47 protein-coding genes and 1 tRNA gene (2 of these 48 only partly in view) are annotated in these 57,671 nt (G+C 72.1%); 24 read left to right on the forward strand and 24 right to left on the reverse strand.

Annotated elements, in window-relative coordinates; all coding sequences use genetic code 11:
* Positions 1 to 1,409: the 5' portion of an excinuclease ABC subunit UvrB gene (gene uvrB / locus EES41_RS10655; protein WP_123077561.1), read on the reverse strand. The gene continues 736 nt to the left of window position 1, outside the view; the window shows 1,409 of its 2,145 coding nt (coding positions 1-1,409); the start codon lies at positions 1,407 to 1,409; its stop codon lies off the left edge, out of view.
* Positions 1,410 to 1,689: 280 nt separating this feature from the next.
* On the opposite strand from uvrB, the gene EES41_RS10660 reads away from it, so the two are divergent.
* The 3 genes from EES41_RS10660 (at position 1,690) to EES41_RS10670 (ending at position 4,894) form a co-directional block, all read left to right on the forward strand.
* Complete coding sequence (locus EES41_RS10660; protein ID WP_123077563.1) at positions 1,690 to 2,610, forward strand: glycerophosphodiester phosphodiesterase family protein; 921 nt, start codon at positions 1,690 to 1,692, stop codon at positions 2,608 to 2,610.
* A gap of 50 nt (positions 2,611 to 2,660) precedes the next feature.
* Positions 2,661 to 3,224: a methylated-DNA--[protein]-cysteine S-methyltransferase gene (locus tag EES41_RS10665; protein ID WP_123077565.1), complete on the forward strand. Its 564-nt coding sequence runs from the start codon at positions 2,661 to 2,663 to the stop codon at positions 3,222 to 3,224.
* Positions 3,225 to 3,589: 365 nt separating this feature from the next.
* Complete coding sequence (locus EES41_RS10670; protein ID WP_123077567.1) at positions 3,590 to 4,894, forward strand: MFS transporter; 1,305 nt, start codon at positions 3,590 to 3,592, stop codon at positions 4,892 to 4,894.
* On the opposite strand, the gene EES41_RS10675 is transcribed toward EES41_RS10670, so the two are convergent.
* Complete coding sequence (locus EES41_RS10675) at positions 4,884 to 5,264, reverse strand: cupin domain-containing protein (protein WP_123077569.1); 381 nt, start codon at positions 5,262 to 5,264, stop codon at positions 4,884 to 4,886. The two genes, EES41_RS10670 and EES41_RS10675, sit on opposite strands and share 11 nt — an antisense overlap.
* Before the next feature lie 351 nt (positions 5,265 to 5,615).
* Between EES41_RS10675 and EES41_RS10680 the strand changes: the two genes are divergently transcribed.
* The gene (locus tag EES41_RS10680; RefSeq protein WP_123077571.1) at positions 5,616 to 6,560 is read left to right on the forward strand and encodes a pseudouridine-5'-phosphate glycosidase; all 945 of its coding nucleotides are present in this window, start codon (positions 5,616 to 5,618) and stop codon (positions 6,558 to 6,560) included.
* Positions 6,557 to 7,486 carry a carbohydrate kinase family protein gene (locus EES41_RS10685; RefSeq protein ID WP_123077573.1) on the forward strand — a complete coding sequence of 310 codons (930 nt, stop codon included), beginning with the start codon at positions 6,557 to 6,559 and terminating at the stop codon, positions 7,484 to 7,486. The genes EES41_RS10680 and EES41_RS10685 overlap by 4 nt, the downstream gene beginning before the upstream one ends.
* A 40-nt stretch (positions 7,487 to 7,526) precedes the next feature.
* Here EES41_RS10685 and EES41_RS10690 read toward each other — a convergent pair whose 3' ends face one another.
* The gene (locus EES41_RS10690) at positions 7,527 to 8,171 is read right to left on the reverse strand and encodes a uridine kinase (protein WP_123077575.1); all 645 of its coding nucleotides are present in this window, start codon (positions 8,169 to 8,171) and stop codon (positions 7,527 to 7,529) included.
* A 92-nt stretch (positions 8,172 to 8,263) separates the two neighbouring features.
* Between EES41_RS10690 and EES41_RS10695 the strand changes: the two genes are divergently transcribed.
* Positions 8,264 to 9,709 carry a WGR domain-containing protein gene (locus EES41_RS10695; RefSeq protein ID WP_123077577.1) on the forward strand — a complete coding sequence of 482 codons (1,446 nt, stop codon included), beginning with the start codon at positions 8,264 to 8,266 and terminating at the stop codon, positions 9,707 to 9,709.
* A 55-nt stretch (positions 9,710 to 9,764) separates the two neighbouring features.
* On the opposite strand, the gene EES41_RS10700 is transcribed toward EES41_RS10695, so the two are convergent.
* Positions 9,765 to 10,178 carry a cupin domain-containing protein gene (locus EES41_RS10700; protein WP_254211398.1) on the reverse strand — a complete coding sequence of 138 codons (414 nt, stop codon included), beginning with the start codon at positions 10,176 to 10,178 and terminating at the stop codon, positions 9,765 to 9,767.
* A 98-nt stretch (positions 10,179 to 10,276) separates the two neighbouring features.
* Between EES41_RS10700 and EES41_RS10705 the strand changes: the two genes are divergently transcribed.
* Positions 10,277 to 10,969: a DUF2293 domain-containing protein gene (locus EES41_RS10705; protein WP_164495803.1), complete on the forward strand. Its 693-nt coding sequence runs from the start codon at positions 10,277 to 10,279 to the stop codon at positions 10,967 to 10,969.
* Here the strand turns inward: EES41_RS10705 and EES41_RS10710 are convergent.
* The 3 genes from EES41_RS10710 to EES41_RS10720 all read right to left on the reverse strand — a co-directional run bounded on the left by EES41_RS10710 (position 10,962) and on the right by EES41_RS10720 (position 15,882).
* Positions 10,962 to 11,717, reverse strand: a complete 756-nt coding sequence (locus EES41_RS10710) for a chaplin (RefSeq protein ID WP_123077581.1) — start codon at positions 11,715 to 11,717, stop codon at positions 10,962 to 10,964. The genes EES41_RS10705 and EES41_RS10710 overlap by 8 nt on opposite strands.
* A 149-nt stretch (positions 11,718 to 11,866) precedes the next feature.
* On the reverse strand, positions 11,867 to 13,075 hold the full coding sequence (locus tag EES41_RS10715; protein ID WP_123077583.1) for an SWIM zinc finger family protein: 1,209 nt from the start codon (positions 13,073 to 13,075) through the stop codon (positions 11,867 to 11,869).
* Positions 13,072 to 15,882 (reverse strand): DEAD/DEAH box helicase, encoded by a 2,811-nt coding sequence (locus tag EES41_RS10720; RefSeq protein ID WP_123077585.1) that lies wholly within the window; start codon positions 15,880 to 15,882, stop codon positions 13,072 to 13,074. The genes EES41_RS10715 and EES41_RS10720 overlap by 4 nt, the downstream gene beginning before the upstream one ends.
* A 234-nt stretch (positions 15,883 to 16,116) precedes the next feature.
* Between EES41_RS10720 and EES41_RS10725 the strand changes: the two genes are divergently transcribed.
* The gene (locus EES41_RS10725) at positions 16,117 to 16,404 is read left to right on the forward strand and encodes a DUF6343 family protein (protein WP_123077587.1); all 288 of its coding nucleotides are present in this window, start codon (positions 16,117 to 16,119) and stop codon (positions 16,402 to 16,404) included.
* A 151-nt stretch (positions 16,405 to 16,555) separates the two neighbouring features.
* Here EES41_RS10725 and EES41_RS10730 read toward each other — a convergent pair whose 3' ends face one another.
* From EES41_RS10730 to rpsA, 4 genes are all read right to left on the reverse strand, one after another.
* Positions 16,556 to 16,888, reverse strand: coding sequence for a tetratricopeptide repeat protein (locus EES41_RS10730; RefSeq protein WP_037792926.1), 333 nt, complete (start codon positions 16,886 to 16,888; stop codon positions 16,556 to 16,558).
* Between the two features lie 135 nt (positions 16,889 to 17,023).
* Positions 17,024 to 17,638, reverse strand: a complete 615-nt coding sequence (gene coaE / locus EES41_RS10735) for a dephospho-CoA kinase (protein WP_123077589.1) — start codon at positions 17,636 to 17,638, stop codon at positions 17,024 to 17,026.
* 94 nt (positions 17,639 to 17,732) lie between these two features.
* Entirely contained in the window at positions 17,733 to 18,671 is a 939-nt protein-coding gene (locus EES41_RS10740; protein WP_123082384.1) for a PAC2 family protein, read from the reverse strand.
* A gap of 237 nt (positions 18,672 to 18,908) precedes the next feature.
* Complete coding sequence (rpsA, locus tag EES41_RS10745) at positions 18,909 to 20,423, reverse strand: 30S ribosomal protein S1 (RefSeq protein WP_123077591.1); 1,515 nt, start codon at positions 20,421 to 20,423, stop codon at positions 18,909 to 18,911.
* Positions 20,424 to 20,790: 367 nt separating this feature from the next.
* Between rpsA and EES41_RS10750 the strand changes: the two genes are divergently transcribed.
* The gene (locus EES41_RS10750; RefSeq protein WP_123077593.1) at positions 20,791 to 21,639 is read left to right on the forward strand and encodes a class I SAM-dependent methyltransferase; all 849 of its coding nucleotides are present in this window, start codon (positions 20,791 to 20,793) and stop codon (positions 21,637 to 21,639) included.
* A gap of 7 nt (positions 21,640 to 21,646) precedes the next feature.
* A complete protein-coding gene (hrpB, locus tag EES41_RS10755) occupies positions 21,647 to 24,202 on the forward strand; it encodes an ATP-dependent helicase HrpB (RefSeq protein ID WP_254211399.1) in 2,556 nt (851 codons plus the stop codon).
* Here the strand turns inward: hrpB and EES41_RS10760 are convergent.
* Both EES41_RS10760 and EES41_RS10765 read right to left on the reverse strand, forming a co-directional pair.
* Complete coding sequence (locus tag EES41_RS10760) at positions 24,192 to 25,187, reverse strand: DUF3068 domain-containing protein (RefSeq protein ID WP_123077595.1); 996 nt, start codon at positions 25,185 to 25,187, stop codon at positions 24,192 to 24,194. The genes hrpB and EES41_RS10760 overlap by 11 nt on opposite strands.
* 13 nt (positions 25,188 to 25,200) lie before the next feature.
* Positions 25,201 to 25,341: an SPW_0924 family protein gene (locus EES41_RS10765; protein ID WP_106433338.1), complete on the reverse strand. Its 141-nt coding sequence runs from the start codon at positions 25,339 to 25,341 to the stop codon at positions 25,201 to 25,203.
* 266 nt (positions 25,342 to 25,607) lie between these two features.
* Between EES41_RS10765 and EES41_RS10770 the strand changes: the two genes are divergently transcribed.
* Positions 25,608 to 26,555, forward strand: coding sequence for a right-handed parallel beta-helix repeat-containing protein (locus EES41_RS10770; protein ID WP_254211400.1), 948 nt, complete (start codon positions 25,608 to 25,610; stop codon positions 26,553 to 26,555).
* Between the two features lie 37 nt (positions 26,556 to 26,592).
* Here the strand turns inward: EES41_RS10770 and EES41_RS10775 are convergent, their stop codons facing one another.
* Positions 26,593 to 27,828, reverse strand: a complete 1,236-nt coding sequence (locus EES41_RS10775; protein WP_174261669.1) for a lytic transglycosylase domain-containing protein — start codon at positions 27,826 to 27,828, stop codon at positions 26,593 to 26,595.
* Positions 27,829 to 28,057: 229 nt separating this feature from the next.
* On the opposite strand from EES41_RS10775, the gene EES41_RS10780 reads away from it, so the two are divergent.
* On the forward strand, positions 28,058 to 28,930 hold the full coding sequence (locus EES41_RS10780) for a DUF4184 family protein (protein WP_254211401.1): 873 nt from the start codon (positions 28,058 to 28,060) through the stop codon (positions 28,928 to 28,930).
* A gap of 41 nt (positions 28,931 to 28,971) precedes the next feature.
* Here the strand turns inward: EES41_RS10780 and polA are convergent, their stop codons facing one another.
* Positions 28,972 to 31,692 (reverse strand): DNA polymerase I, encoded by a 2,721-nt coding sequence (gene polA / locus EES41_RS10785; RefSeq protein WP_123077601.1) that lies wholly within the window; start codon positions 31,690 to 31,692, stop codon positions 28,972 to 28,974.
* 144 nt (positions 31,693 to 31,836) lie between these two features.
* Between polA and EES41_RS10790 the strand changes: the two genes are divergently transcribed.
* The 8 genes from EES41_RS10790 to EES41_RS10825 all read left to right on the forward strand — a co-directional run bounded on the left by EES41_RS10790 (position 31,837) and on the right by EES41_RS10825 (position 41,978).
* Entirely contained in the window at positions 31,837 to 34,107 is a 2,271-nt protein-coding gene (locus tag EES41_RS10790) for an FdhF/YdeP family oxidoreductase (protein ID WP_123077603.1), read from the forward strand.
* Between the two features lie 55 nt (positions 34,108 to 34,162).
* Positions 34,163 to 34,645 (forward strand): hotdog fold thioesterase, encoded by a 483-nt coding sequence (locus tag EES41_RS10795; RefSeq protein ID WP_123077605.1) that lies wholly within the window; start codon positions 34,163 to 34,165, stop codon positions 34,643 to 34,645.
* Between the two features lie 371 nt (positions 34,646 to 35,016).
* Positions 35,017 to 35,418, forward strand: a complete 402-nt coding sequence (locus EES41_RS10800) for a hypothetical protein (RefSeq protein ID WP_254211402.1) — start codon at positions 35,017 to 35,019, stop codon at positions 35,416 to 35,418.
* Between the two features lie 547 nt (positions 35,419 to 35,965).
* Entirely contained in the window at positions 35,966 to 37,201 is a 1,236-nt protein-coding gene (locus EES41_RS10805; protein ID WP_123077609.1) for a branched-chain amino acid ABC transporter substrate-binding protein, read from the forward strand.
* 112 nt (positions 37,202 to 37,313) lie between these two features.
* A complete protein-coding gene (locus EES41_RS10810) occupies positions 37,314 to 38,246 on the forward strand; it encodes a branched-chain amino acid ABC transporter permease (RefSeq protein ID WP_008741124.1) in 933 nt (310 codons plus the stop codon).
* Between the two features lie 5 nt (positions 38,247 to 38,251).
* Positions 38,252 to 39,973, forward strand: coding sequence for a branched-chain amino acid ABC transporter permease (locus EES41_RS10815; RefSeq protein ID WP_250569753.1), 1,722 nt, complete (start codon positions 38,252 to 38,254; stop codon positions 39,971 to 39,973).
* Between the two features lie 5 nt (positions 39,974 to 39,978).
* The gene (locus EES41_RS10820; RefSeq protein ID WP_254211749.1) at positions 39,979 to 41,265 is read left to right on the forward strand and encodes an ABC transporter ATP-binding protein; all 1,287 of its coding nucleotides are present in this window, start codon (positions 39,979 to 39,981) and stop codon (positions 41,263 to 41,265) included.
* Positions 41,262 to 41,978, forward strand: a complete 717-nt coding sequence (locus tag EES41_RS10825) for an ABC transporter ATP-binding protein (RefSeq protein ID WP_123077613.1) — start codon at positions 41,262 to 41,264, stop codon at positions 41,976 to 41,978. The genes EES41_RS10820 and EES41_RS10825 overlap by 4 nt, the downstream gene beginning before the upstream one ends.
* A gap of 65 nt (positions 41,979 to 42,043) precedes the next feature.
* Here the strand turns inward: EES41_RS10825 and EES41_RS10830 are convergent, their stop codons facing one another.
* Positions 42,044 to 42,697, reverse strand: a complete 654-nt coding sequence (locus tag EES41_RS10830; protein WP_008744043.1) for an ANTAR domain-containing response regulator — start codon at positions 42,695 to 42,697, stop codon at positions 42,044 to 42,046.
* A gap of 98 nt (positions 42,698 to 42,795) precedes the next feature.
* On the opposite strand from EES41_RS10830, the gene EES41_RS10835 reads away from it, so the two are divergent.
* A tRNA-Leu gene (locus EES41_RS10835) sits at positions 42,796 to 42,870 on the forward strand.
* A gap of 109 nt (positions 42,871 to 42,979) precedes the next feature.
* Complete coding sequence (locus tag EES41_RS10840) at positions 42,980 to 43,729, forward strand: helix-turn-helix domain-containing protein (RefSeq protein ID WP_123077615.1); 750 nt, start codon at positions 42,980 to 42,982, stop codon at positions 43,727 to 43,729.
* 57 nt (positions 43,730 to 43,786) lie between these two features.
* Here the strand turns inward: EES41_RS10840 and pyk are convergent, their stop codons facing one another.
* Both pyk and EES41_RS10850 read right to left on the reverse strand, forming a co-directional pair.
* A complete protein-coding gene (gene pyk, locus EES41_RS10845; protein WP_123077617.1) occupies positions 43,787 to 45,214 on the reverse strand; it encodes a pyruvate kinase in 1,428 nt (475 codons plus the stop codon).
* A gap of 146 nt (positions 45,215 to 45,360) precedes the next feature.
* Positions 45,361 to 46,062 (reverse strand): SIMPL domain-containing protein, encoded by a 702-nt coding sequence (locus tag EES41_RS10850; protein WP_123077619.1) that lies wholly within the window; start codon positions 46,060 to 46,062, stop codon positions 45,361 to 45,363.
* Positions 46,063 to 46,192: 130 nt separating this feature from the next.
* Here EES41_RS10850 and EES41_RS10855 point away from each other — a divergent pair, with 130 nt between their 5' ends.
* Positions 46,193 to 47,983: a bifunctional UDP-sugar hydrolase/5'-nucleotidase gene (locus EES41_RS10855; RefSeq protein WP_123077621.1), complete on the forward strand. Its 1,791-nt coding sequence runs from the start codon at positions 46,193 to 46,195 to the stop codon at positions 47,981 to 47,983.
* A gap of 61 nt (positions 47,984 to 48,044) precedes the next feature.
* Here EES41_RS10855 and EES41_RS10860 read toward each other — a convergent pair whose 3' ends face one another.
* The 6 genes from EES41_RS10860 to EES41_RS10885 form a co-directional block, all read right to left on the reverse strand.
* Entirely contained in the window at positions 48,045 to 49,241 is a 1,197-nt protein-coding gene (locus EES41_RS10860; protein ID WP_164495804.1) for an ALF repeat-containing protein, read from the reverse strand.
* Between the two features lie 147 nt (positions 49,242 to 49,388).
* Positions 49,389 to 50,798 (reverse strand): lysine N(6)-hydroxylase/L-ornithine N(5)-oxygenase family protein, encoded by a 1,410-nt coding sequence (locus EES41_RS10865; RefSeq protein WP_123077625.1) that lies wholly within the window; start codon positions 50,796 to 50,798, stop codon positions 49,389 to 49,391.
* Entirely contained in the window at positions 50,795 to 52,201 is a 1,407-nt protein-coding gene (locus tag EES41_RS10870) for an aminotransferase class V-fold PLP-dependent enzyme (RefSeq protein WP_123077627.1), read from the reverse strand. Before EES41_RS10870 ends, EES41_RS10865 begins: the two co-directional genes overlap by 4 nt.
* Positions 52,202 to 52,486: 285 nt before the next feature.
* Entirely contained in the window at positions 52,487 to 55,000 is a 2,514-nt protein-coding gene (gene pepN / locus EES41_RS10875; RefSeq protein ID WP_123077629.1) for an aminopeptidase N, read from the reverse strand.
* A 43-nt stretch (positions 55,001 to 55,043) separates the two neighbouring features.
* Positions 55,044 to 55,364, reverse strand: a complete 321-nt coding sequence (locus EES41_RS10880) for a chorismate mutase (RefSeq protein WP_073774374.1) — start codon at positions 55,362 to 55,364, stop codon at positions 55,044 to 55,046.
* A 590-nt stretch (positions 55,365 to 55,954) separates the two neighbouring features.
* Positions 55,955 to 56,728 (reverse strand): trypsin-like serine protease, encoded by a 774-nt coding sequence (locus EES41_RS10885; protein WP_123077631.1) that lies wholly within the window; start codon positions 56,726 to 56,728, stop codon positions 55,955 to 55,957.
* Between the two features lie 143 nt (positions 56,729 to 56,871).
* Between EES41_RS10885 and EES41_RS10890 the strand changes: the two genes are divergently transcribed.
* A protein-coding gene (locus tag EES41_RS10890; protein ID WP_123077633.1) for a hypothetical protein crosses the window boundary here: on the forward strand, positions 56,872 to 57,671 show its 5' portion. 91 nt of this gene lie beyond the right edge of the window; only the first 800 of its 891 coding nucleotides appear in the window; its start codon is at positions 56,872 to 56,874; the stop codon falls past the right edge of the window.

Genomic DNA, 57,671 nt, shown 5'->3' on the forward strand with positions numbered 1-57,671 from the left:
GTGAGGTCCTCGGCCATCTTCTTGGTGAGGGTGGTGACCAGGACCCGCTCGTCCTTCTCGACGCGCGCGCGGATCTCGTGCACCAGGTCGTCGATCTGACCCTCGGTAGGCTTGACCACGACCTCGGGGTCGATGAGCCCGGTGGGGCGGATGATCTGTTCGACGAACCCGTCGCCGCGCGAGAGCTCGTACTTGCCGGGGGTGGCCGACAGGTAGACCGTCTGGCCGATCCGCCCCTGGAACTCCTCCCACTTCAGCGGCCGGTTGTCGAGCGCCGACGGCAGCCGGAAGCCGTGGTCGACCAGGGTCCGCTTGCGCGAGGCGTCACCCTCGTACATCGCGCCGATCTGCGGAACGGTGACGTGCGACTCGTCGATGACTAGGAGGAAGTCCTCCGGGAAATAGTCGATGAGGGTGTTGGGCGCGGAGCCCCGCTCACGGTCGTCCATGTGCAGCGAGTAGTTCTCGATACCGGAGCAGGAGCCGATCTGACGCATCATCTCCAGGTCATACGTGGTGCGCATGCGCAGCCGCTGCGCCTCCAGCATCTTGCCCTGCTTCTCCAGCTCGGCCAGGCGCTCCGTCAGCTCGGCCTCGATGCCGGCGACCGCCTTCTCCATGCGCTCGGGGCCGGCGACGTAGTGGCTGGCGGGGAAGACGTACAGCTCGCGGTCCTCGCTGATGACCTCGCCGGTCAGCGGGTGCAGCGTGGAGAGGGCCTCGATCTCGTCGCCGAACATCTCGATGCGGACGGCCAGTTCCTCGTAGACCGGGAAGATCTCGATGGTGTCGCCGCGGACGCGGAAGGTGCCCCGGGTGAAGGCCACGTCGTTGCGGGTGTACTGGATGTCGACGAAGCGGCGCAGCAGCTGGTCGCGGTCGATCTCCTCACCCACCTTGAGGGAGACCATCCGGTCGACGTACTCCTGCGGGGTGCCGAGGCCGTAGATGCAGGACACGGAGGCGACGACGATGACGTCCCGCCGGGTGAGCAGCGAGTTCGTGGCGGAGTGGCGCAGCCGCTCCACCTCCTCGTTGATCGAGGAGTCCTTCTCGATGTACGTGTCCGACTGCGGTACGTAGGCCTCGGGCTGGTAGTAGTCGTAGTACGAGACGAAGTACTCGACGGCGTTGTTCGGCAGGAGCTCGCGGAACTCGTTCGCCAGCTGGGCGGCGAGGGTCTTGTTCGGAGCCATCACCAGCGTGGGCCGCTGGAGCTTCTCGATCATCCACGCCGTGGTCGCCGACTTGCCGGTGCCGGTCGCACCCAGCAGGACGACATCCTTCTCACCTGCACGGATGCGCTTCTCCAGCTCGGCGATGGCCGCCGGCTGGTCGCCGCTGGGCTGGTAGGGGCTGACGACCTCGAAAGGCGCCACCGTGCGTTCGATCTTCGATACGGGCCGCATGACTCAACCGTACGACCCCCCACTGACACTCACGCGCCTCCGCAGCCCATGACGCTTCCCGCAGGGCCGCGCGGTCCCGGCGGAACGCCGCGCCCACGGTCGGGTTCGTGGCGGCATGGTCCGTTTGTCGTAGTTCGGTGGCGGCTCGGTGATCTTCAACCCCATGATCGCCATGGGATACCCGCAGGAACCACGCCCCCCTGAAGTGCATCGCCGCAACGTCTGCCGTTCCGCGCCCGCTTGGGGCGGGAACAGGGCTCACGACCCGAGGAGAACGCACATGTACGTCCGACCCGCCGCCGCGGCCGCCGCCGCGTTCCTGGGTTTCACCCTCACCGTGCTGGGCGGGACGGCCTCGTGCGCCGCGTCCGGCCCTGTTCCCGCCCCCCGCGCCGACCCCCGCCCCGGTCCCGCGGGGTTCTCCGACCCCACCGTGTACGCCCACCGGGGGGCTTCGGCGTACGCCCCGGAGAACACCCTGGCGGCGATCGACCTCGCGATGCGGCTCGGTTTCGCCTGGGTCGAGAACGACGTCCAGCGCACCAGGGACGGCGTGCTGGTGGTCGTGCACGACGACACCCTGGCCCGCACGACCGACGTCGAGCAGCGCTACCCGGACCGGGGGCCCTGGAAGGTCAAGGACTTCACCGCGGCGGAGATCGCCGGGCTGGACGCGGGCAGCTGGTTCTCCGAGGGCTACGCGGGCGCCCGCGTCCCGACCCTGCGCCAGTACCTCGCCCGGGTGCAGCGCAACCAGCAGCGGCTGCTGCTGGAGATCAAGAAGCCGGAGCTCTACCCCGGGATCGAGCGGGAGACCCTGAAGCTGCTCGACGAGGCCGGCTGGCTCGACGAGCGCCATGTGTCGGGGCGCCTGGTCGTGCAGAGCTTCAGCGCCGACTCCGTACGGACCGTCCACGACCTGCGCCCGGACCTCGTGACCGCCTTCCTCGGCACGCCGGCGGTGGCGGACCTCCCGAAATACGCCCGCTTCACGGACCGGATCAATCCCTGGCACACCACCATCTCGGCCGGCTACGTCGCGGCGGTGCACAACCTGCTCGGCGCCCACGGCAAGGCCATGGAGGTCGACACCTGGATCGTCGACGACCCGGCGACCGCGCAGAAGGTGCGGGACATGGGCGTGGACGGGATCATCACCAACGCCCCCGACGTCGTGAGGCGGGCGATCGGCGGGTACTGAGCTCGGGCGCAGGCGCCGGCGCTGTCAGTGGGGCGCCGTACCGTGGAGGCGTGGACAGCACCGAGCGGCCCCGCGGGCCGCGCCTCGAATGGACCGTGGTCGCCAGCGACATCGGTCCCCTGCTCCTGGCCGCGACCCCGGAGGGCCTGGTCCGGGTCGAGTTCCATGCCGCCCCGGACCGGGTCGACAGGATGATCGGCTCTCTGGTCTCCCGGCTCGGGGCCGACGCCTGGCGGCCGCCGCCGGGCGAGGAAGTGCTGCTGGCCGCGCCGATACGCCAGCTGACCTCGTACTTCGCCGGTTCGCTGAAGCGCTTCGACCTCCCCCTCGACTGGCGGCTCAGCTCCGGCTTCAACCGCCAGGTGCTGCTGGAGCTGGACCGCTCCGTGCCGTACGGCGCCGTCGTCGGGTACGGGGAGCTGGCCGCCCGCGTCGGGCAGCCGGGCGCGGCCCAGGCGGTGGGCAACGCCATGGGGTCGAACCCGCTGCCGCTGGTGGTCGCCTGCCACCGGGTCGTCGAGAACGACGGCGGGATCGGGGGCTTCGGCGGCGGGGTCGAGACCAAGCGGCAGTTGCTGGCGCTGGAGGGCGTCCTCCCGCAGCCCCTGTTCTGACCTGCGCGTTCCCGCGCGGTGACCGGCCGGGCGGGGCGTTTCGCATCCGCCTCGGTCCGGGGCGCATACCCGGTTCCGCCGCGCCGTGCGGGGTGCGACACTGCGCCGGTGAGCACTCCCGCCGCCCCCGGCCCCACCGCGCCCCTACGCCGCCTCCCGCACCCGCCCCGGGGCCCCCTCCCGGCCCTGACCCCGGTCTCGGCCTCGGTCCCGGTCCCGGTTCTGGCCCCGGTCTCCGCCTCGGGCCCGGCCTTGGTCTCCGCCTCTGCCCCGGTCCCGGCCCTGATCCCGGTCCCGACCGCGGTCCCGACCCCGGCCTTGGTACCGGCCTCGGTCCCGGTTTCCGTCCCGCGAAGGGAATCGGCGTGAGCGCCGCCCAGGGCACCGAGCGGACGGTCGCGCCGGTCGACCTGGCGGCGCTGCCCGCGCTCCAGCGGCGCACCTCCGCGGTGCTGATCGCCAGCCAGATGCTGGGCGGCCTCGGCGTGCCCATCAGCATCGCCCTCGCCCCGGTACTGGCGACGCAGGTCAGCGGCACCGAGGCACTGTCCGGCTTCGCCTCCACCGCCGCCGTGATCGGCACCGCGCTGGTCTCGCTGCCGCTCGCCGCGCTGATGACCGCGCGGGGGCGCCGGCCCGGCCTCGTCGTGGCCTACGCGATCGGCGCGGCGGGCGCCGCCCTGGTCGTCTTCGCCGCCTCGGTCAAGAGCTTCCCGCTGCTGATGCTCGGCATGGCGTGCTTCGGAGCCGCCTCCTCCGCCAACCTCCAGGCCCGGTTCGCGGCAGCCGACCTCGCCGCGCCGGACCGGCGGGCCCGGGCCATCTCGATCGTCGTCTGGGCCTCCACCATCGGCGCCGTGCTCGGCCCGAACCTCTCCGCCCCCGCCAGCCGCAGCTTCGCCGGCACCTCCATACCCGAGACGGCGGGCCCCTTCGTATGGGCCGGCGCCGTCTTCGTCCTCACCGGCACGCTGCTCGGCGTACTCCTGCGGCCGGACCCGCTCCTGACGGCCCGGGCGCTGGCCGCGCCCGGGGAACAGACCCGGGCGGGCCGCTCGCTGCGCGCCGGGCTCGCCGCCGTCAAGGCCTCGCCGCGCGCCCGGCTCGCCCTGGTCACCGTCGCGGTGTCGCACACCACCATGGTCTCGATCATGGTGATGACCCCGGTCGACCTCGGTCACCACGGCGCCGGGCTGGAACTCGTCGGCCTGGTGATCAGCGGTCACATCGCCGGCATGTTCGCCTTCTCCCCCGTCATGGGCTGGCTCGCGGACCGGCTCGGCCGGCTGTCGGTGATCGGCCTGGCCGCCGGGCTGCTGTCGGTCGCCGCCCTGCTCGCGGGCACCGCGGGACCGAGCCACGGCCAGAGCGCGCTCGGCCTGTTCCTGCTCGGACTGGGCTGGTCCGCCGGGATGGTCTCCGGATCGGCCCTGCTGACCGACTCGGTGCCGCAGCCCGCGCGGGCCGCCGTACAGGGGCTGAGCGACCTCACGATGAACACCTCCGCGGGCGTGGGCGGCGCGGCCGCCGGCCTGATCATGTCCCAGGCCGGCTACGGCTGGCTGAACGCCATCGGGGCCGCCCTGCTGCTGCCGATGGCCGCGCTCGCCCTGTTCACGGCGCGCCGCCACCCCGCGCCCGCGAAGACGGAGGAGGGTGTCAGTAGCTGATGTGGTAGGCCTTGCGGAGCGTCTCGTGCACGGTCCAGGTGGTCTTGTCGCCCTCGCGGAGCACACAGGCGGAACCGGGTCCGACCTCCAGGGTGCCGCCGCCCTCCACCTCGATGGTGGCGCGCCCGCTGACCACCACGAACAGCTCGTTGGCCTCGGTGTCGGTGACCACGCCCGGGGTGATCTGCCAGATCCCGCGCACCTGCGAGCCGTCCTCGGCCTCCCAGAACACCTTGCCGGTCACCACGGGCGTGCCGGAGACGATCTGCGCGGGGTCGAGTTCCTCGGTCTCCAGCTCCGCGTCCGGGACGTCCGGTACGGAGACGGCGAAGGAGGCGGGGGCGGGGGCGGAGTGATCACTGGTGCTCATGGCGCGCCAGCCTAATCCGGGCGGGCCGCGCGGCGCGGTGACCAGAGCGTCCAGCGTCGGCCCGGCGTACGAGTCACCCTGTCCAGCGTCGCGGCGAACCCGCTCTGCCGGGCCTACCGCACCGTCTTGCGCCGGCAGGGCCGCCGGGTCACGGCACCCGGCGGGTTTCGGCCAGCGCGGTGCACGGGTCCCCGGCGATCCGGAGGTCCGGGCGGGCGTTGCCGGCGCGGGCCGCGGCGGCGGGGCCGAGGTCGGTGCCCCTGATCCGGCGCCGGGCGCTACTCGGACACGTTGTGACGGGTGAGGCTGGAGTGCGTTTGGGGCCGCGAATTCCGTGCCATGGATGGGGACATGCCACAGCACACAGCATCCGCGCCCCTGCCCGAAGTCCCCGTCCTCTCCGAAGAGGTACGCGAGGCGCTCGCCCGGAAGCGGCCCGTCGTGGCCCTGGAGTCGACGATCATCGCGCACGGCCTGCCGCGTCCGCGCAATCTGGCGGTGGGCACGGAACTGGAGGCGCTGGTCCGGGCGGAGGGTGCTGTTCCGGCGACGATCGCGGTCGTGGACGGGGTGGCGTACGCGGGGCTCGACAAGGAGCAGTTGGAGCGGATCGCGAGCGGTGAGGGCGTGCGCAAGCTCGGCCACCGGGATCTGGCGCCCGCGCTCGCGACGGGCGCCACCGGGGCGACGACGGTGTCCGCGACGGCGTTCCTCGCCGCGCGGGCGGGGCTGCGGGTGTTCGCGACGGGCGGGCTGGGCGGCGTACACCGCGAGTACGCGCGGACGCAGGACGAGTCGGCGGATCTGGCGCTGCTGGCGCGGACGCGGATCACGGTGGTGTGCGCGGGGGTGAAGTCGATCCTGGACGTGCCGGCCACGCTGCAACGCCTGGAGACGCTGGGGGTGGGGGTGCTGGGGTTCGGGACGGAACGTTTCCCCGGGTTCTACCTGGCCAGTTCCGGTGAGCCGGTGGACTGGACCGTGCACCGCCCGGAGGAGGTGGCGGCCGTGATGGCGGCCCAGGACGCCCTGGGCGGAGCGGAATCGGCGCTCCTGGTGGCCAATCCCGTACCGGAGGCTGAGCAGTTGGATCCGCAGCTGCACGACCGGGTGCTCGCCGAGGCCCTCGCCGAGTGCCACGAGCGCGGGATCACGGGCCAGGCGGTGACCCCGTTCCTGCTGGGCCACCTGGTACGGGCGACCGGCGGGGCCTCGCTGGAGGCCAATCTGGCGGCGGTACGGGGCAACGTGCGGCTCGGGGCCCGGATCGCGGGGGCCTGGGCGGCCCGGCGGTGACCGGGCCGGGGGCCGCACCGGCGCGCGGGCCGGGGGCGGGGGCGCTGCTGGTCGTCGGGGACGTGGTGACCGACGTGGTGGCGGTGCATCCGGAGCCGCTGGCCCCGGCCACCGACACGGCGGCCCGGATCCGCACCCTGCCCGGCGGCGCGGGGGCCAACGCGGCCTGCTGGGCGGCCCGCGCGGGCGTGCCTGAGGTACGTCTCCTCGCGCGGGTGGGGAAGGAATCGGCCCGGTGGCACGAACGGGCGCTGGTGGACGCGGGGGTGCGGCCGCGGCTGGTGATCGACCCGGCCGAGCCCACGGGGACGGTGGTGGCGCTGGTCGGCAAGGACACGGAGCGGACCTTCCTGACCGACAGCGGCGCGGCGCTGCGGCTCACCCCCGACGACTGGGCCCCGGCCCTGCTGGACGGGGCGGCCCATCTGCACCTGTCCGGTTACCTGTTCTTCGCCGACAGCAGCCGGGAGCTGGCCCTGCTGGCGCTGCGGGCGGCGACGGCCCGGGGGGTGCCGGTGAGCGTGGACCCGGCCTCGGCCGGATTCCTGCTCACGCTCGGGCCGCGGCGGTTCCTCGACGCCGTGGCGGGGGCCTGCGTCCTGCTGCCCAACGAGGACGAGGCCCGGCTGCTGGCCGGGCTGCCCGAGCGGTCCGGAGCCGCCCGGGCGGCGGTGGAGCTGAGCCGGCGGGTGCCGCTGGTGGTGGTCACCCGGGGCGCGGCCGGGGCCCTGGTGGCCGAGGCGGGGCGGATCGTCGCCGAGGCCGCCGCGGAGGCGGTGGAGGCGGTGGACTCCACGGGCGCGGGGGACGCGTTCACCGGCGGGTTCCTCGCGGCCCGCCTCGCGGGGGCGGACCCGGCGGAGGCCGCCCGGGCGGGCTGCCGGACGGCCGCCGTGGCGGTCACCCGGCTGGGCGGGCGACCGTAGCGGCCAAGACCTCCGCGAATGCCCCGGCCCGGCGCGGGGTTCAGCCGGGCAGGCCCGTCCAGGCCGGGTGGCGGGGGTCGTCCGCCCTGACGAGGACGTCCGCCCGGTCCGCCGGGGCGGTCTCGGCCTCGTAGCGCGCGAACGCGGGCAGGGTCCACCGGTCGGCGGGCTCGGTGCGGCGGGCCAGCGCGCCCGGGGAGAGCCGGACGTGCACGGCGAGGTCGAAGGGGAACCAGTGGCCCAGCAGCAGCGGGCCGTGCACGATCAGCACGCCGTCCGGCGGGAGTTCGGCGTACGGGCTGCGGGTCGCCCGGTCGGTCACCGGGTCCCACAGGTCGGGCAGCACCCGCCCGGTGCCGCCGGGGTCGGTCGGGCCGAAGACCTCCCGCCAGAGCGCGGCCGTGTCGTACCAGCCGTCGAGGTACGCGTCCACGTCCTCGCGGCCGAACTCGAAGCGCAGCGAGGCCGGCCGCAGGAAGCCCGCGGCCGGGACCGCCAGCGCCGCGCGGCCGCGTCCGCGCAGCGCGTCCGCGAGGTGCCCGGCGAGCACCCCGGTGTCGGCGGCGGGCGCGCCGTCGATCCCCACCCGTTGCCAGACGGCCTGTTCGGAGGGAGTCTCGCGGTCGTCGAGGTGACCGGCGAGCCGCTCGGCCATCCGCTGCCATGTGATCGCTTCCAGCTGCACGACCCCATTGTCAGTGCTGCCCCTTAGCTTTTTTCACGAGGGATCACCGGCGCGACAGGAGCTGGTGACCCGGCCTTGGGGAGGGGTCTGTCATGGCTCGGGAAACGACGTATCTGGAGCTGTCGCAGGACGGCGGCGGAGCGCACAAGTTCTACGAGGTGACCGTGGACGGCACGGCCGTCTCGGTGCGCTACGGGCGCATCGGCGCGGACGGCCAGCTGCAGAACTCCTCCTTCCCCACGGCCGAGAAGGCCCGCGCCGCCGCCGCGAAGAAGATCGGCGAGAAGGTCCGCAAGGGGTACGCCCCGGCGGTGCCCGGGCAGCGCGCCGCGCGGGCGGTGACCCGCCGCCAGGTGACCTCGGCGCCGTCGACGGCGCGTTCGGTGGCCCCGGTGCTCTGGCGGTTCCGTACGGGCTCCTCCGCCTTCGGGATCCATGTGGACGAGGACCGCTGCTGGGTCGGCAACCAGGCGGGCGATGTCTACACGCTGAGCCACGGCGGCGAGGTGCTGGCCCGCTACTCCCTGCCGGACGGGGTGAAGTGCCTGGTGGCGGACGATTTCTGGATCTACGCGGGCTGTGATGACGGCACGGTGTACGACCTGTCGTCGAAGGTGCCGTTCGGCGCGTACGACATCGCGGCGGATGTGGACATCTACTGGCTCGACATCCACGAGGGCGTGCTGAACGTGTCGGATGCGGCCGGCGGCCTCACGGTCATCGACCACGAGGACGAGTTCCAGTGGTCCCGCAAGTCCGCGGGCAGCGGTGCCTGGATGGTCCGCGCCGACGCGGGCGCGGTCTACCACGGGCACAGCTCGGGTGTCACGGCGTATGCCTCGGACGGCAGCGGGGAGCTGTGGCACACCGCGACGGGCGGCTCGGTGCTGTTCGGCTGGCAGGAGGAGCACGCGGTGTACGCGGGCACGGGCCGCAAGGTCGTACAGCGGCTGGCGAAGGCGACGGGGGCCGTCGAGGCCACGTACGGGTGTGACGCGGCGGTGTACTCGTGCGCGACCTCGCCCGACGGGCGGTACGTCTTCGCCGGCGACTCGTCGTCCTCGGTGTACTGCTTCGACGCCGACGGGCGGCGGCTGTGGAAGCTGGGCACCGGCGGCGGCTCCGCGCTGTCGATGCAGTACCTCGACGAGCGGCTGTACCTGGTCACCACGGACGGCTCGCTGGTGTGCGTGGACGCGAGCGAGGCGGCGATCACCGCGGCCCAGCGGGGTTCGGTGCCGGTGGCGGTGGACGTGAAGTCGGCGGCGGCCCTTCCGGTGTTCACCCCGGCCGCTTCGGCCGCCGCGGTGGCGACGGTGTCGGTGGCGGCGGCTCCGGCGGGCGCCGTGGTCGTGGAGTGCGTCCAGCAGGGCGGCCGGATGCGCGTCCAGGTGGTGTCCACGGGGTTCGAGCCCTCGTGGAACGTGCAGTTCCCGCGCGGGATACGGGAGGCCGGGGCCCGGTACGTGGTCGAGGGGCTGCACGCGTCCTCGGGAGGCTTCTACCGGGTGCGCGGGGAGATACGCCGGCTGGTGTGACGCGGCGGTCCGCCGGTCGCGGGACCGGTCGCGGGCGCGGTCGCGGGCGCCCGCTTCACAGGGCGGGTCCGGAGCAGGCGCAGGTCGTGGCCCCGGGCGGGCCCTGGGCGGGTATGGAGAAGGCGGCGCCCTCGGGAAGCGCCTCGCAGGTCACGTACAGCACGACGGGTTCGCTGCCGAGGTTGCGTCCGAGGTGGACGTGCCGGGCGCCCGGGGGCTCTATGAAGCTGGTCCCCGCCCGGTGTACCTCGACCGAGTCGTCGTAAAGGATCCGGGTCAGCGTCCCGGACCTGACCACCGCGATCAGCTGTACCCGGTGGTAGTGCCAGCCGGTGCAGCCCCCGGGGGCTATGACGATCTCGCGGCCTTCGAGACCGGCATGGCCCGCCGCTCCGGGGCGCCGCGCCGTTGCCTGCCGTCCACTCATCTGCTCCCCCTCCGCGACCTCCGGCCGCAGTCCCTCGGACACCGTAGGAGGACATCCTCTAATCCAGTGAGGATCGATGAAACCCCAACATCCCACTTCCGCAAGGTGATATGGGGGCCGGGAGGCGGTATCACTCCGGCATGAGTCTCGTCGTGTTCGAGTCGGTGAAACACGTCCACTGCGCGGAGTGCCGGCGGGGCCCGATCCGGCACGTGGTCCGCGAGGCCGGCGTGCCCCGCTGCCTGGACTGCGCCGACCTGGGCCACCTGGTCTACCTGCCGCGCGGCGACGCGGCGCTCACCCGCCGGGCGCGGGAGGCCAGTTCGCTCTCGGCGGTCGTGGTCCGCCTCCACAAGCGCCGCCGCCGTTACGAACGCCGGGGCCTGCTCGTCGAGGACGCCGCCCTGGCCCGCGCCGAGCGCGCCTGCCTCGCGGACGCCGAGGCGCGGGCCCGCCGCCGGGAACGCGACCGGCTGCGCCGCGCCGCCGAGGACACCCGGTTCACGGCCGCGTTCGCCGCCGAGATACGGCGGTTGTTCCCCGGCTGCCCGGCCGGCCGCGCCCAGGCGATCGCGGCGCACGCCTCGCTGCGCGGGAGCGGCCGGGTGGGGCGTACCGCGGCCGGCCGGGCCCTCGACGAGCAGGCGGTATCGATGGCGGTCCGGGCCGCGGTACGCCACCTCGACACGGAGTACGACGCCCTGCTGATGGCGGGCATCCCCCGCTTCGCGGCCCGGGCCCGGCTGGCGCCGCGCATCGACGCGATCCTCGGCGGATGGCGTACGGGCACCGTCGCGGCCGAGCCCGAGACGGCCCGGGGCGGGCCTAGCTGACCCGGAACCGGCGGTAGAGCAGCACTCCGCCGAGCAGCAGCGCACCACCCGCGGGCAGGGCGTAGCCGACGGCGTCGGCCCCGGTGTGGGCGAGGGCCGAGGTGTGCCGGGGCGGCTCGGGCGTGACCGGCTGGGCCGGAGTGACGGGAGTGACGGGAGTGACGGGAGTGACCACCACGGGCTTCGCCGGGGTGACGGGCTTCGTGACGGTGGGCGGCTGGACGGGCTTGCCCCCGCTGGGCTGCTCCCCGTTGACGGAGGTGTTGCCGAACGTGGGGTTGCCGATCCCGACGACGCTGACCCCGTTGCCGCTGACGTTCAGCGGCAGGTCGACGGGAAGCTGGATCCCGTTGCCCGACAGCACACCCGGAGAATCCTTTCCGCTCCCATGGGCGCTCGCCCCGCCACTAGTCCCGGACGCTTGTTCGGACGCGTGCGAGGCTCCGGACCCGGTCCCGGAGGACCCGGACCCCGACGCGGAGGTCCCGCGCCCCTGCGACCCCGCGTTGGCGCACCGGTTCCCGGCCGCCGGGTTGAGCAGCCCGACGACGCTCACCGTGTTCCCGCACACGTTCACCGGCAGGTGCACCGGCAACTGCACCAGGTTCCCCGACGCCACGCCCGGCGAACGCTCGGCCGCCCCGTTCGCGTCCGCATCGGCGTAGGCGAAGCCACCCACCCCGGCGACGGCCAGTCCGCCACCCGCGACCACCGCCGCGATCAAGCCATTCCGACGACTGTGACGCATCAGCTTCCTGCCTTCCGGAGAGTTCACGAGCACAACGCCCGCACCGGACACAACGCCGTTGAACCCGTTCGGGTTATACGGCCGATAGGCATTTCACTCCATCGTGTCGGGGAGCCTTCGGCTTAACGGGGGTCGGCCCGGGCCTCGGGTCAGCGCCGCACGAGGGCCGTGACCGGGTCCGGGGAGGCGGTGCCGGTGGGCCACCAGTCGTTGTCGCCGAGGCGGTCCTCATAGGCGTACCAGAGGCCCTCGCGGCTCAGGCGGAGTTGGCGGTTCAGGGCGGTGAGACGGTTGCGGTCGGGGCGGAACGAGCCCTGTCCGGCGGCGAGCAGCGCCGGGCGGGCGCGGTCGAAGGGGCCCGCCGGGGGGTCCCAGGGCTCGTCGAGGGCGACGAGCGCGGGCAGCCCGCCCTGGCGCCAGGCCGCGGCGCCCCGGGCCAGGTCCGTGGTCGTACGGCCGGTGGCGCGGGCCAGGTCCCGGTACAGGGCGCGGGCCGAGCCGGTGAGCCCGGCCGTGGGATGCGCGGACGCCAGCCGGACGGCGTCCTGCCAGAGCGTGAGGCCCGCGATGGGGTCCTCGCCGGTGGTGAGCAGGGCGAGGGCCCGGGCGGCGGCGTCCGTGGCGAGCTGGTCCAGGGACAGGGGGTCCGGGGCGGCCGGATCAGCCGGGTAGGCGGGCGGCAGCCCCACGGCGGCGGGCGCCGCGAGCGGGGCCGGCAGCGGCGGCAGCACGGTGCGCGCCAGCGCCTGGCGCGCCGGAACCCCGGGGAAGTCCGGTTCGGCGTCGGGCTGTTCGCGCGCGGCGTGGGCGGCGTTGCGGCGGGTCAGCTCTTCGAGCAGCTCCCGCTCGCCCCGGCCGCGCAGGAGCAGCAGCACGAACGGGTCCTCGTCGAGCAGCCGGGCCGCCCGGTAACAGAGGGCCGCCGCATGCTTGCACGGCGGGCGCCCGACATCCGGACAGGAGCAGCGCGGGACGAGCTCGCCCGCGCCGGGCAGGACCGACCCCGCCAGCGCCTGCGGAACCTCCCTCTCCAGCAGCGCGGCGAGCGCCGCCGGATCGGCCGCCACCGCCTCCAGGAGCTCAGACCACTCGGCGTCCGCGAAGGCGGTCAGCGCCAGCTCGGTACGGTACGGGCGCGGCCTGCCGCCCCGGACGTAGGCGACGATCCGGCCCGGGGTGATCGTGACCGCCTCGACATGGCCCTCCGCCGCGTACGCGCGACCGCGCACCAGCCGGGCCGCGTCCCGGGCGCGCTCCTCCAGGGCCGCCACCCAGGCCCGGCCCCACCAGGTCGTGGCCTCCACACCGGGGGGCACGGTCTCGAAGGTGCGGCGGCGGTCGTCCCGCGCGGTGATCACGCCGGCCTCCGCAGCGAGACCAGGTCGGCCAGCTCGCGGTCGGTCAGCTCGGTCAGCGCCGACTCGCCGGAGCCGAGGACGGCATCCGCCAGGGCGCGCTTCGCCTCCAGCATCTCCGCGATCCGGTCCTCGACCGTGCCCTCCGCGATGATCCGGTGGACCTGTACCGGCTGGGTCTGCCCGATCCGGTACGCGCGGTCGGTGGCCTGCTCCTCCACGGCCGGGTTCCACCAGCGGTCGAAGTGGATGACATGCCCCGCCCGGGTCAGGTTCAGCCCGGTCCCGGCCGCCTTCAGCGACAGCAGGAACACCGGCACCTCGCCCGCCTGGAACCGGTCCACCAGCTCCTCGCGGCGCGGCACCGGCGTCCCGCCGTGCAGCAGCTGGTTGGCGATCCCGCGCGCGGCGAGGTGCCGCTCGATGAGCCGGGCCATCGTCACGTACTGGGTGAAGACCAGCACCGAACCGCCCTCCGCGAGGATCGTGTCGAGGAGTTCGTCCAGCAGCGCCAGCTTGCCCGAGCGGTGCGCGATCCGGGGCTGCTCCTCCTTCAGGTACTGCGCCGGGTGATTGCAGATCTGCTTCAGCGATGCCAGCAGCTTCATGATCATGCCGCGCCGCTCCATGCCCTCGCTCGCCTCGATCACGGCCATCGCCTCATCCACGGCGGCCTGGTACAGCGAGGCCTGCTCGCGCGTCAGCGACACCGGATGGTCCGTCTCCGTCTTCGGCGGGAGCTCGGGCGCGATCCCGGGATCGGACTTCTTGCGGCGCAGCAGGAACGGCCGTACCAGCGCGGCGAGCCGGGCGACGGCCGCCTCGTTGCCGCCGTCCTCCTCCTGCTGGTGCTCCACCGGACGGGCGTGCCGCGCCCGGAACGCGGTGAGCGGGCCCAGCAGGCCGGGCGTCGTCCAGTCGAGCAGCGCCCACAGCTCGGAGAGGTTGTTCTCCACCGGGGTGCCGGTCAGCGCCACCCGCGCGGGGGCCGGGATCGTCCGCAGCGCCTTCGCCGTCGCCGACAGCGGGTTCTTGACGTGCTGCGCCTCATCGGCGACGACCATGCCCCAGCCCTGCTCGGCCAGCCGGGCGGCGCCCGCGCGCATCGTCCCGTACGTGGTGAGCACGAACCCGCCTGCCAGCCCGTCGAGACTGCGGCCGGCCCCGTGGAAACGGCGCACCGCAGTGCCCGGCGCGAACCTCTCGATCTCCCGCTGCCAGTTGCCCAGCAGCGACGCCGGGCACACCACCAGCGTCGGCTCGGGTCTGTCCCGGTGCAGGTGCAGCGCGATCAGCGTGACCGTCTTGCCCAGGCCCATGTCATCGGCGAGGCAGCCGCCGAGGCCGAGCGAGGTCATCAGGTCCAGCCAGGCCAGACCGCGCGCCTGGTAGTCGCGCAGGGTCGCCTTCAGCGCGGCCGGCTGCGGCAGCGGGGCCAGCTCCCCGGTCAGCCGCTCCCGCAGGGCCGCCAGCGCGCCCACCGCAACCGCCGCGACCGGCTCCCCGTCCACCTCGGCCGTGCCCGTCAGTACGGTGGCCAGCGCGTCCACCGGGTCCAGCAGGCCCAGCTCCCGCTTGCGGGCCTTGCGCACCAGCTCCGGATCGACCCGCACCCACTGGTCGCGCAGCCGCACCACGGGCCGGTGCGCCTGCGCGAGCGCGTCCATCTCGCCCGGGGTGAGCCGGTCGCCGCCGAGCGCGAGCTCCCAGGAGAACGCGAAGAGGTGCTGGGCATCGAAGAACGCGGTGCCATCGGTGGCGGAGCCGGGCGCCATCGACCGTACGACGGCGCTCGCCGACAGCGTACGGGCCAGCTCGCGCGGCCAGTGGACCACGACCCCGGCGGCGGCCAGCCGGGGCGCGACGGCGCCCAGCAGGTCTTCGAGCTCGGGGTCGGACAGGGCCAGCGCATCGGGGACCGGCTGGTCCAGCAGCCGCAGCAGCGGCGGCCAGATCCGGGCGGCCCGGCGCAGCGCGAGCACCGCATCGATCCGGGCGCGGGGGCCGAACCCGGCGGCCGCCGCCCCCGCCCACAGCACCCCGGCGTCGGTGACGAGGGTGGGGTCGGCGAGGCTGTGGACCTGGACGACGGCGGCGCCCGCACGGCGGGTGTCCTCGGGCTCCGCCTCGTCGAAGAGGCGGAAGGAGGACAGGTCCAGCCGGAGCGAGATCCCGACCCCGGTGTCGGCGCCGGCCGCGACCTGCGCCGCCCAGTCCTGTATCCCCGGCACCCGCTGCGGCTCCCGCGCGGCGAACGGCCGCCCGACGGCGGCGGGCGCGGCCGGAGTCCGGGGCAGGCTGTCCGCGACGGCGTCGAGGAAGGCCCGCACCAGGGCTTCCGGTTCCGGCAGCCGGAGCGGCCGGGCCCCGGCCAGCGGGGTGGCGTACGCCTCGTGGGGCAGGGCGGCGGCGATCGCCCGCAGGTGCCCGACATCCGCCGCGTCGAGCGGGCCGGCGCGCCAGGCGTCGATGCCCTCGGGGGTGACCCCGGGGAGCAGCCGGCCGCGCGCGACCAGGGTGAGCGCCTGGACGGCGGCGGTGCCCCAGGCGCGGGTGGCCGGATGCGCGCCGGCGCTGCGCGGGGCCCGCGCCAGGAGCGGCAGGGCGGCGGCGACGGACAGGACGAGGCCGGGGACGGTACGGGTACGGGGCGCGGCGGTGGGGCCCTGCGGCCGGACGAGCGTGAGCGGGGTCGTCTCACCGGGGAGGGGGTCCCCGTCGGGCGCCCAGAAAACCATCCGGCCCTCGCGGGGAACGGGGGCGGGGAGGAACACGGCGGCATGCCGCAGCAGTGCGGTCTGCGGGGTCACGCGGGCTCCCTCCGGGTCGGTCTTCCACTCCTGCGACGAGTCTAGGCGGAGCCACTGACAACCCCTCTGACCTGCCCCTACGTCGCCCTACCCATGGCCGCCGCGCTCCGCCGGGCCCTGCGGGCCGGCGCCCCCGGCGCCCCCGGCGCCGATCGTGAACGAGCTCGCGAGCCCGGCCTGATCCGAAAGACAGGCCCTGGCTCCGCGGGCCCTCGGCGCGCCGCCGGTGGGACCATGGACGGGGAGAGCGAGGCGATGGCCATGCGTTCCGGAAACGAGCCGGTGACCGCCCGCAGTCCGCTGCGGCTGCGGTTCTGGCTGAGCCTGTGGGGGCTGATCTGGGCCGCCGCCGGAACCGTCCTGTTCTCGCTGGCCGGCCGTCCGGGGTGGGCGGCCGCCTGCGCGGTCGTCGTGGTGCTGGCGGCGGTCGACCTGGCCGTTGTGATCCACCACATCCACCAGGGCCCGCACTACCAGCCGGGCCCGGACATCCCCCCGTACGAACCGCCGAGCCGCCGCTGAACCGGCCGCGCCGCCGCGGCCCCGGCGACCCGCCCCGGCGGCCAGTCCCGGCGGCCGGCAACTCATCCCCGCAGCCCCGGCCGCCCGCCCCGACGCCCGGCAACTCATCCCGGCGGCCGACGCCCGGCGGCCCGCCCCGGCGCCCCGCGGCTCACTCCTCGAAGCGCGCCGCCGCCAGATAGTCGGGCTGCGGATCCAGGGCGGCGGCGAGCCGGAAGTGCTTGCGCGCCTGCTCGGGCCGTCCGGAGCGCTCATGGGTCCGGGCCAGCGCGAAGTGCGCGAACGCGTTGTCCGGCTCCCGCTCCAGCACCAGCTCGAACTCCAGCGTCGCCGGACGGAGTTGGGCGGCGGCGAAGAAGGCCCGGGCGCGCAGCAGCCGGGCCGCCGTGTTCTCCGGGTGCGCGGCTATGACCGAATCGAGGAGCTTGACGGCGCCGCGCGGATCACGGGCGGCGAGCAGCTGCTCGGCGGCCCGGTAGTCGATGACATGCGTCTCCGGGCTGCCGGCCCCCGAGGAGGACGGCTGCGAGGGACGCGGCGGACGCGACGGCGGATTGGTCTCGGACACGATCGGATCCTTCCCTCCGCGGAGCGTTCCACGCCCCGCTCCACACCGGCCTCAGGCTCCTGCGGCCGATGCCGCGGCCCGCGCCGCGAGTTCCTCCCACACCTTGCGCACCTGCGGCTCCAGCGCCTCCAGCGGCCCGTCGTTGTCGATCACGAGCGTGGCCACCGCCAGCCGCTGCTCCCGCGTCGCCTGCGCGGCCATCCGGGCCCGCGCCTCCTCCTCGGTCATCCCGCGCAGCGCGGTCAGCCGGGCCAGCTGCGTCCCGGGCGCGGCGTCCACCACGACCACCAGGTCGTACAGCGGCGCCAGCCCGTTCTCGGCGAGCAGCGGTACGTCGTGCACCACGATCGCGTCGGCGCCCACGGCCGCCTCCAGCTCGGCGGACCGCGCCCCGACCAGCGGGTGCACGATCGAGTTCAGGGTCTGGAGCTTCGCCGGGTCTGCGAACACGAGCGAGCCCAGCTTCGGGCGGTCCAGCCGCCCTTCCGGGGTCAGCACGGACTCCCCGAACGCCGCGACGACGGCCGCGAGCCCCGGCGTACCGGGCTCCACGACCTCCCGCGCGATGCGGTCGGCGTCCACGACGACCGCCCCGTACCCCGCCAGCAGCCGCGAGACCTCGCTCTTGCCGGCTCCGATTCCGCCCGTCAGACCAATCTTCAGCATGCCCGGCACCCTAGCCCCCGCGCCCCGGCCCACGTACAGCCCCCTGCCCCGGCTACGCCCCGCCCCTCGCGGACCCGACGAACGGACGGACGGCTCAGCCCTCGCCCTCGCGCTCCGCGAGGAACCGCTCGAACTCGCGCCCGATCTCATCGGCCGACGGGATATCGGCGGGCTCGGCGAGCATGTTCCCCCGCGTCTCGGCCCCGGCCGCCGCGTCGTACTGGTGCTCCAGCCCCTGGACCAGGCTGACGAGTTCCTCGTCGCCCTCCCGGATCTGGCGGTCGATCTCCGTCTGCGTGCGGTGCGCCTCGGTGCGCAGGGCGTGCGCCACGGCGGGCAGGACCAGCCCGGTCGCCGCCGTGATCGCCTCCAGCGCCGTCAGCGCCGCGTCCGGGTACGGGGAGCGGGCGACGTAGTGCGGGACGTGCGCCGCGACGCCCAGTACGTCGTGCCCGGCCTGCCCGAGGCGGAACTCGACGAGCGACTCCGCGCTGCCCGGCACCTGCGCCTCGTCGAACGGGCTGCGGTGACCCGGCATCAGGTCGGTGCGGTTGCCGTGCGGGGTGATGCCGACGGGCCGCGTGTGCGGGACGCCCATGGGGATGCCGTGGAAGTTGACCGAGAGCCGGACGCCGAGGCGTTCGACGATCTGGCGCACCGCGACGGCGAAGCGCTCCCACTCCACGTCCGGCTCGGGGCCGGAGAGCAGCAGGAACGGCGCGCCCGTGGCGTCCTGTACGAGGCGCACCTCCAGGCGGGGCTCCTCGAACTCGGACCAGTGGTCGCGCTGGAACGTCAGCAGCGGGCGGCGGGCCCGGTAGTCCACCAGGCGGTCCGCGTCGAAGCTGGCCACCAGCTGGTGGGGAAGGGTGTCGAGGAGGCGCTCGACGATCTGCTCGCCGGCCTCACCCGCGTCGATGTACCCCTCGAAGTGGTAGAGCATGACCAGCCCGGCCGAGTCCTGGGCAAGCGCCAGGTCGGCCACCGCCAGGCCCTTGGCGTCCCATTCGTACAAACCCTGTGGATCAAGCACCGTCACCACTCCTCCTCGCCTCGTTCTCTGCCAAGAACGTCCAAGGCGGCGCCGCCATTCCCCAGTTGACGGCTTTCACAGGAACGCGGGCGAAAGTCCCCGGCCCGCGCCCCTCAACGGGGGACCCGGGCGCGTCGGCCGGGCACGCGGAAAGGCCCGCCCCCCTGAGGGGACGGGCCTTTCCTTTCAGCTCAGCTCACACCCGCGCCGAGGCGCGGAGCGTGGTGCGCGCTGCGATCAGCTCTGGCCGCCGGCCAGCTTCTCGCGGAGCGCGGCCAGGGCCTCGTCCGAGGCGAGGGCGCCCGAGGTCTCGTCCGACTCCGAGGAGTACGAACCGCCCGAGATGCCCGCGCCGCCACCGGCGTTGCCACCGGCGGCCGGGGCGGCAGCGCCCTCGGCAGCGGCGGCCTCGTCGGCCTCGCGGCTCTTGATGACCTGCGCCTGGTGCTGCTCGAAGCGCGTCTGCGCCTCGGCGTACTGGCGCTCCCACGTCTCGCGCTGGGAGTCGAAGCCCTCGAGCCAGTCGTTGGTCTCGGGGTCGAAGCCCTCGGGGTAGATGTAGTTGCCCTGGTCGTCGTAAGACGCGGCCATGCCGTACAGGGTCGGGTCGAACTCGACCGACGCCGGGTCGGCACCGAAGGACTCGTTGGCCTGCTTCAGCGACAGCGAGATCCGGCGACGCTCAAGGTCGATGTCGATGACCTTGACGAAGATCTCGTCGTTGACCTGGACGACCTGCTCCGGGATCTCCACGTGGCGCTCGGCCAGCTCGGAGATGTGGACCAGACCCTCGATGCCCTCGTCCACGCGGACGAACGCACCGAACGGAACCAGCTTGGTGACCTTACCCGGGACGACCTGACCGATCTGGTGGGTCCGGGCGAACTGCTGCCACGGGTCTTCCTGCGTCGCCTTCAGCGACAGGGAGACGCGCTCGCGGTCCATGTCGACGTCGAGGACCTCGACGGTGACTTCCTGGCCGACCTCGACAACCTCGGACGGGTGGTCGATGTGCTTCCAGGACAGCTCGGAGACGTGCACGAGACCGTCGACGCCACCCAGGTCCACGAAGGCACCGAAGTTGACGATCGAGGACACGACGCCGGAGCGGACCTGACCCTTCTGCAGGGTGGTGAGGAACGTCTGGCGAACCTCGGACTGGGTCTGCTCGAGCCAGGCGCGGCGGGACAGGACCACGTTGTTGCGGTTCTTGTCCAGCTCGATGATCTTCGCCTCGAGCTCCTTGCCCACGTAGGGCTGGAGGTCCCGGACGCGACGCATCTCGACGAGAGAGGCCGGCAGGAAGCCGCGGAGGCCGATGTCGAGGATGAGACCACCCTTGACGACCTCGATGACGGTACCGGTGACGATGCCGTCTTCTTCCTTGATCTTCTCGATGGTGCCCCAGGCACGCTCGTACTGAGCGCGCTTCTTCGAGAGGATCAGGCGGCCTTCCTTGTCCTCCTTCTGGAGAACCAGGGCCTCGATCTCGTCGCCGACCTTGACGACCTCGTTCGGGTCGACGTCGTGCTTGATCGAGAGCTCGCGGCTGGGGATGACGCCTTCGGTCTTGTAACCGATGTCGAGGAGAACCTCGTCCCGGTCAACCTTGACGATGACGCCGTCGACGATGTCGCCATCGTTGAAGTACTTGATCGTCTCGTCGATCGCCGCGAGGAACGCGTCCGCGTCGCCGATGTCGTTGACCGCAACCTGCGGAGTGGTGGCGGTGGTCTCGGTGCTGCTCGTCATGTGGGAAAGGGCTCCGGTTACGGACAGAAAGTCGTAGGTACTGCTACGCCGGGAGCCCTTATCGGCATCCACCGAAGACCGGACAGCCAAGGAGGCCCCCGATCCGCGAGAAGAGCGGCGGGGCCTCGAAAACCGAGGGGACATCAACAGATGCAAGCGCAGCCTGCTAGGTCTGAGGAGCACAGGCTCGCAGCGCAACTTGTAGCATACGGGGGCAGCCGGACAGGGTCAATGCGCGAAGGCGCACACCCCGGGCGGATCGCCGCATATCCGGCACAATTCGTGGGCGGGCGGGCTCCGATGGCCCTTCCCGGTCACTTTCGGACCTCTTTCCGACCTCTTTCCGCAGACTACGACGACGGGCCCCATGAACCAAGAGGACTACGCCCCCGAAGAAGCGTACGAAGCCGACGGCGGCGCCGGCGACGACGCCGAGGCCACCCGGCGTGAGGCGGACGACACGGAGAGCAGCCGGGCGAGCCGCGGCTGGTGGGACCGCAACGCCGACGAGTACCAGAGCGAGCACGGCGCCTTCCTCGGCGACGACCGCTTCGTATGGGGGCCGGAAGGCCTGGACGAGGCGGAGGCCGGGCTGCTGGGCCCCGCGGCCTCCCTGAAGAACAAGGACGTCCTGGAGATCGGCGCCGGCGCCGCCCAGTGCTCGCGCTGGCTGGCCGCCCAGGGCGCCCGCCCGGTGGCCCTGGACCTCTCGCACCGCCAGCTCCAGCACGCCCTGCGCATCGGCGAGGACGTGCCCCTGGTGGAGGCCGACGCCGGCCGGCTGCCCTTCCGCGACGGCTCCTTCGACCTGGCCTGCTCCGCGTACGGCGCCGTCCCCTTCGTCGCCGACCCCGTCAACGTGATGCGCGAGGTGCGCCGCGTCCTGCGCCCCGGCGGCCGCTGGGTCTTCTCCGTGACCCACCCCATCCGCTGGGCGTTCCCCGACGAGCCCGGCCCCGAGGGGCTGTCCGTCGCCGCGTCCTATTTCGACCGGACCCCGTACGTGGAGCAGGACGAGCAGGGCCGCGCCGTCTACGTGGAGCACCACCGCACCCTCGGCGACCGGGTCCGCGACGTGGTCGCGGGCGGGTTCCGCCTGGTGGACCTGGTCGAGCCGGAGTGGCCCGCCTGGAACACCCAGGAGTGGGGTGGCTGGTCCCCGCTGCGCGGCAACCTGATCCCCGGCACCGCGGTCTTCGTCTGCGAGAGGGACTGATACCCCCGTGACCGCGATCCGCCAGGCCGATCTCGACGCCCTTCCGGTACGGGAGGCCCTGCCCGCGCTGGTCTCCGCCCTCGACGGGCACGGCACCGCCGTGCTGTGCGCGCCGCCCGGCACCGGCAAGACCACCCTGGTCCCGCTGGTCCTGGCCGGCCTGGTCGGCGGCGGTCCCCGGCGCCGGGTCGTGGTCGCCGAGCCCCGGCGGATCGCCGCCCGGGCGGCGGCGCGGCGGATGGCCTGGCTGCTGGGCGAGCAGGTCGGCGGCTCGGTGGGCTTCACGGTGCGCGGGGAGCGGGTGGCGGGGCCGGGGACGGTGGTCGAGGTCGTCACCACCGGGGTGCTGCTCCAGCGGTTGCAGCGCGACCAGGAGCTGTCCGGCGTCGACGTGGTGATCCTGGACGAGTGCCACGAGCGGCACCTCGACGCCGACACCGTCGCCGCGTTCCTGCTGGACGTACGGGAGACCCTGCGCCCGGAGCTGCGGCTGGTGGCGGCTTCGGCGACGACCGACGCGGCCGGCTGGGCGCGGGTGCTCGGTCACGGCCGTCCCGGCGGCGCGCCGGTGGTGGCGGCCGCGGGGGTCTCGTACCCGGTGGAGACGGTGTGGGCGCCGCCGGCCCGGCCGGTGCGGCCGCCGCACGGCATGCGGGTGGACCCGGCGCAGCTGGCGCACGTGGCGTCGGTGGTCCGGCGGGCGCTGGAGGAACGTTCCGGCGATGTCCTGTGCTTCCTGCCCGGCGTGGGCGAGCTCGCCCGGGTGGCCGGGCAGCTGGGCGGGGTCGACGCGGAGGTGCTCCAGATCCACGGCCGGGCTCCGGCGGCCGTCCAGGACGCGGCGCTGGCCCCCTCGGCGCACCGCAGGGTGATCCTGGCGACCGCGGTCGCGGAGTCCAGCCTGACCGTGCCGGGCGTACGGGTGGTGGTGGACTCGGGGCTGGCGCGCGAACCCCGGGTGGACCACGCGCGGGGCCTGGGCGCGCTGGCGACCGTACGGGCGTCCCGCGCGGCCGGGCGCCAGCGGGCGGGCCGCGCGGGACGCGAGGCCCCGGGCACGGTGTACCGCTGCTGGTCACAAGCGGAGGACGGCCGCCTGCCGACGTTCCCGTCCCCCGAGATCCGGATCGCGGACCTGGCGCAGTTCGCGCTCCAGGCGGCCTGCTGGGGCGACCCGGACGCGGCCGGGCTGGCGCTGCCGGACCCGCCGCCGGCCGGGGCGATGGCCGCGGCGCGGGAGGTGCTGGTCGCGGTGGGCGCGGTCGCGCCGGACGGCCGGGTCACCCCGCGGGGCGTCGGCATGTCCCGCCTCGGCCTGCACCCGCGGCTGGCCCGGGCGCTGCTGGACGGGGCCGCCGCCGTCGGCCCCCGGCGGGCGGCGGAGCTGGTGGCGCTGCTGAGCGAGGAGCCGCCGCGGGAGTACGGGGACGACCTGGCCGCCGCGTGGCGGCGGGCCCGGGCGGGCGGCGACGCGTACGCCACCCGCTGGCGCACGGAAGCCACCCGCCTGCGCCGCTCCGCCGGTGGGGCCGACGGTTCGGCCGCGCCGGCGACCGCCGGGCCCGTCGGCGCGGTGTCCGGTGACGACGCCGCCGCCGGGCTCGTCGCCGCGCTGGCGTTCCCGGAGCGGGTGGCGAAGGCCAAGGGAGAGGGGGCCTTCCTGATGGCCTCCGGCACCGCGGCCGAACTCGGCGACGGATCGCGGCTGCGCAGCGCCCCCTGGCTGGCCGTCGCCGTCGCGGACCGGGGCCCGCACTCCGCGTCCGCCCGCGTCCGGCTCGGCGCCGTCCTCGACGAGGACACCGCCCGCGCGGCCGCCGCGCACCTGCTCACCTCCGGCGATGAGGTCCGCTGGGAGGACGGGGACCTCGTCGCCCGCGCGACGCACCGGCTCGGGGCGATCGCGCTCGCCGTCCGCCCGCTGAGGAACCCCGACCCGGTCCTGGTCCGGGCCGCGCTCCTGGAGGGGCTCCGCTCCGACGGGCTCGGCCTGCTGCGCTGGACCCCGGACGCGCGAGCCCTCCGGGCCCGGCTCGGGTTCCTGCACCGGACGCTCGGCGGCGCCTGGCCCGACGTGGCGGACGACGGGGTGCTGCTGGCGCGGGCCGACGACTGGCTGGAGCCGGAGCTGTCGCGGGCCCGCCGCCGCGCCGACCTGGCCCGGATCGACGCCGGGCAGGCCCTGAACCGGCTGCTGCCCTGGGCCACCGGTGAGGCCGCCCGGCTCGACGAGCTGGCCCCGGAACGGATCGAGGTGCCCAGCGGTTCCCGGATCCGGGTGGACTACTCCGCCGAGCACGGGCAGCCCGTCCTCGCCGTGAAGCTCCAGGAGCTGTTCGGGCTGGCCGAGACCCCGAGGGTGGCCGGGGTGCCGGTCCTCGTGCACCTGCTGTCCCCGGCCGGGCGGCCCGCCGCCGTCACCGCCGACCTGGCCTCCTTCTGGCGGGGCGGCTACCTCGCGGTCCGCGCCGAGCTGCGCGGCCGCTACCCCAAGCACCCGTGGCCGCAGGACCCGGCGACCGCCGAGCCCACCCGGCACACCAACGCCCGCCTCAGGCGGTGACCCGCTTCCCGGTACCGGCCCCGTCCCGCCGGCCCCGGCCGCGGCCCCGCGCCTCCAGCCACAGCGCCAGCCCGAGGACCACGAGCCCGCCGGCCGCGAGGCCGATCGGCGCGTACGTGTGCAGCGCGAGGACCTTCGTACGGTTGGACCTGACCAGGTCGAGGGTGTACGCGGCGTAGTCCGGGCGGATCTTCACGTGCCCGGCGAAGACGGTGAGCCTGCCGTCGGGCGCGCCGGCCGCGATGCCGCCGCGCATCTCCTGTTCGATGACCTGCTCGGCGTTGACGGGCGCGCCGGTGACCGGGTCGACCCAGAACATCGCCTTGGCCTGGTACCAGAGGCTGGTGCCGGTGCTCTGCTCGAAGGTCGCCGGGTCGATGCCCTCGATCGGCATCTTCTTCGGCAGGGGGACCTTCGTCCAGGGGACGGTCTGCTCGTAGTAGTAGACCTTCATCCCCTTGTACGTGCGCGGGCCCGCGTAGTGGATCGGCGAGGAGGTACGGGTCTGCGCGTCGAAGTAGAGGTAGTCGCGCGGCTCGGTGAAGAACGGCCACTTGAACTCGATGCCCACGCGTGTGACCGGGTCCCCGTCGACCGTCTCGCCCGTGGCGTGCACCGGGTCCTGGGTGTGCGCGTCGAAGATGTAGCGCTCGGGGATCTGGGAGACCATCTTCCCGTCGGGCCCGATGATGTACGAGAGGGTGTCCCAGACGACGACGTCCTTGCCGGCGCTCGCCTCGATCTCCTTCGACGCCTCCACATTGCCCTTGAGGGTCTGGACGATGGTGACCTTGTCGACCTTCTTGGGCTGCATGCCGGCGGTGTAGTCGAGCAGCGTCGCGTCCTTCGCCTCCAGGACCATCTCCTGGTACTGGCTCGGCGGGATCTTGGCGAGCCGGGGGTACGCGTACCAGCGCAGCAGCGGCGCGAGAGCGGCGAGGAACACGGCGAGGGCGAGCAGGACGAGGCTGGCGGTACGTCTCAAGGCCGGGCCTCCTCTACTGTCCGGGCGCGCTGGGCGCGGTGGTGAGCAGGGGCTTGGGCGAGGTCTTGCCGTCGGGCGCCCCGAGCGCCGTGACGGCGAACACGAGGGCCAGCGCGGCGGCAAGACCGATGGCGGCGGCGATGAGTGCGCGCATGCCGGGGCCTCCGGAATCTGATCGGGCGTCAGGGCGGAGGCACCGTAACAACGCGGAGGCGAGATGAGAACCGTTCGAGCCGCGGATCACGGGAATCCCACTGACCTGCGACCGAACCCCACGCTTGGCCCGCCCGCCCACGTGTCGCGCACGGCGGACGGCCGGTCCGTGGAACACTGATCATCAAAACACACAGTAATCAATCGATTACTCATGGCGATCGGAGAGAAATGCGCAGACCTCGACTCAAAGCCGTGGCGTGGGCCGTGCCGGTTGTAGCGGTGCTCGGTCTCGCCGGGCCTGTGGACGCGGCCCCCCTGGCGGCCATCCCGTGCGACGTCACCGCACTCAACAACGCGATCATCGCCGCGAACAACAACACCGGACCGCAGACCATCCGGCTCGCGCGCAAATGCGTCTACAACGTCCTGACCCCGGCGTCCACCGGGGGTCTCGGCGCCAACGCCCTGCCCAAGATCACGGGCACCGTCACCCTGCTGGGCAACCAGACCACCATCCGACGGGACCCCGACGCGGCCGACTCCTTCCGCATCGCGCAGATCGACGGCCCCAACGGTCGCCTGACCGTCGAGGGCGTCACCGCGACCGGTGGCGGCTATCTCGACTACGCCGGCACCTACCTGCCCACGGACGGAGGGACGCTCATCCTCCGGCGCAGCACCGTGACCAACAGCACGGCGAACCAGGGCGGCGCCATCTACGTCAACCAGGGCAGCACCCTGGAGATCTACGACAGCGTCCTGCGGGACAGCGCGGCCCAGCGAGGAGGCGCCATCTCCAACGGGCCCGGCAGCACCACCCTGCTGCAGAAGACCAGAGTGCTGGGGAACCAGGCCACGGAGCTGGGGGGCGGCATCTTCACCGCCGGGACCTCACTGACCATCAAGAACTCGCACATCGGTGGCAACCGCGCCTTCCAGCAGGGCGGCGGAATCTACAACGACCGCGCTCCGATGAACATCTCCTCGACGACCATCGCCAACAACCGCGCGGGCGAACTGGGCGGCGGCATCGCCAATGACGGCACCACCACACTGACGAACTCACAGGTGCGGCGCAACGTCGCGCTGAACGGCGGCGGCGTCTGGCAAGGGGCCGACGCCAGCGCCCTGGGCCTCGTCAACAGCCGGATCGTCGACAACACGCCCAACAACTGCCGGCCCGTCGGGGCGGTTCCCGGCTGCACGAACTGACGCCGGCACCGATCAGCGCCCACGGTCGTCGCCTCGGCTACGGGGTCTCCCCCGGGGTCGGCCGGGGCGCCGGCGGTGTGGTGGACGGGGACGGCGCGGGCTTGGACGTGGGCTTCGCCGTGGGTGACGGGCTCGCCGTCGGCTTCGGATCCGGCGTCGGCGTGGGCTTCGGAGTCGGCGTCGGCGTAGGAGTCGGCGTGGGCGTCGGCGTAGGCGTCGGCGTAGGCGTCGGCGTAGGCGTAGGCGTAGGCGTAGGCGTAGGCGTAGGCGTAGGCGTCGGCGTAGGAGTCGGCTTCGGCGTAGGCGTCGGCTTCGGAGTCGGCGTAGGAGTCGGGACCGGCGTCGGCGTCGGCGTCGGGACCGGCGTCGGCTTCGCGGGGGTGCCCGCGGCCGGGCCGGCGCGGTCGGGTACTTCGTGCGTCCCCTTCAGGTAGTACGTGAACCAGGACCGCACCGTCCTCAGGTACTCCCCGGACTGGTTGTACGACAGCACCGCCCGGTCCAGGTCCGCCCCCACCCGCAGGTCACGGCTGCCCGCGCACAGGTAGCGCCCGGCGGCGAGGGCCGCGTCGTGGACGTTGTTCGGGTCGCGCCGGCCGTCGCCGTCCGCGTCCTGGCCCCACGCCGCCCACGTGGACGGGATGAACTGCATCGGCCCGACGGCCCGGTCGTACACCGGGTCCCCGTCGTACGCCCCTCGGTCGGTGTCCCGGATGTTCGCGAAGCCGTTGCCGTCGAGCACGGGCCCCAGGATCGGCCGGAGCGTGGTTCCGGCGGCGTCGACCTGACCGCCGCGCGCCTGCCCGGACTCGACCTTCCCGATCGCCGCGAGCAGCTGCCAGCGCAGCCCGCACCCGGGGTCGGTCCTGCCCACCACCTGCTCCGCGCGCCGGTACGCGGCCAGCACGGTGGCCGGTATCCCCTGCGCGCCCTCCCCGGAGCCCGTGACCACCAGCTCGCCGGCCGGGCGTTCCCGCTCCACCGCCGTCGCGGGCCGCGCGGGCGCGGGCGACGGCGCCGCCGACGGGGCGACCGGCGGCTCGGGGCTCACCTGCGGCGGGAGTTCGGCGAGGTAGCTGCCGTCCCCGCCGGAAGCGACCGCCCCACCGGGCGGCGCCGCCTGCGCATCGCCGGCCGCGGCGACCAGCTCCTCGCGTACGGCGGCCGGGCCCTGGGAGGCGGTCACGGCGGCGACCACCAGAGCGGAGATCACGGCGGCGGACCCGCCCCTGCGCAGCCTGCGGACGTATCGAGCCGATATTCGAGCCGGCATGGGCCGGGCCCCCTCCCCCTCGACGTCCGCGTGACCCTACGTCAACTCCCTGTGCACAGCACGCATTCGTACCCGGATTTCACGACTTCCCCACGTCTCGCGCAGCTCACGCATACTGTCCGGACCCGTTCGAGACGCATTGGGCCGAAGTAAGGAAACCCTGAAGAGGGCCTCGGACAGCGACCGGACATCACCCCGCCCATCACCCCGGACATCAAGGAGAGGCGCCATGCCGTTCACCCTCAGCCATGCGGCCGCCGTGCTGCCCGCGATCCGCCGGACCGGCCGCGCGCGGGGACCACTGGTGGCCTCGGCGCTCGTCCTCGGCTCCTTCGCACCCGACACGTTCTACTTCCTGGACGCGGTCGTCGAAGGCGTCATGGGGTACGGCGAGTTCACCCACTCCCCCACCGGCGTGGTGACGGCCGACGCCGCGCTCACCGCCGTCCTCGCCGCCTGCTGGCTGCTGCTGCGCGAGCCGCTGGTCGCGCTGCTGCCGCCCGCCTGGCGGGGCAGGGTGTACGGGCTGGTGCGCGGCGAGGACTGGCGTACCCGCCGGCTTCCCGCGCTGGCGCTCTGGTTCTACGCCTCGGCGGTCATCGGGTCGCTGACCCACATCGCCTGGGACAGCTTCACGCACCTGGACCGCTGGGGTACCAACGCCGTACCCGCCCTCGGCCGGCCGTTCGCCCTCGGGCTGCCCCTGTACTCGTTCCTCCAGTACGGCAGTTCGGCGCTCGCCGCCTGCGTCCTGGTCTGGTTCACGGGGACGGCGCTGCGCCGGCTGCCGCGCTCCCCGGCGCCCGCGGCGGTGCCGGTGCTGGGCCGCGCGGAGATCTGCGCGGCGCTCGCCCTGCTGGTGGTGTGCGTGGCGGTGGGCATCACGATGCGCGTGGTGCGCTTCTTCACGTTCTTCGACCGGATCCGCACCCCGTTCGACATCATCCCGACCGTCTGCTTCGGCGCGGGCGGCGGCCTCGCCGTGGCACTGCTGCTGTACGGGGCGCTCGTCCGCCTGCGCCGGCGCCGAGACCGCGACGCCCACACCGCCTCCGACACCGACGCCGACGCCGAAACGCGAACGCCCGTCCCCACCGCATAACGGAAAGGACGGGCGCTGCCCCTGCCGGGGCGGTACGCGGATCAGTGCGCGGCGGACTCCCAGTCGGGCCCGACGCCGACGGACACGTCCAGCGGGGCGCGGAGCTCGACGGCGGCGCCCATCTCGCGGCGCACCAGCTCCTCCACCTTCTTCCGCTCGCCCGGGGCGATCTCCAGCACGATTTCGTCGTGGACCTGGAGCAGCATCCGCGACTTCAGCCCGGCCTCGGTGATCGCCTTGTCCACGCGCAGCATCGCGACCTTGACGATGTCGGCGGCGGTGCCCTGGATCGGGGCGTTCAGCGCCATCCGCTCGGCGGCCTCGCGGCGCATCCGGTTGTCGCTGTTGAGGTCGGGCAGGTAGCGGCGGCGACCGAGCACGGTCTGCGTGTACCCGGTGGCGCGGGCCTCCTCCACGACGCGCTGGAGGTAGTCCCGCACCCCGCCGAACCGCTCGAAGAACGTCTCCATCAGGCCGCGCGCCTCGCCCGGCTCGATGTTCAGCTGCTGGGAGAGACCGAACGCGGACAGCCCGTACGCCAGCCCGTACGACATCGCCTTGATCTTGCGGCGCATCTCCGGATCGACCTCGCTGCGCTCCACGCCGAACACCTGGGAGGCGACGGTGGTGTGCAGGTCCTCACCGGACAGGAACGCCTCGATCAGGCCCTCGTCCTCGGAGAGGTGGGCCATGACGCGCAGCTCGATCTGGCTGTAGTCGGCGGTCATCAGGGACTCGAAGCCCTCGCCGACGACGAAGCCCCGGCGGATCGCCCGGCCCTCGTCGGTCCGCACCGGCACGTTCTGCAGGTTGGGGTCGGTGGAGGACAGCCGGCCGGTCGCGGCGACGATCTGGCTGAAGCTGGTGTGCACCCGGCCGTCGGCGCCGATCGTCTTGACCAGGCCCTCGACCGTCACGCGCAGCTTGGCCTGCTCCCGGTGCCGCAGCATGATCACGGGCAGTTCGTGGTCGGTCTGCGTGGCCAGCCAGGCCAGCGCGTCCGCGTCGGTGGTGTAGCCGGTCTTGGTCTTCTTCGTCTTCGGCAGGTCCAGCTCCCCGAAGAACACCTCCTGGAGCTGCTTGGGCGAGCCGAGGTTGAACTCGTGCCCGACCGCCGCGTGCGCCTCCTTCACCGCCTGCTGCACGGCCCCGGCGAACTGCTGCTCCATGGCCTCCAGGTGGTCGCGTTCGGCGGCGATGCCGGCCCGCTCCATCCGGGCGAGCAGCTCGGACGTCGGCAGCTCCATCTCGTGGAGCAGCTCGGCCGCGCCGACCTCGGCGAGCCGGCCGGTGAAGGCGTCACCCAGGTCGAGGACCGCGCGGGCCTGCGCCATCAGCGCCTCCGCCTCGGCCGTGTCATCGGAGCCGAAGGCCAGCTGACCGTCCTGCGCGGCGGGCTGCAGCTCGCGGTGCAGGTACTCCATCGACAGCACGTCCAGCGCGAAGGAGCGGCGGCCCGGCTTGACCAGGTACGCGGCGAGCGCCGTGTCCATGGCGACGCCGGCCAGCGACCAGCCGTGCTCGGGGAAGACCCGCATCAGGCCCTTGGCGTTGTGCACCACCTTCGGCTTCGACGCGTCGGCCGCCCAGGCCGCGAAGGCCCGCTCGTCGGCCTCGTCCAGCACGGACGGCTCGAACCAGGCGGCGGCCCCGCCGGCCGCGGCCAGCGCGATCTCGCTGACGTTGCCCTGGCCCAGCGCCCAGCTGTCCACGGTGGAGATGCCGAGCGGCGCTCCCGCGTGGGCCTCCAGCCACGGCGCGAGCTCGCCCGCGCCCAGCACGGACGCGTCCAGCTCCACGCCCGCCACCGGAGCGGGCGCCTCCTCCTCGGCCGCGCCCGGGTCCACCGCCAGCAGCCGCTCGCGCAGCGAGGCGTTGCGGATCTCCAGCACGTCCAGCACACCGGTCACGGCCGTGCGGTCGTAGGGGGCGCGCTCCAGGTCGGCCGGCGTCTTCGGCAGCTCCACGTCCTTGACCATCTCGGTCAGGACCCGGTTCAGCTTCACGGCCTCCAGGTGGTCCCGGAAGTTCTGCCCGGCCTTGCCCTTGACCTCCTCGGCGCGCTCCACCAGCTCCGCGAACGACCCGAACTGGGTGATCCACTTGGCGGCCGTCTTCTCCCCGACGCCCGGGATGCCCGGCAGGTTGTCGGACGGGTCGCCGCGCAGCGCCGCGAAGTCCGGATACTGCCGCGGGGTGAGCCCGTACTTCTCCTCGACCTTCTCCGGGGTGAACCGGGTCAGTTCGGAGACGCCCTTCGTCGGGTACAGCACGGTGGTGTGCTCCGACACCAGCTGGAAGGAGTCCCGGTCACCCGTGACGATCAGCACGTCGAACCCGAGCGCCTCCGCCTGCGTGGCCAGCGTCGCGATCACGTCATCGGCCTCGAAGCCGTCGACCGCGAACCGCGGCACGCTCATCGCGTCGAGGAGCTCGCCGATCAGCTCCACCTGCCCCTTGAACTCGTCGGGGGTCTTGGAACGGTTCGCCTTGTACTCGGGGAACTCCGTCGAACGCCACGTCTTGCGGGACACGTCGAACGCCACCGCGAAGTGCGTGGGCGCCTCGTCGCGCAGCGTGTTCGCCAGCATCGACGCGAAGCCGTAGATGGCGTTGGTCGGCTGGCCGCCCGCGGTCGTGAAGTTCTCCGCGGGCAGCGCGAAGAACGCCCGGTACGCCAGGGAGTGCCCGTCCATGAGCATCAGGCGGGGGCGGTCCGCTGCGGTCGTCTGGTCGGTCTTCTTCGATGCTGAATCTGCCACGCCCCCGATCCTAGGCGGCCCCAGTGACAATTCCGGCGTCGGTGAGGTCCCGCAGGGCGTGACAGGATCTGGCGACTACACCCACTTACGCGCGGCGGCCGACGCCGCGCTGCTCTACTGCTCGACTGCTCGAAGGGGAGCGACATGGCCACCAAGCCGCCCGCAGGTGATCCCGTACAGGACGCGCCGCAGGTCGCGCCCCCCAAGCACGCCGCCGCCGGCCTGCCCGCGATCGGCCACACCCTGCGCATCGCCCAGCAGCAGATGGGCCTCGCCCGCACCGCGCGCACCCTGCTCAAGGTCAACCAGAAGGACGGCTTCGACTGCCCGGGCTGCGCCTGGCCCGAAGGCGACAAACGACACACCGCCGAATTCTGCGAGAACGGCGCCAAGGCCGTCGCCGAGGAAGCCACGCTGCGCCGGGTCACCCCGGACTTCTTCGCGGAGCACCCGCTCGCCGACCTCGCCGGACGCTCCGGGTACTGGCTGGGCCAGCAGGGCCGCATCACCGAGCCCATGTACCTGCCCGAGGGCGCCGACCGGTACGAGGCCGTCCCCTGGGAGCGGGCCTTCGAGATCATCGCCGAGGAGCTGACCGCCCTCGCCTCCCCCGACGAGGCCCTCTTCTACACCTCGGGCCGCACCAGCAACGAGGCCGCGTTCCTCTTCCAGCTCTTCGCCCGCGAATTCGGCACCAACAACCTGCCGGACTGCTCCAACATGTGCCACGAGTCCTCGGGCTCCGCGCTGAACGAGACCATCGGCATCGGCAAGGGCAGCGTCTCCCTCGAAGACCTCCACCAGGCCGACCTGATCATCGTCGCCGGACAGAACCCGGGCACCAACCACCCGCGCATGCTCTCCGCCCTGGAGAAGGCCAAGGCCTCCGGCGCGAAGATCATCTCGGTGAATCCGCTGCCCGAGGCCGGCATGGAGCGGTTCAAGAACCCCCAGACCCCCGTCGGCATGCTCAAGGGCACCGCTCTCAACGACCTCTTCCTCCAGATCCGCATCGGCGGCGACCAGGCCCTCTTCCGCCTCCTCAACAAGCTCGTCATCAACACCGAGGGCGCCACCGACCAGGCCTTCATACGCGAGCACACCCACGGGTACGAGGACCTCGTCACCGCCGCCAAGGACACCGACTGGGACGAGACCCTCACCGCCACCGGCCTCACCCGCCCCGACATCGAACGCGCACTGGCCATGATCCTGGCCTCCGAGCGCACCATCGTCTGCTGGGCCATGGGCCTCACCCAGCACAAGCACTCCGTCGCCACCATCCGCGAGGTCGTCAACCTCCTCCTGCTGCGGGGCAACATCGGCCGCCCCGGCGCCGGCGTCTGCCCCGTCCGCGGCCACTCCAACGTCCAGGGCGACCGCACCATGGGGATCTTCGAACGCCCCGCGCCCGCCTTCCTCGACGCCCTCGACGAGGAATTCGGCATCACCTCGCCGCGCGGCCACGGCTACGACGTCGTCCGCTCCATCGAGGCCCTGCGCGACGGCAAGGCCAAGGTCCTCTTCGCCATGGGCGGCAACTTCGTCGGAGCCACCCCCGACACCACCGTCACCGAGGCCGCGATCCGCCGCGCCTCCCTGACCGTGCACGTCTCCACCAAGCTCAACCGCTCCCACGCGGTCACCGGCCGGCGCGCCCTGATCCTGCCCACCCTCGGCCGCACCGACAAGGACGTCCAGGCCGCTGGCAAGCAGTTCGTCACCGTCGAGGACTCCATGGGCATGGTCCACGCCTCCCGCGGCAACCTCACCCCCGCCTCCCCGCACCTGCTCTCCGAACCCGCGATCGTGGCCCGCATGGCCCGCGCCGTCCTCGGCGCCGGCTCCGCCACCCCGTGGGAGGAGTTCGAGCGGGACTACGCCACCATCCGCGACCGGATCTCCCGCGTCGTCCCCGGCTTCGAGGACTTCAACGCCCGCGCCGCCCGCCCCGAGGGCTTCCGGCTCCCGCACGCCCCGCGCGACGAACGCCGCTTCCCCACCAAGACCGGCAAGGCCAACTTCACCGGCGCGCCCGTGGAGTACCCGCGCGTCCCGGAAGGCCGGCTGCTCCTGCAGACCCTGCGCAGCCACGACCAGTACAACACCACCATCTACGGCCTCGACGACCGCTACCGGGGGATCACCGGCGGCCGCCGCGTCGTCATGGTCAACCCCGAGGACGCCGCCGAGCTCGGGCTCGCCGACGGCTCGTACACCGACCTCGTCAGCGAATGGCGCGACGGCGTCGAGCGCCGCGCGCCCGGCTTCCGCGTCGTGCACTACCCGACCGCGCGCGGCTGCGCGGCCGCCTACTACCCGGAGACCAACGTGCTGGTCCCCCTCGACTCCACGGCGGACACCAGCAACACCCCCGCGAGCAAGTCCGTCGTCGTGCGCTTCGAACCGGCCTGATAAAACGACCTCAGGACAAGACGGTTAACGAACGTTGACGAACGGAGCCGGCCCCATGGGCGAGCAGCACGCTGTGAAGTTCCCGCAGGAGATCCTCGACGAGTACGCGGCCCTGGGCATCGACCTGCCCAAGCTGTTCTCCGCCGGCCACCTCGGCGAGCGCATGGACATCCGCATCCTGGAGGCCTCACCGCAGCGCCTCGTGGCCACCATGCCCGTCGAGGGCAACACCCAGCCCTACGGACTGCTGCACGGCGGCGCCTCCGCGGTGCTCGCCGAGACCCTCGGCTCCGTCGGCGCGATGCTCCACGGCGGCATCAACAAGATCGCCGTCGGCGTCGACCTGAACTGCACCCACCACCGGGGCGCCCGCTCCGGCCTCGTCACCGGCGTCGCCACCCCGCTCCACCTGGGCCGCTCCACCGCCAGCTACGAGATCGTCATCAGCGACGAGCAGGACCGCCGCGTCTGCACCGCCCGCCTGACCTGCCTGCTGCGCGACGCCGAAGGCACGGGCGGCGTCCCCGCCACCTCCTGACCCACCAGCCCGGCCACGGCGGCGCCCGCCCGCCGGCGAGCAGGAACCGTACGACCAGGGCGCGGGGCCCGTACGACCCGCGCAGCAGGAACCGCACGACCACGACACGGCCCGTACGACCCGCGTACGCCCCCGCACGGCCCCCCGCGGGCCCGGACCGCCCCCGCGCGGTCCGGGCCCGCGGCGTTTCCCGGCCCCGCGCCCCGCGCCCCGTAGCGCCACCACGGGCTCCTCCCCCACGGCCTCCAGGCCCAGCCCGGCCCGGCCCGGCCCGACCCGGTCCGGTCCGGAAAGCGCCCGGAATCCGCCAGTCCGGGAAGATTCCGTGGACGGCTGTTGTGTCACCGATGGTGACGTCCTACCGTCCCTGCATGGGGACCCCGCCACCCGCCTCGGTCCGACCCTCGCTCGCCGCCCTCCTCGTGGCGCTCGCCCTGTCCGGATGCTCCGCTTCCGCCCCCGCCACGCCCCACCGGACGCCAACCCCCGCGCCCAGCCCGTCCTCCCCGGCACAGGTCTGCACGAGCCTCGTGTCCTACTGGGCCAAGGAGACCCTCAAGGGCACCTACTGGTCCGGTCTCGACTGGGAACAGAAGGGCCTGTCCAACCAGCAGTACGAGATCCACGAGGAAGCGGTCGCCGCCGGCCGCGCCGAGGAGCGAACTGCCGGACGGGACAAGGCACTTGAGCTGATCGACCAGCTCGTGGCACGGCGCTGCGCCGCCGCGGACGGCGCCACCTGGAGCTCGGAGAACTGGCGACCCCCGACGTAACGGCGGTGACCGGATTCCCGTACGCGCTGTCCGGCTTCCGGGCACCCGCCCGCGAGGGGCCGAACCGCAGGTCGCACGCCCTTCCAATGGCGCTCCAAGATCCATCACAGGGAAGTGGATCAAGGCCTTTCATTACGCTCCGTAATGCCCACGCCCTACGTAATCGCCCTTTTTCCCCTGCGGAATACCACCCGGTGGAGGCTTTCGGACACAGCCAGCGACATTTGAGCGAAATTGATCAATGACAGGACCATGGAGGCCTCAAGCCCCTTAGAGAAACGGGGAATTCTCAGCATGTGGTCACCCGCCGACGTCACTAAAAGTCCGTTCTGTCCTCACTCCCGCCACACATTCTTGGCCTTGGCATAACAAGAGCGTCACATCCTCCTTTCTCCGCTCCCCGCATTCACCACCTCGGGCCTAGAGTCACGGCCAGTCACCGCGCCGCAAAGGCGCGACTCAGCACGGCCGTGGACATCCCAGTGCGGCCCGGCGACCCATCGGCACCTCTACACATGAGGCGGCCGCGCCAGGGAAAGGAAGAATCGTGCGACACCGTTCTTTGCTCGTCCTCACCACCGTGATCACCACGGGAGCACTGACCCTCACCGCCTGCGGATCGCGCGATGAGGCGAAGACCGGGGACAAGTCCGACGGCAAGAAGACCGTCGTCGTCATCGGCGTGGACGCCCCGCTCACCGGCTCGCTCTCCGCGCTCGGCCAGGGCATCAAGAACTCGGTCGACCTCGCGGCCAAGACGGCCAACAAGAACAACGAGGTCCCGGGCATCGAGTTCAAGGTCGAAGCCCTCGACGACCAGGCCGTTCCCGCCTCCGGCCAGGCCAACGCCACCAAGCTCGTCGGCAACAAGGACGTCGTCGGCGTCGTCGGCCCCCTGAACTCGGGCGTCGCCCAGCAGATGCAGGGCGTCTTCGCCTCCGCCAACCTGGCGCAGGTCTCCCCCGCCAACACCAACCCGGCGCTCAGCCAGGGCGACAGCTGGGGCAAGGGCGAGTACAAGCGCCCCTTCAAGACCTACTTCCGCACCGCCGCCACCGACGTGGTCCAGGGCAAGTTCGCCGCCCAGTACCTCTTCAAGGACGCCGGCAAGAAGAAGGTCTTCGTCGTCGACGACAAGCAGACCTACGGCGCCGGCCTCGCCGCGATCTTCTCCGACGAGTTCAAGAAGCTCGGCGGCGAGGTCGTCGGCACCGACCACGTCACCGTGAAGGAGACCGACTTCTCCTCCACCGCCGACAAGGTCAAGTCCTCCGGCGCCGACTCCGTCTACTTCGGCGGCCAGTACCCCGAGGGCGGCCTGCTCGCCGACCAGATCAAGAAGACCGGCGCCAACATCCCGCTCATGGGCGGCGACGGCATCCAGGACCCCGCCTTCATCTCCGCCTCCGGTGAGGCCAACGAGGGCGACCTCGCCACCTCCATCGGCTACCCGGTCGAGAAGCTCCCCACCGCCAAGACCTTCATCGCCGACTACCAGGCCGGCGGCTACAAGGACCCGTACGCGGCCTACGGCGGCTACTCCTACGACGCCGGCTGGTCCGTCGTCCAGGCCGTCAAGGCCGTCGTCGCCGCCAACAGCGGCAAGCTCCCCGACGACGCCCGCGCCAAGGTCGTCGAGGCCCTCTCCAAGGTCTCCTTCGAAGGCGTGACCGGCAAGGTCGCCTTCGACGAGTACGGCGACACCACCAACAAGCAGCTCACGGTCTACAAGGTCGAGGGCGGCAAGTGGGTCGACGTCAAGAGCGACACCTTCAACCAGTAATCCCCTAGCACCACCACGCACCACCAGCACCACCTGAACCACACCACCGCGCGAGGGCGCAACAGCGCCCTCGCGCGGAGTCTTATCCGACACGCTCATCGGAGGCCCTGCGGTGCACGAACTGCCGCAACAGCTGGCCAACGGCCTTGCCCTCGGTGCCCTTTATGGCCTCATCGCCATCGGGTACACCATGGTCTACGGCATCGTCCAGCTCATCAACTTCGCCCACGGCGAGATCTTCATGATCGGCGGCTTCGGCGCGCTCACCGCCTACGCCGCCCTCCCGACCGGCACCTCCCTGCTGATCGCGATACCCATCATGATCGTCGGAGGCGCACTCGCCTCCGTCGCCGTAGCCACCGCAGCCGAACGCTTCGCGTACCGCCCCCTGCGCAGCGCACCCCGGCTCGCCCCGCTCATCACCGCAATCGGCCTCTCGATCGCGCTCCAGCAGCTCGTCTGGCAGTTCTACCCGGATGCCAAGAAGGCCGTCAGCTTCCCCGAATTCAAGGGCGCAGCCTTCAAGATCACCGACAGCCTCGCCATCCAGCGCGCGGACGCCTTCGTCCTCATCCTCGCCCCGCTCTGCATGCTCGCCCTCGGCGTCTTCGTCCAGAAGAGCCGCAGCGGCCGCGCCATGCAGGCCACCGCGCAGGACCCCGACACCGCGAAGCTGATGGGCATCAACACCGACCGCATCATCGTCATGGCCTTCGCCATCGGTGCCGCGTTCGCCGCCGTCGCCGCCGTCGCCTACGGCCTCGACAAGGGCCAGATCAACTTCGAAATGGGCTTCATCCTCGGCCTCAAGGCGTTCACCGCGGCCGTCCTCGGCGGCATCGGCAACATCTACGGAGCCATGGTCGGCGGCGTCGTCCTCGGCCTCGCCGAAGCCCTGTCGATCGCATACATCGAAGACATCCCCGGCATGTCGCAGCTCGGCGGTGGAGCCTGGTCCAACGTCTGGGCGTTCGTACTCCTCATCGTCGTCCTCCTCGTGCGGCCACAAGGCCTGCTCGGTGAGCGCGTCGCGGATCGGGCGTGAGAACCATGACCACCAACACCACTCCCCAGACCGACGCGGTCAAGCAGGCACCCCGCCCCACCGCACTGCTCTACGCGGTCATCGGCGGCAGCCTCCTCACCATCGTCAGCGCCTTCCTCGCCTGGACCTGGACCGATGAGTTCCCCGGCGACCTCACCTACTACGGCAGCCCGGCGCCCATCCAGTTCCTGAGCCTCGTCGCCGCCCTCCTCACCGCCGCCCACGCGCTCTCCGCGCTCGGCGTCAAGGGCCTGCGCTGGCTCACCCCCACCGGCGCCCGCAAGCCCGTGTGGATCCTCTCCCTCGGCACCCTCGCCGGCACCTGGTTCACCGTCCTCGCCATCGTGTGGGTCCTCGGCGGCGTCGTCCACCTGGAGCCCGGCGCCTACGTCGCCCTCGTCGGCTCGCTCATCCCGGCCCTCGCCGCGTACAAGCTCCCCGACGACAGCCACAAGGCGGCCCCCGCCAAGAAGCTGCCCTCCTGGGCCGAGATCGTCATCATCGCGGCCGCCTTCGCCGTCGGCCTCTTCGTGATCACCTTCGGCATCGACACCGACGACAAAGAGCCTCAGCTCTTCGTCACCTACCTGATCATCATCGGCTTCGCGGCCACCGCCCTGCTCAAGTCCGGCCTCTTCGACCGGCTCGGCCTCCTCACCGCGAACAACCGCCAGGTCACCCTCATCGGCACCGCGGCCGCCGCGATCGCCTTCCCGTTCATCCAGCAGAGCGGCGACACCTACACGCTCATCGCGGTCAACATCCTGATCTTCGCGACCGTCGCCCTCGGCCTCAACGTCGTCGTCGGCCTCGCGGGACTCCTCGACCTCGGTTACGTCGCCTTCCTCGGCGTCGGCGCCTACGCCGCCGCCCTGGTCTCCGGAAGCACCGCCTCCGCCTTCGGCTTCCAGCTCCCCTTCTGGGCAGCGGTCATCGTCGGCGCCCTCGCCTCGCTCATCTTCGGCGTGGTCATCGGAGCACCCACCCTCCGCCTGCGCGGCGACTACCTCGCCATCGTCACCCTCGGCTTCGGAGAAATCTTCCGCATCGCCATGGGCAACCTCGACGGCACCTCGGGCCCCGACATCACCAACGGCCCCAACGGCATCCCCAACATCCCCCACCTCGAACTCTTCGGGTGGAACTTCGGGGAGTCGCACAACGTCGGCGGCATCGTCCTCGGCGCCTACGCCAACTACTACTTCCTGATGCTGCTCGTCATGGCGCTGGTCATCCTGGTCTTCGCCCGCGCCGGCAACAGCCGCATCGGCCGCGCCTGGGTCGCCATCCGCGAAGACGAGACCGCCGCCGAAGCCATGGGCATCAACGGCTTCAAGGTCAAGCTCATCGCCTTCGCCCTCGGCGCCACCCTCGCCGGCCTCGCCGGCACCGTCCAGGCACACGTCAACAGCACGGTCGTCCCCGAGAACTACGTCTTCGCCGGGCCCGTCCCGCCGAACTCCGCGTTCCTCCTCGCCGCCGTCATCCTCGGCGGCATGGGCACCATCCGCGGCCCCATCCTCGGCGCCGCACTGCTCTTCCTGATCCCCGCGAAGCTGGCCTTCCTCCAGGACTACCAGCTCCTCGCGTTCGGCATCGCCCTCATCCTCCTCATGCGCTTCCGCCCCGAAGGCCTCATCGCCAACAAGCGCGCGCAGCTTGAGTTCCACGACGACACCGCTGACCAGGCCCCCACGGACCTGGCCACCGCCAAGGCGGGGGCGTGAACACCATGACCACCACGGACACCACCACCACGACGAAGACCACCGTCCTCGAAGCCAGCGGCGTCACCATGCGCTTCGGCGGCCTCACCGCCGTCAAGGGCGTCGACCTCAAGGTCAACGCCGGCGAGATCGTCGGCCTCATCGGCCCCAACGGCGCCGGCAAGACCACCTTCTTCAACTGCCTCACCGGGCTGTACGTCCCCACCGAGGGCACCGTCAGCTACAAGGGCACCGTCCTGCCGCCCACACCCCACAAGGTCACCGCGGCAGGCGTCGCCCGCACCTTCCAGAACATCCGGCTCTTCCACAACATGACCGTGCTGGAGAACGTCCTCGTCGGACGCCACACCCGCACCAAGGAAGGCCTCTGGTCCGCCCTCCTGCGCGGCCCCGGCTTCAAGAAGGCCGAAGCCGCCAGCGAAGCGCGCGCCATGGAACTCCTGCAGTTCATCGGGCTGGAGAAGAAGGCGCAGCACCTCGCCAAGAACCTCCCCTACGGCGAACAGCGCAAGCTCGAAATCGCCCGCGCCCTCGCCAGCGACCCCGGCCTCATCCTCCTGGACGAGCCGACCGCCGGCATGAACCCGCAGGAAACCCGCGCCGCCGAAGAGCTCATCTTCGCCATCCGCGACATGGGCATCGCCGTACTCGTCATCGAGCACGACATGCGGTTCATCTTCAACCTCTGCGACCGCGTCGCCTGCCTGGTCCAGGGCGAGAAGCTCATCGAAGGCACCGCCGCCGAAGTCCAGGGCGACGAGCGCGTCATCGCCGCCTACCTCGGCGAACCCTTCGAAGGCGACCCGGGCGCCGCGGAAGCCGCCGCCGTCGAAGCGGCCGAGCAGAACGCCGCCGCAGCCGCCGAAGCCGAGCCGGCGCCCGCCGCCGCCGAAGCCGAGCCGGAGCCGGAGGCCGCCGAGGCCGAGCCGGAGGCCGCAGCCGCCGAGGCCGAAGCCGAAGCCGAGCCGGAGGCCGCAGCCGCCGAGGCCGAGGCCGAGCCGGAGGCCGCAGCCGCCGCCGTCGAGGCCGAGCCGGAGGCCGAAGCCGCCGCCGTCGAGGCCGAGCCGGAGGCCGAAGCCGCCGCCGTCGAGGCCGAGCCGGAGGCCGAAGCCGCCGCCGTCGAGGCCGAGCCGGAGACGGAGACCACCGCCGCAGCCGAGGCGGAGCCGGAGACCACCGAAGCCGACACGGCCACGGAACCCTCCACCGAGGAAGCCACCACGGAGCCGGACGACACCACCCCCGGCACCGGCACCACCAGCACCACCAGCACGGAAGGAGAGGCCAAATGACCGCACTGCTCAAGGTCGAAGACCTCAAGGTCGCCTACGGCAAGATCGAAGCCGTCAAGGGAATCTCCTTCGAAGTCAACGAAGGCGAAATCGTCTGCCTCGTCGGCACCAACGGCGCCGGCAAGACCACCACCCTGCGCACCCTCTCCGGGCTCCTCAAGCCCGCCGGCGGAACCATCACCTTCGACGGCAAGCCGCTCGCACAGGTCCCCGCCCACAAGATCGTCTCCCTGGGCCTCGCCCACTCCCCCGAGGGACGCCACATCTTCCCCCGGCTGACGATCACCGAAAACCTCCAGCTCGGCGCCTTCCTCCGCACCGACAAAGAGGGAATCGAAAAAGACGTCCAGCGCGCCTACGAGATGTTCCCCATCCTGGGCGAACGCCGCAAGCAGGCCGCCGGCACCCTCTCGGGCGGCGAACAGCAGATGCTCGCCATGGGCCGCGCGCTCATGTCCCGCCCCAAGCTGCTCATGCTGGACGAGCCCTCCATGGGCCTCTCCCCCCTCATGATGCAGAAGATCATGGCGACCATCGCCGAACTCAAGGCCACGGGCACCACCATCCTGCTCGTCGAGCAGAACGCCCAGGCGGCGCTCTCCCTCGCCGACCAGGCCCACGTCATGGAGATCGGCAAGATCGTCCTCTCCGGCACCGGCCAGGACCTCCTCCACAACGAGGACGTCCGCAAGGCCTACCTCGGCGAAGACTGATCCCACATCACGCGTGAGGCCCGCCACCGGAACCCGGTGGCGGGCCTCACGCGTTACCGGGCCACTCAGCCCTTCGCGGCGTTCTTCTTCTCCTCGGCGTCCTCGATGACCGCCTCCGCGACCTGCTGCATCGACATGCGCCGGTCCATCGACGTCTTCTGGATCCACCGGAACGCCGCCGGCTCCGTCAGCCCGTACTGCGTCTGCAGAATGCTCTTCGCACGGTCCACCAGCTTGCGCGTCTCCAGCCGGAGGGAAAGGTCCGCGACCTCCTTCTCCAGCGCCCGCAGCTCCGCGAACCGCGACACCGCCATCTCGATGGCCGGCACCACGTCGCTCTTGCTGAACGGCTTCACCAGGTACGCCATGGCCCCGGCGTCCCGCGCCCGCTCGACCAGGTCGCGCTGCGAGAACGCGGTCAGCATCAGGACCGGGGCGATGGACTCCTCCGCGATCTTCTCGGCGGCGGAGATCCCGTCCAGGACGGGCATCTTCACGTCCAGGATCACCAGGTCCGGGCGGTGCTCCCGGGCCAGCTCGACGGCCGTCTGCCCGTCTCCGGCCTCACCGACGACGGAGTACCCCTCCTCTTCGAGCATCTCCTTGAGGTCGAGACGGATGAGCGCCTCGTCCTCGGCGATGACGACCCGCGTCGTCAGCGGCGGAACGTGCGACTGGTCGGCGTCGGGCGTGGGCGTCGACTCGTGCTCGGCGGTCACGGATGGCTCCTCGTTGCGGGGCATTACAGCTCCCCTGAGCCTACCCAGCTCCTGTAAGGTGGTGTCCCGCAGGGCTCCCCTGAGCCTTTGTTTCTTAGGCCCCAGTACTCCAACTGGTCAGAGAGGCCGCTCTCAAACAGCGGACAGTGTGGGTTCGAATCCCACCTGGGGCACTTTGCTTCGATTCCATGGTCACGCGCTCATCGCGTGACCATCACTCTTTCCAGCGAAGCCCGCCGAAATGCACCGCGTGAGCGAATTCCACACGGCAGCGTCGAGCGCATGTACGACTTGGCCACCCGCGCCCACGCCCTGAACTTGCTCGCCGAGGGGCGCAGCATGAACTCCGTCAGCAAGGAGACCGGGATATCCCGCTCCGCCATCCGGGCATGGCGATCCCGGGTGGAACCCCTCCCCCGGTTGCTCAACCAGGCCGCACCGTGCGCGGCGCCCACCGATAGAGCCTCGTACGCGTACCTCCTGGGCCTCTACCTCGGCGACGGCTGCATCAGCCCGCACCCCCGGGGTGGACATCACCTCCGGATCGCTTGCGCGGACGCCTGGCCCGGCCTCATCGAGCAGTGCCGCGCCGCGATCACCGCTGTACGGCCTCACGACAAGGTGTACCTGCTGCAGAAGCAGGGCTGCGTGGCCGTCACCAGCTACGGGCGGCACTGGACCTGCCTGTTTCCGCAGCACGGGCCCGGCAGGAAGCACGAACGGCGGATCGTCCTCGAAGGCTGGCAGCAGGAGATCGTGGACGCGCACCCCTGGGCGTTCCTGCGGGGGCTGATCCATTCCGACGGGTGTCGGATCACCAACTGGACCGTCCGCAACGGCAAGCGCTACGAGTACCCGCGGTACTTCTTCACCAACAAGTCCGATGACATCCGTCGCCTCTGTACGGACACGCTGACCAAGGTCGGCGTCGAGTGGACCGTCCTCGCGCGCGGCGTGGACCCCTTCAACGTGTCCATCGCCCGTAAGGCGTCGGTCGCGCTGATGGACGCGCACATCGGGCCGAAGTACTGAGGTCCCGGGGGTGGCCGCGTCGGGCGGGGTGGGGCCCGACGCGGTGGGTGCCGGGGGTCAGTGGACGGGGTCGCCGATGTGGTGGATGCGGACGAGGTTGGTCTTGCCGGTGACGCCGGGGGGTGAGCCGGCGGTGATGACGACGATGTCGCCGGGTCCGCAGCGGCCGATGCGCAGGAGTTCTTCTTCGACTTGGGCGACCATGGCGTCGGTGGAGTCGACGTGGGGGCCGAGGAAGGTTTCGACGCCCCAGGTGAGGTTGAGCTGGGAGCGGGTGGCGGGGTCGGGGGTGAAGGCGAGGAGGGGGATGGGTGAGCGGTAGCGGGAGAGTCGGCGGACGGTGTCTCCGCTCTGGGTGAAGGCGACGAGGAATTTGGCTTCGAGGAAGTCGCCCATTTCGGCGGCGGCGCGGGCGACGGCTCCGCCTTGGGTGCGGGGTTTGTTGCGGTCGGTGAGGGGTGGGAGGCCCTGGGCGAGGATGTCTTCTTCGGCGGCTTCGACGATGCGGGACATGGTTTTGACGGTTTCGACGGGGTATTTGCCGACGCTGGTTTCGCCGGAGAGCATGACGGCGTCGGTGCCGTCGATGATGGCGTTGGCGACGTCGGATGCTTCGGCTCGGGTGGGGCGGGAGTTTTCGATCATCGAGTCGAGCATCTGGGTGGCGACGATGACGGGTTTGGCGTTGCGCTTGGCGAGTTTGACGGCTCGCTTTTGGACGATGGGGACTTGTTCGAGGGGCATTTCGACGCCGAGGTCGCCGCGGGCGACCATGATGCCGTCGAAGGCGGCGACGATTTCGTCGATGTTCTCGACGGCTTGAGGCTTTTCGATCTTGGCGATGACGGGGAGGCGGCGGCCTTCTTCGTCCATGACGCGGTGGACGTCTTCGATGTCGCGGCCGCTGCGGACGAAGGAGAGGGCGATGACGTCGGCGCCGGTGCGCAGGGCCCAGCGGAGGTCTTCGATGTCCTTGTCGGAGAGGGCGGGGACGGAGACGGCGACTCCGGGGAGGTTGAGTCCCTTGTGGTCGGAGACCATGCCGCCTTCGATGACGGTGGTGCGGACGTGGGGGCCTTCGACGGCGGTGACTTGGAGGGTGACGCGGCCGTCGTCGACGAGGATGCGTTCGCCGGGGGTGACGTCGGTGGCGAGGCCCGGGTAGGTGGTGCCGCAGGTGTGGCGGTCGCCTTCGTGGTGTTCGGTGGTGATGGTGAACTCGTCGCCGCGTTCAAGGAGTACGGGGCCTTCGTGGAAGCGGCCGAGTCGGATCTTCGGGCCTTGAAGGTCGGCGAGGATGCCGACGCTGCGGCCGGTTTCGTCGGATGCCTTGCGCACGCGTTGGTAGCGCTCCTCGTGTTCGGCGTAGGTGCCGTGGCTGAGGTTGAGGCGGGCGATGTCCATTCCGGCTTCGACCAGGGCTTTGATCTGGTCGTATGAGTCGGTGGCGGGGCCCAGGGTACATACGATTTTCGCTCGGCGCATGGGGCGAGGGTATGCCCCTACCAGGCAGTAGGAAATTGGTTCCGGGTGTCCGCTCAACGACCTTTGGGCGAAAGGTTGTTGACAATTGTTGAATGTGCATGGGGGTGCTCTGATGAGCACCCCCGGAGTGTGAATTCGTGGGGGTTTCAGAGCTCGGGAGGGGTCATGGTGAACCGTGCGTTGACTTGTGCGTAGACGGTCTGGCGTTGGGGTTCGAGGTCGAGGGGCGGGGCGCCGGCGTCTTCGGAGGTACTGAAGGCCATGGTGCGCATGGAGCCGGGGGCGGCTTGGGTGAAGGGGGCGGCGTTCTCGGCTCCGAGGTCGGCGAGTTCGACGAGGGCGGCGAGGCGGGCGCCGAGGGCTTCGGCGTATTCGCGGGCGCGCTGGACGGCTTCGAGTACGGCTTGGCGGCGGGCTTGGCCGTGGGCGGGTGAGGTGGGGCGCAGGGCCCACCAGGGGCCGTCGACCTGGGTGAGTTCGAGGTCGGCGAGGCGGGTGGTGAGTTCACCCAGAGCGGTGAAGTCGTTGAGTTCGGCGGTGATGTGCACTCGTCCGTGGTAGGCGCGGATGCGTTCGCCGCGGCCGTGGCGGGTGAGTTCGGGGGTGATGGAGAAGGAGCCGGTTTCGAGTTTTTCGACGGGTTCGCCGTAGCTCTTGATGAGTTCGAGTACGGAGTTGTTGCGGCGGGTGAGGTCTTCGAGGGCGGTGCGGCGGTCGGTGCCGCGGGCGCTGACGCTGATCCCGATGCGGGCGATCTCGGGGTCGACTTCGATCCGGGCTTCGCCGCGGACTGCGACGCGGGGTACTTCGGGGGTTCCGTAGGGCTGGTGCGCTGCGTCCTGAGTCATGTCTTCACTGTCGCACTGCCGTCTGTGGGGGTCGGGGTCATCGGATCGAAACCTGTTGGGGGTGTTGCTGCTTGTTACTCGTGGGTCAGAATCTACGCGCGTTGTTCAGGCCTCAAACAGGGGAGATGGCATGGCGTTCGACCGCAGGGCTTTTCTGGGGACCACGGCTGCGACGGGTGCGGCCGTGGCGTTGGCGGGGGCCACGAGCTCCCCGGCCGCCGCGCACTCGGAGTCGCGGCCGCGGACGTACTCGTTCACGGTGATGGGTACGACCGATCTGCATGGGAATGTCTTTAACTGGGACTATTTCACGGACAAGGAGTTCGACGACAAGGCGCACAATGACGTCGGTCTGGCGAAGATCTCGACGCTGGTGAACCAGGTGCGGGCGGAGAAGGGGCGGCGCAATACGCTGCTGATCGATGCCGGTGACACGATCCAGGGCACGCAGTTGTCGTACTACTACGCGAAGGTGGATCCGATCACCGCGCGGCGGGGTCCGGTGCACCCGATGGCGCAGGCGATGAACGCGATCGGGTATGACGCGGCGGCGCTGGGGAACCACGAGTTCAACTACGGCATTCCGGTGTTGCGGAAGTTCGAGGAGCAGTGTGATTTCCCGCTGCTGGGGGCGAACGCGCTGGATGCGAAGACGCTGCGGCCGGCGTTCCCTCCGTACAGCATGCACTGCTTGCGGACGCCGTTCGGGCGGGATGTGAAGGTGGCGGTGCTGGGGCTGACGAACCCGGGGATCGCGATCTGGGACAAGGCGAACGTGCAGGGGAAGATGACGTTCCCGGGTCTGGAGGAGCAGGCGGCGAAGTACGTGCCGCGGCTGCGGGCGCTGGGTGCGGACGTGGTGATCGTGTCGGCGCATTCGGGATCGAGCGGTACGTCGAGCTACGGGGACCAGTTGCCGTACGTCGAGAACGCGGCGGGGCTGGTGGCGGAGCAGGTGCCGGGGATCGACGCGATTCTGGTGGGGCACGCGCATACGGAGATCCCGGAGTACCGGGTGAAGAACAAGGCGACCGGCAAGGACGTGGTGCTGTCGGAGCCGCTCAAGTGGGGTCAGCGTCTTACGCTGTTCGACTTCGAGCTGACGTGGTCGAAGGGCTGCTGGTCGGTGGCGAAGGTGTCGGCGAAGGTGCTGAATTCGAACGCGGTGGCGGAGGATCCGAAGATCACGCGGCTGTTGTCCGATGAGCACCGCAAGGTCGTGGCGTACGTGAACCAGGTGATCGGGACGTCTACGCAGGCGATGTCGTCGGCTGAGGGTCCGGTCAAGGACGTGGCGATCATCGATCTGATCAACCATGTGCAGGCGGAGACGGTGAAGGGGGCGCTGGCGGGTACGGAGTGGGCGGCGCTGCCGGTGCTGTCGCAGGCTTCGTGTTTCTCGCGGACGGCGTCGATTCCGGCGGGGCAGGTCACGATCAAGGATGCGGCGGGGCTGTATCCGTTCGAGAACACGCTGGAGGCGCGGCTGCTGACGGGTGCGCAGCTGAAGGATTATCTGGAGTTCTCGGCGCGGTATTTCGTGCGGACGGCGCCGGGTGATGTGGTGGATCCGGCGAAGCTGACGAACGCGGAGAGCATTCCGGATTACAACTATGACGCGGTGTACGGGCTGGTGTACGACATTGATGTCGCGCAGCCGGTGGGGTCGCGGATCACGGGGTTGTCGTTCCAGGGGAAGGCGGTGGATCCGGCGGCGCGGTTCGTGTTCGCGGTGAACAATTACCGGGCGTCGGGTGGGGGCAACTTCCCGCACGTGGCGCAGGCGAAGCAGTTGTGGTCGAACTCGGAGGAGATCCGGAACACGATCATCGGTTGGGTGAAGGCGAAGGGGACGGTGGATCCGGCGCAGTTCGCTTCGGTGGACTGGCGTCTGACGCGGGCTGGGGTTGCGGTGTTCTAGGCGGTGGGGGTGGCCGGCCGTGGCGTGTGGCGGCCGGCCACCCTTGTTGGTGCGGGTTCGGTCAGCTTCGTGCGCCGGCGCGGCGCATCCGGGCGGCGAGCAGCGCTCCGGCGCCGGCGATGAGCGCGGTGCCCGCGCCGCCGGCGATCAGGGTGGTGTTGTCGCCCGCGCCCGTGGTGGCGAGGGGGGTGCCGTTGTGGCCCTGGGCGGCGACGGCGGTGTTGCCGGTGCCGGTGGTCGTGCCGGTGCCAGTGCCCGTTCCGGTGCCGGTACCGCTGCCGGTGCCCGTGGTCTTGCCGCCGGTTCCGGTGCCCGTTCCGGTGCCGTTGCCCTGCTCCTGGCCGTCCTTGCCGGGGGCGGGCTTCTCCTTGTCCTTGGCCGCCTGGTCCTTGGCGCGGGCCTCGTGCTGGCCCGTCTTGAGGAACTGGGTGCGGTCGGCGGGGGTGCCGGCGAGGGCGGCGCGGCCCGCCTTGAGGAGTTCGGGACCGCCACCGCCGATGATCTGGGCGATGGTGACGCGGTTGTCCTGGTCGCGCAGTTGGTACTGGGTCACTTCCAGGAAGTGGCGCAGTTCGGCCGGGGTGGGCGATCCCCTCATGAGTTTGCCGATCGCCTCGCTGAGGCCGGGGCCGGCCCCGCCTTCGTCGATGCGGGCCAGTTCGACGAGGTCGTCGGAGGCCTGGGCGCGGTAGCGGCCGGTCTTCAGGAACTCGGCGCGGCCGGCGGGGCTGCTTTCGAGTGCCTTCTTGGCGGCTTCCTTGACGGCCGGGCTGCCGGTGCCGATGAGGCGGGAGATGGCGACCTTGTTGTCGTCGTCGCGCAGCTCGTGCTGGGTCACCTCGTAGAAGTGGCGCAGCTGTTCGGCTTTGGTCGCACTGTCGAGGATCTCGTTGATGCCCCTCTTGAGGCCGGGGCCCGCGTCGGGGAGGAGCCGGAGGAGCACGATGCGGTAGTCGTCGACGCGGATCCTGTGCTGGTCGGTCTCGATGAACTTGCGCATGGCCTGCGGGCCGTCGGCGATGGCCTTGCGGCCGGCTTCCTTCATGTCCTCGCTGGCCATCGGGTGGTTGATGATCGCGAGGATGGTGGTGCGGTCCTCTTCGGCCTGGCCGGGCGCGGTCCGGTCCGGCGTGGTCGGTGCCGGCTGGTTGCCTGGGGCCGGGGCGTCGGGGCCGGCGGCGAACGCCGGTGACGCGATGAGGACGGCCGGAGCAAGGGCAGCGGTGGTCACCGCTGCGGCGATCCGGGAAAACTTCACAGACAAAACCCCCTGGAAACGTTTCTTCGTCAGAAGAGACGTTCGGCCTGCGGGGATGGTTGTACCGGGTGCGGCCCCGCCCCTGTGGCGGCTTCGACGCGCTCAGGGGTGGGGTGTCGTTTTCCTCGCGGGTGATGCGGCGGCCTCTCAGGGGTGGTCGGCGAGGGGGCGGAGTTCGCCTGCCGGGTGGGGGCGGGTGTGTTCGCGCTGGTCGAGGCCGAAGGTGGTGAAGGCGGTGCGGGCGGGCTGGGGGTAGGGGTCTTTGCCGGTGAGGGTGTTGAGGATGGCGGCGCTGCGCCAGGCGGCGAGGCCGAGGTCGGGGGCGCCGACGCCGTGGCTGTGGCGTTCGCCGTTCTGGACGAAGACGCTGCCGGTGACGGCGGGGTCGAGGATCATGCGGTAGCGGTCGTCGATGCGGGGGCGGCCCTCGGAGTCCTTGCGCAGGTAGGGGTCGAGTCCGGCGAGGAGGCGGCCGAGGGGGCGTTCGCGGTAGCCGGTGGCGAGGATGACGGCGTCGGTGGTGAGGCGGGTGCGGGTGCCCTGTTCGGTGTGTTCGAGGTGGAGTTCGACTTTGGTGGTGGCGACGCGGCCGGCGGTGCGGACGGTGACTCCGGGGGTGAGGACGGTGTCGGGCCAGCCGCCTTCGAGGGTGCGGCGGTAGAGCTCTTCGTGGATGGCGGCGATGGTGCCGGCGTCGATGCCCTTGTGGAGTTGCCATTGGGCGGGGACGAGCCGGTTGCGGACGTGTTCGGGCAGGGAGTGGAAGTACCGGCTGTAGTCGGGGGTGAAGTGTTCGAGGCCGAGCTTGGAGTACTCCATGGGGGCGAAGGAGGGGGTGCGGGCGAGCCAGGTGAGGCGTTCGCGGCCGAGGGGGCGGGTGCGGAGCAGGTCGAGGAAGATCTCGGCGCCCGACTGGCCGGATCCGATGATGGTGACGTGTTCGGCGCCGAGGACGCGTGCGCGGTTGTCGAGGTATTCGGCGGAGTGGATGACGGGAACGGTGGGGGCTTCGGCGAGGGGGCGCAGGGGTTCGGGGATGTGGGGGGCGGTGCCGATGCCGAGGGCGAGGTTGCGGGTGTAGGTGCGGCCGAGGGCTTCGGCTTCGCCGTCGGTGTCGAGCTGGGTGTAGTCGACTTCGAAGAGGTCGCGTTCGGGGTTCCAGCGGACGGCGTCGACCTGGTGGCCGAAGTGGAGTCCGGGGAGGCGGCCGGCGACCCAGCGGCAGTAGGCGTCGTATTCGGCGCGCTGGATGTGGAACTGCTCGGCGAAGTAGAAGGGGAAGAGCCGTTCCTTGTGCTTGAGGTAGTTGAGGAAGCTCCAGGGGCTGGCGGGGTCGGCGAGGGTGACGAGGTCGGCGAGGAAGGGGACTTGGAGGGTGGCGCCTTCGATGAGGAGTCCGGGGTGCCAGCGGAAGTCGCGGCGCTGGTCGTAGAAGACGGTGGCGAGTTCGCCGGCTCCTTGTTGGGGCAGGCCCTGGGCGAGGGCGGCGAGGGAGAGGTTGAAGGGGCCGATGCCGATTCCGACGAGGTCTTGGGGGGCGTCGAGTTGGGCGGTCATGGCTGGGTTCTGCCTTCCAGGAGGGTGACGAGGGTGTCCAGGTCGCCGGCCGTGGTGTGGGGGTTGAGGAGGGTGGCTTTGAGCCAGAGGCGGCCGTCGGCGGTGGCGCGGCCGAGTACGGCGCTGCCGTCGAGGAGGAGGGTGCGGCGCAGGGTGGCGAGCTGGTCGTCGTCCGTGGGGGTGGGGCGGAAGAGGACGATGGTGAGGGTGGGGGCCGAGTGGAGTTCGAAGCGGGGGTGGGCGTCGAGGAGTTCGGCGAGGTGCTGGGCGGCGGCGCAGGTGTGGTCGATGAGGCGGGTGAGGCCGTCGCGGCCGAGGGAGCGGAGCGTGGCGGCGATTTTGAGGGCGTCGGGGCGGCGGGTGGTGCGCAGGGAGCGGCCGAGGAGGTCGGGGAGGCCGGCTTCCGTGTCGTCGGTGGCGTTGAGGTAGTCGGCCTGGTGGGCGAGGGGGGCGAGCAGGGCGGTGTCGGGAACGGCGATCAGGCCTGCTGCGACGGGTTGCCAGCCGAGTTTGTGCAGGTCGAGGGTGATGGAGTGGGCGCGGTGCAGGCCCTGGAGCTTGTGGCGGTGGCGGGGGCTGAGGCTGAGGAGGCCGCCGTAGGCGGCGTCGATGTGGAGTTCGGCGCGGTGGTGGTCGCAGAGGTCGGCGATGGCGTCGAGGGGGTCGATGAGTCCGGCGTCGGTGGTTCCGGCGGTGGCGGTGACGAGGACGGGGCGGGGGGTGCGGGCGAGGGCCTCGTCGAGGCGGGCGGGGTCGAGGGTGCCGGTGGGGGTGGGGAGGGATTGGGCGGGGGGCAGGCCGAGGAGCCAGGCGGCGCGGGGGACGGAGTGGTGGGCGTTGGCTCCGTGCAGGACGGTGAGGCGGGGGCCGTGGCGTTCGCGGGCGAGGAGCACGGCGAGCTGGTTGGCTTCGGTGCCGCCGGTGGTGACGAGGGCGTCGGCGTGGGGGGTGCCGTAGAGCTCGGTGGCGAGGGTGCGGGTGAGGAGGGCCTCGATGGCGGAGGCGGCGGGGGCCTGGTCCCAGGAGTCGAGGGAGGGGTTGAGGGCGCTGACGGCGAGGTCGGCGGCGGCCGCGACGGCGAGGGGCGGGCAGTGCAGGTGGGCGGCGCAGAGGGGGTCGGCGGGGTCCGCGGCGCCGGCGGCGAGGGTGTGCACGAGGGTCCGGAGCGCCTCGTGATCGCCGGTTCCGTGTTCGGGCAGTACGTCGCCCAGCGCGGCGGTGACGCGGGCGGCGACGGCGTCGGGGCCGCCGGCGGGAAGGGGGCCGCGGCGGGCGGCGGTGCCGGTGCGGAGCGCGTCGAGGACGGTGTCGAGGAGGGGCCGCAGCGCGTCGGCGCCGCCGGGGCCACCGGCGAGCGGGGGCAGCGGGGCGGGGGTGGCGGGGGTACCGGGGGGCGCGTTCATGCGGGGTCCTCGCGGGTGCGTGGCGGCGGTGCCGTGCGGGTGTCCGGCGGCCGGTGCGGTTCCGTACGGCGGCGCCGGGGCCGGGCTCCCGAGGGGTACAACGATCAGACCCGAATGGGGTAACCGCCGGGGTTCGTCCACGCTCCCCGCCGGGCGCGCGCCCAAGCCCACCCGCCGCCCGCGCCGGCCCTCGCCCGGCCCCGCCGGGACCGAGCCCGAGGCCGCTGCGGCCCGGGCCCGGGGGCGGAGGGTGCGCCCGGGCTCGGGGTGGCGGGGGCGGGGTGGTCAGGGGGTGCGGATGTGGAGGGCGCGGGAGAGGTCGTCCAGCTGGTCGACGAGTTTGCGGCGCAGGGACGGCTGGATGTCGGGGTGTTCCAGGCAGGCGCGGCCGGCTGTGAGGGTGTCCTCTTCGATGGCGTAGCCGGGGAAGGCCCAGTGGCCGGCGGCCTGGCCGATGGCGGGGCCGCGGCGGGCGGCGAGGGCGACGGCGTCCGGGTAGTAGCGGGGCACGTAGTCCCGTACGAGTTCGGCCTGTTCGGGCTGCCAGAAGCCTTGGGCGACGGCCTTGAAGAGGTAGTTGGACAGGGTGTCGTCGTGGAACATGCGCTGCCAGGCGGCGGCCTTGGCCTCGGCGGTGGGCAGGGCGGCGCGGCAGCGGGCGGCGCCTTCCTCGCCGGTGGCGCTGGGGTCGGCGGCGAGGGCGGCGTCGATCTCGGGTTCGCCGGCGGCGCCGAGTACGCAGAGCCGGGCGAGGATGCGCCAGCGCAGTTCGGGGTCGAGTTCGGGGCCGCCGGCGACGGTGCCGTCGGCGAGCCAGCCGAGGAGGGTGTCGGGCTGGGTGGCGCTGTCGACGAAGACGCGTACTGCGGTGAGCCGCATGCCGGGGTCGGAGCCGTCCTCGGTGCGCCGTAGCAGGGCTCGGGTGGTGCCGGTGAGGGTGGCGAGGGCGGCGGTGCGCTGCTCGGGGGTGACGTAGCGCAGGGCGATGTGTTCGCGGGCGAAGGCGAGGACGCCTTGGACGACGGCGAGGTCGCTTTCGCCGGGGAGGTGGGCTTCGACGGCGTTGAGGTAGGTGGCGGGGGCGAGTTCGCCGTCGCGGACCATGTCGCGCAGGGAGTTCCACACGACGGCGCGGGTGAGCGGGTCGGGGATGCGGGACAGGGAGCTCAGGGCGGTGGCCACGGAGGTGTCGTCGAGGCGGACCTTGGCGTAGGTGAGGTCGCCGTCGTTGAGGAGGAGGAGTGCGGGGCGGGGGCCGCTGACGGAGACGACCTCGTCGGTGGGGAGGTCGAGGGTGAGGGGCTCGCGGGCTTCGAGGGTGTCGTCGGGGTGGCGGTCGTAGGCGCCGACGGCGATGTGGTGGGGGCGGGTGCCGGCGTGGTCGACGGTGAGGGTCCAGCCGGCGGGGCCGTCGGTGCTGTCCTGGATGCGCGGGGTGAGGGTGTCGGCGCCGGTGGTGCGCAGCCAGATGTCGGCCCAGGCGTGGACGTCGCGGTCGGTGTGGGCGGCGAGGGAGTCGACGAAGTCGGCGAGGGAGGCGTTGGCGAACTTGTGGCGGGTGAAGTGGGTGTTGATGCCGGCGAGGAAGTCCTTCTCGCCGAGCCAGGCGACGAGTTGGCGCAGGGCGGAGGCGCCCTTGGCGTAGGAGATGCCGTCGAAGTTGAGGAGGGCGGAGGCGGTGTCGGGGACGGCGTCGGCGTCGGGGGCGACGGGGTGGGTGGAGGGCCGTTGGTCGGCGTCGTAGCCCCAGGGCTTGCGTTCCATGCCGAATTCGGTCCAGGTGCCGGTGAAGCGGGTGGCTTCGGTGAGGGTCTGGTAGCCCATGTACTCGGCGAAGGACTCGTTGAGCCAGATGTCGTCCCACCAGCGCAGGGTGACGAGGTCGCCGAACCACATGTGGGCCATTTCGTGGGCGATGACCATGGCGCGGCGCTGGCGTTCGGTGTCGGTGACGGCGGAGCGGAAGACGTATTCGTCGCGGAAGGTGACGAGGCCGGGGTTTTCCATGGCGCCCGCGTTGAATTCGGGGACGAAGGCCTGGTCGTAGGAGTCGAAGGGGTAGGGCTCGGAGAACTTCTCGTGGTAGCGGTCGTAGCAGGCGGTGGTGAGGGAGAGGATTTCGTCGGCGTCGGCGTCGAGGTGGGGGGCGAGGGAGCGGCGGCAGTGGATGCCGAAGGGCAGTCCGGCGTGCTGGGTGTGGATGCTGTGCCAGGGGCCGGCGGCGACGGCGGCGAGGTAGGTGGAGATGACGGGCGTCGGGGCGGACTTCCAGATTCCGGCGCCGTCGTCCTCGCGGCGGCCGGTGAGTTCGGTGATGCCGTTGGCGAGGACGGTCCAGTGGGCGGGGGCGGTGACGGTGAACTCGAAGACGGCCTTGAGGTCGGGCTGGTCGAAGGCCGCGAAGACGCGCTGGATGTCTTCCATGAACATCTGGGAGTAGACGTACGTCTCCCCGTCCGCGGGGTCGGTGAAGCGGTGCAGGCCTTCGCCGGTGCGGGAGTAGCGCATCCGGGTGTCGACGCGCAGCTCGTGGGGGCCTTCGGTCAGGCCGGTGAGGGGGAGGCGGTTGCCGTCGAGGCCGGCGGGGTCGAGGGGGCGGCCGTCGAGTTCGGCGGAGCGCAGTTCGTCCGGTTTGAGCTCCACGAAGGTGTCGGTGGCGTCGGCGCGGACGCCGAAGCGGATGACGACGGTGGAGTCGAAGGTGTCGTCGCCGACGGTGAGGTCGAGGGCGACGGCGTAGTGGTGGACGTCGAGTGCCTGGGCTCGGAGCTGCGCTTCGGTGCGTGTCAGTGCGGACATGGGGCCCATGCTGCCGCAAAGCGCTGCCGGGCCCCAGGGGGTGTTACTCCTCGCCGGCGGCGATCGTCTCGTGGTGGCGGATGACTTCGGCGATGATGAAGTTGAGGAGTTTCTCCGCGAAGGCCGGGTCGAGTTTGGCGTTCTCGGCGAGCTGGCGCAGGCGGGCGATCTGGCTGGCTTCGCGGGTGGGGTCGGCCGGCGGCAGCTGGTGCTTGGCCTTGAGGTGGCCGACCTGCTGGGTGCACTTGAAGCGCTCGGCGAGCATGTGGACCACCGCCGCGTCGATGTTGTCGATGCTGTCGCGCAGGCGGGCCAGCTCGGCGGTGACGTTCTCGTCGGTGTGGTCGGTGTCGCTGCTGTTCATGGTTCCCGAGAATACGTGGCCGCGGTGTTCGGTTCCTCGGGCAGTCGGCCTGTGAGACGCGGGGCGGGTGGCGGGCCGCCTCAACCTGCGGGGCCGGGCTCGCGTCTTTCCGGGGGAAGCCGGTGGCTCCGCCGTGGGGCGCCGCGTGGACGCGTTCGGCGGGGTCGGAGGTGGTGACGATGACGGTGCGCGGCGTATCGCCTTCCCCGGGGTCCGGGGCGTGTCCCGGCCCGCGCCCGCGCGGCGGCTCGGCGGCGGGCGCCCGCCGGGCGGGAGCGGCCGGGGGCCGGGCCCGCCGGGGTCCTGCCGCAAGCGGGACGCTGGCGCGGGGCGCGACAGGCGGCCACCGAGCAGCAGCCGGGAGCCGGAGCCGCCGGGGTACCTCAGCAGGCGGGATGCCGGCGCGCGGCGCAACAGGCGCCCGCCGGGCGGGAGCGGCCGGGGGCCGGGGCGGCGAGGGTGCCTCAGGAGGCGGGATGCCGGCGCGGGGCGCGGCAGGTGCCCGCCGGGCGGGGGTGGCGGGGGTGGGGCCTCGGCCCTCCGGCCGGTTCGCGCTCGGCCGGAGGGGCGAGGGGTCTTCGGGGCCGGGGTCAGAGGGTGGCGGCCGCGTTCTTGATGGCGGTGGCGAAGGTGGAGACCTCGGTGTAGACGCCGGGGTAGTTGGGCCGGGCGCAGCCCTCGCCCCAGCTGACTATGCCGACCTGGATCCAGGCGTTGTTGTTGTCGCGGCGGAACATGGGGCCGCCGGAGTCGCCCTGGCAGGTGTCGACGCCGCCTTGGGGCAGGCCGGCGCAGATCTCCTCGCCGGGGACGAGGTCGCTGCCGTAGGCGCTCTGACAGCCGGCGTCGGAGACGAAGGGGACGGTGGCCTTCATCTGGTACCGCTGCTGGCCGCCGCCCTCGCGGGTGGCGCCCCAGCCGGCGATGGTGAAGGTGCCGTTGTCGTAGGCCTTGGTGTCGGCGATCTTGAGGGTGGGCAGGTTGATGGGCTTGGCGAGTTTGATGAGGGCCCAGTCCTTGCCCTTGCCGTTGTAGCCGGGGGCCTGGAGGACCTTGGTGGACTTGACCTTGACGGCGCTGGAGCTGTTGAGGTCGACGACTCCGGCGGTGGCGGTGATGGAGGTGTTGTTGCCGGAGCCGTCCACGCAGTGGGCGGCGGTGAGGACGATCTGCTGGGTGTAGAGGGCGCCGCCGCAGCCCATGGAGAGGCGGACCATGAAGGGGAATTCGCCTTGGGCGGCGCGGGTGCCGCCGACGACGGGGGCGGGTGCGGCGCCCGCGTTGGCGGGCTGGAGGCTGACGGCGGCGAGGGCTACCGCGCCGACTGCGAGGGTGCGCTTGAGGGCCTGGGCAAGGGTGGACACAGTCAACACACTGCCTTTCGTGGGGGGTTGGGCTGTGCGCGTCATCGGGTGAATGACACGTCCATGACACATCGAACGGGCGGCCGACATCAAGAACGCGTTTTTGGCCAATTTCCGGCAGGCCTTGCGGCCAGGGGGACGTCATGACGGAGAACGGTGGGCCGGGCAGCCCGATCGAGCACGGTTTTCCCCATCTGGACACGGTCCGCCGGGCACTCACCGCCCTGTTCCGGCGGCTCTCCGGCGACGGGGTCCGCGCCTACGACACCCCGTTCGCCCCCGCCGACGCGGCCTTCGGTCCCGACGACGACCTCTACCTCGGTGCCCAGCGGGTGGCCTCCGCGATGGTGCGGGCGCTGCGGCTGCCCGACGCGCGGATGGTGATCGGCTTCCGGGCGATGGAGCACGCCGCGACCGTGGAACTGACCGCGGGCCCCGAGTACTTCATCGAGGTCAACGACCGCTTCCGCACGCACCGCCGCGATCTGGCGGCGGCCCTCGCCCACGAGGTCACCCACGTCCTGCTGCACCGCCTGGACCTGCGCTTCCCGACCACGGCGGAGAACGAGATCCTCACCGACACCGCCGCCGCCTGCCTCGGGCCCGGCTGGCTGCTCCTCGACGCCTACCGCGAGGACGCGCTGACCCACCAGAAGCTCGGCTACCTCACCCCGGAGGAGTTCGGCTACGTCCTCGCCAAGCGCGCCGACCTGCTCGGCGAGGACCTCTCCGCCTGGTTCACCAGCCCCCAGGCCTACGAGGCCTACGTGCGCGGCCGCGAACGGGCCGCCCGGGACCACCGCCGGGCCCCCCTGGCGGCCGCGGGCCGGGCGGAGCGCCGCCGCTACGCGGCCGGCCGCCGGGCCGGGAGCGCCGCGCCCGGATCCTCGTACCGCTTCGAGCGCCGAGACGGCGGCGGGCTGCGGGTGGAGTTCCCCTGCCC

The sequence above is a fragment of the Streptomyces sp. ADI95-16 genome, from assembly GCF_003721495.1.
Lineage (GTDB): Bacteria > Actinomycetota > Actinomycetes > Streptomycetales > Streptomycetaceae > Streptomyces > Streptomyces goshikiensis.

Bases quoted from the DNA above. Each gene is read 5' to 3' on its own strand.
- EES41_RS10660 (WP_123077563.1), top strand. From the start codon at position 1,690: ATGTACGTCCGACCCGCCGCCGCGGCCGCCGCCGCGTTCCTGGGTTTC.
- EES41_RS10675 (WP_123077569.1), bottom strand. From the start codon at position 5,264: ATGAGCACCAGTGATCACTCCGCCCCCGCCCCCGCCTCCTTCGCCGTC.
- EES41_RS10680 (WP_123077571.1), top strand. From the start codon at position 5,616: ATGCCACAGCACACAGCATCCGCGCCCCTGCCCGAAGTCCCCGTCCTC.
- EES41_RS10695 (WP_123077577.1), top strand. From the start codon at position 8,264: ATGGCTCGGGAAACGACGTATCTGGAGCTGTCGCAGGACGGCGGCGGA.
- EES41_RS10705 (WP_164495803.1), top strand. From the start codon at position 10,277: ATGAGTCTCGTCGTGTTCGAGTCGGTGAAACACGTCCACTGCGCGGAG.
- EES41_RS10710 (WP_123077581.1), bottom strand. From the start codon at position 11,717: ATGCGTCACAGTCGTCGGAATGGCTTGATCGCGGCGGTGGTCGCGGGT.
- EES41_RS10725 (WP_123077587.1), top strand. From the start codon at position 16,117: ATGGACGGGGAGAGCGAGGCGATGGCCATGCGTTCCGGAAACGAGCCG.
- coaE (WP_123077589.1), bottom strand. From the start codon at position 17,638: ATGCTGAAGATTGGTCTGACGGGCGGAATCGGAGCCGGCAAGAGCGAG.
- rpsA (WP_123077591.1), bottom strand. From the start codon at position 20,423: ATGACGAGCAGCACCGAGACCACCGCCACCACTCCGCAGGTTGCGGTC.
- EES41_RS10750 (WP_123077593.1), top strand. From the start codon at position 20,791: ATGAACCAAGAGGACTACGCCCCCGAAGAAGCGTACGAAGCCGACGGC.
- EES41_RS10765 (WP_106433338.1), bottom strand. From the start codon at position 25,341: ATGCGCGCACTCATCGCCGCCGCCATCGGTCTTGCCGCCGCGCTGGCC.
- EES41_RS10775 (WP_174261669.1), bottom strand. From the start codon at position 27,828: ATGCCGGCTCGAATATCGGCTCGATACGTCCGCAGGCTGCGCAGGGGC.
- EES41_RS10780 (WP_254211401.1), top strand. From the start codon at position 28,058: ATGCCGTTCACCCTCAGCCATGCGGCCGCCGTGCTGCCCGCGATCCGC.
- EES41_RS10790 (WP_123077603.1), top strand. From the start codon at position 31,837: ATGGCCACCAAGCCGCCCGCAGGTGATCCCGTACAGGACGCGCCGCAG.
- EES41_RS10795 (WP_123077605.1), top strand. From the start codon at position 34,163: ATGGGCGAGCAGCACGCTGTGAAGTTCCCGCAGGAGATCCTCGACGAG.
- EES41_RS10800 (WP_254211402.1), top strand. From the start codon at position 35,017: ATGGGGACCCCGCCACCCGCCTCGGTCCGACCCTCGCTCGCCGCCCTC.
- EES41_RS10815 (WP_250569753.1), top strand. From the start codon at position 38,252: ATGACCACCAACACCACTCCCCAGACCGACGCGGTCAAGCAGGCACCC.
- EES41_RS10820 (WP_254211749.1), top strand. From the start codon at position 39,979: ATGACCACCACGGACACCACCACCACGACGAAGACCACCGTCCTCGAA.
- EES41_RS10825 (WP_123077613.1), top strand. From the start codon at position 41,262: ATGACCGCACTGCTCAAGGTCGAAGACCTCAAGGTCGCCTACGGCAAG.
- EES41_RS10840 (WP_123077615.1), top strand. From the start codon at position 42,980: ATGTACGACTTGGCCACCCGCGCCCACGCCCTGAACTTGCTCGCCGAG.
- pyk (WP_123077617.1), bottom strand. From the start codon at position 45,214: ATGCGCCGAGCGAAAATCGTATGTACCCTGGGCCCCGCCACCGACTCA.
- EES41_RS10850 (WP_123077619.1), bottom strand. From the start codon at position 46,062: ATGACTCAGGACGCAGCGCACCAGCCCTACGGAACCCCCGAAGTACCC.
- EES41_RS10855 (WP_123077621.1), top strand. From the start codon at position 46,193: ATGGCGTTCGACCGCAGGGCTTTTCTGGGGACCACGGCTGCGACGGGT.
- EES41_RS10865 (WP_123077625.1), bottom strand. From the start codon at position 50,798: ATGACCGCCCAACTCGACGCCCCCCAAGACCTCGTCGGAATCGGCATC.
- EES41_RS10870 (WP_123077627.1), bottom strand. From the start codon at position 52,201: ATGAACGCGCCCCCCGGTACCCCCGCCACCCCCGCCCCGCTGCCCCCG.
- pepN (WP_123077629.1), bottom strand. From the start codon at position 55,000: ATGTCCGCACTGACACGCACCGAAGCGCAGCTCCGAGCCCAGGCACTC.
- EES41_RS10880 (WP_073774374.1), bottom strand. From the start codon at position 55,364: ATGAACAGCAGCGACACCGACCACACCGACGAGAACGTCACCGCCGAG.